This is a genomic window from Bacillus silvicola, from assembly GCF_050524305.1.
GTDB classification, from domain to species: Bacteria; Bacillota; Bacilli; order Bacillales; family Bacillaceae_G; genus Bacillus_A; species Bacillus_A cereus_AT.
In genome coordinates, this window is sequence record NZ_JBNGVC010000003.1 from 1 (window position 1) to 57,671 (window position 57,671).

The window sequence follows — 57,671 nt, forward strand, 5'->3', positions numbered from 1 at the left end:
AATTGCAGCAATAATTCCCGCCATTATAGTAGATTTAGCAATTGCTTTTTCATTTGTAACGCCTTTTTCTTTTATTGCGTTAATCACGATAACTCCAAATACGAGAGCTGCAAGAGCATCCATTGTTAAAAATCCTTCAGTAAACCCTTTAAAAAAAGGAGCCTTCTGATATAAATCAGTGGGGTTGGAAACTGAACCAATCGGTGAAGAAATTGCTTTAATAATAATAATACCAATCATACTCAATAATAGAGGAGTTAAATATTTCCCAATTCTATCTACTAATTTAGATGGATTTAAAGATAAATAAAATGTAATGCTAAAATAAACAAATGTATATAGGAGTAATATATACCAGTTATCTTGCATTGTTGCACTTAAGAAAGGGGCAATCGCCATTTCATATGAAACAGTTCCTGTACGAGGAATAGCGAAAAAAGGGCCGATTGCTAAATAAATGATAAGGGGGATAATAACGCCACATGTTGGGTGAATCCTGCTAGCAAGAGTACCAACATTTCCACCAAAAAGGGAAATAGCAGCGATAGCTAATAGGGGGAGACCGATACCGCTCACTAGAAATCCTAAAATAGATATCCATACATTTGTTCCAGATGAATATCCTAATAGTGGAGGGAATATCATATTACCTGCGCCAAAAAATATTGCAAAAAGCATAAATCCAATAGGTACTGTTTCCTTAAAGGTTAATGATTTTTTCATTGAGAACTCTCCTTTGTACTTTTTTGACGAAAAATGTCGAAAATTAGTTTTTTTCATTATAGCATTATTTTTTAGAAAATAAAGAAAAATAAATAGGTAAGTATTCCCTTTAAACTTCACCGAATTTTCCGAATTTTTTCTTCTAAAGCCTGTGCAAGTTGTAGCACTACGGTAGATAGGTAATGAATTCCGGTTTGGCGTAGCAAAATAGTTTTTCTTTTTATTTTGCCCCTCATATGATCAGTCTTATAAAGTATAATGATTGGTATATAAATGAAATTAGATAGCAATAACCATCCAGTGTTCTTGTTGTATTATCACCTTTTGTTGGTTGTGAAATACAGAAAAAATGTTTTTGATGATGATATGTCATACTATACAAAAGACATCTTTGTTCGACTATCTTAAAACTATAACATCACATTAGTTGAATGGAATCACGATGTAGACCATGTTCATATTTTATTCAAGGAACCCCCTAATACAGAAATGAAAAAATTCATTAATGCTTATAAAAGTGCAAGTTCTCGACTCATCAAAAGAGATTTTCCACAAGTAAAAAAGAAACTTTGAAAAAAGATGTTTTGGTTAAGAAGTATATTGAAAATCAATGTGAAAAGTAAGGTGAAATGTTATTACAAAACATAATAAAGCATATAAATTTCGTTTGTATCCAATATAAATCAATTTCATCGTACATCGAAAAACCGAAATCTGAATTTAGATTTCGGTTTTGTTTATATATAGAGCGAATGGCTTCAATGCCAATGGTCCTGTTCTTTGAACTACCCCCACTTTCACTTCGTTTAGAAGTGGGGGATTCCTAAGTAAAGAGTTCTATCGAACTCTAATTTATTAGGCTAGCTCCACAGTCCTTGCGGTTAGAAGCCTTATCGCTTCATTCTTTAGATTGATACTTGCGTTAATATCCCTATCATGGTGTGTACGACAAGAAGGGCAGTCCCATTTACGTAGGTTCAGATTTTTAACGTCTTTGTTTTGATATCCACAATAAGAACATAATTGGCTGGAAGCAAATGTTTTTGATACGACAATGACTTGTTTGCCATACCATTTTGCTTTATATTCCAACATGGTTCGAAACTGTGACCATGATACCTCACTAATCGCTTTTGCTAACTTATGATTCTTTAACATATTAGATACTTGCAAATCCTCTATACCAATAACATAGTGGTTTTTGATGATTTCAGTTGAGACTTTGTCCAAGTAATCTTTTCTAGCATTCGTCATGTATTCATGAATTCTAGCTACTTTTACTCGTTGTTTATTCCAGCAAGAAGATCCTTTCATTCTTCTAGAAAGAACACGCTGCGCTTTTGCCAACTTCTCTTCTAACGATCGAAAAAACTTCGGATTTTCATAGGGTGTTCCATCTGACAAAATGGCGAAATCTTTTAGTCCCACATCCATTCCAATGTAAGAATTTGTTTTCGGAAGTTCTTGCACTTCTGTTTCAACTAACAATGACACAAAGTATCTGCCAGAAGAATTCTGTCTAACCGTAGCATTTAAAATACGTCCCTTTACTTCACGACTTTTGGCAAATCGAACAAGACCTAGTTTTGGCAATTTCATTTAGTTTCCTACAACGGCAATGTTTTCATTTGTTTGTTTTGTGGTGTAAGATTGTACGTTGTTTTTCTTAGATTTAAAACGCGGGACACTGTTTGTTTTTTGAAAAAGCGTGTATACGCATCCGCAAGGTTGCGAACCGACGACTGAATCGCAATACTATCTACTTCTTTTAGCCAAACAAACTTTTTCTTCCTGGCAGGAAGTTTGCCAGAGCATGTACCATATGTCAAACCTTTCCCTGTCCCTTTGTATGCGTTATCCCATAGAGATAGAAAGTGATTGAATACAAAACGCGAACAACCAATCGTTTTATTGATTAGGGTTGCTTGTGCTTTATTTGGATAGATATGAAATTTATATGCTTTATTAATCATCATTCATTTCACCTCCATTTCGGTATGTATCTATTATACAACGAACATATATTCGTTAGGTAGTGAAGTAACAATTTATGTATGTCGAACAATTAAGATGGCTTCCTGCCATCCCTTGTCCGAAATCAATTCATCTCCCACCTACTCGCTTCGCGTTCCTTGAGGAAGGAGTCTTCTTGGCTAAAATGATAAAATTATTTAAATGTGTGATTGTACAGCAAAGCGTGCATCTCGAAGTTGAATATCTAACGTGTACTAATCTTTATTAATTGTACAATATAAATAACACTACACTCTTTAATTATTTTCCTTTAAACTCCCTCATCTGAGATTATCAATCCTTATTTATTCGAGTATTTATCCCGACTTATAAAACTTTGTAACAGAGCCTTTATTTTGAAGATGTATTTTAATTTGAAACGAGTTTCTTCCTATTTATAAGTATTGAAAATGATAACTTGTATAAGATTTCTGATAAAGTTAGAATTCGTGAGCACTACCTTCTTTTTTATTCTTTAAAAGAGAAGTAAATATAATCCTTTTTAATCCTTCGCTACGTGTATGTTTTATCAAGTAATTTGTACACATTGTGTAGTATTTGTATATAGTCACCTTTAATATAAGGGATATTGAAATGGTTTGTAAATAATTTGTAGAAAATTGTAGAAAAATTTTCATAATTACAAATGTAAATGTTTCCAAATGTAAATTCTATCTTGTTTTTTTTATTTTCATTCCTTAGTTTATTTAGTAGGAGTGAACAGATGCTCCTATTTTTTAATGAAACAGAATAAAGGAAATGGAAGATAAAATGGATTGTAACGTGTCAACATCCGTACACTTTTTCACTAAGTTTCCCCAAAATCTTAAGGAAAGTGAATATACGGTTGTTTCATACTATGTGGTTACCATACCAATACAAGTGATACAAAACTCCTTTTCGTTTTACAAAAGAAATAGTTGTGAGTTCTATATAAATGCCCTTTATATATCACTAGATTGATAGAACCTCATCCAAATTATCTTCCTTTCCTCTGTTTTATTTCACACCCTACAACTAACATACGCATGGGTACGTGACTTAAAAGTAAGCTATGTTATATATAATATGGTTGTATAACTACATAATAAGAGATTCTGGTGCAAATAGGACAAAAATGATTTAGTTGCTACCTAAATAGGCATGAGTAGGGTATTTGAGAGGAGAAGTTGGATGAGTTTTTCCTTAGAAATAGTAATTTACGCACCGATTGACTTGGTATTTGATTATGTGGATAGCGATGAAAAAATAAAAGAATGGAGTACATTAATAGTCGAAAACCGTTACCCGTCAAATGTAGATAAAACAAATCCTCGTATAGGGGATAGGTATGTAACTGTGCAAAAAATTGGAAAGAAAATATATGAACATGAAGTGGAATTATTAGAACACGATGCACCTTATATTGTTTCAGTTGGTGGCGAGATGAAACAAGGTTATTCGTTTTCAACCTATATGTTAGAAGAAGTTGAGGGCGGTACATTACTTACAGTTATCGTCGATTATGAACCTAGAAATCTCTTTTATAATATTATATATAAGTTAACAGGATGGATGTCACGAGGTTTATATATGCAGGAAATCGAGCGCTTAGCAGAGTGTGTGGAATCTTCGTATTATAGGAAAAAGTAGGTTCAAAGAAAAAAAGATTTGTATTGTATACAGGTCTTTTTATGTATTTAAGGACATAACCTGCAAGGGGTTCTGGTGCATGGGATAACGTTTTAAAGAGTGACGCGAAAGAGATTGCGACAGACAATCCATTTGGATATTCAGGATACATGTACCATAAAGAAATCGGGATGTATTACCTGATAACACGTTACTACAATCCTGATCACGTTGTATTCTTATCAATAGATCCAGATTGGTTCTGGTGCAAAGTTTAAAAACCATTCAGATTTATGAATTTAACATACAATTTATCATATATTATTGAACATTTATTCTAGATTATTACATGTTAATTCGTATTTTTTAGGGCATTAAAACTTTGCAACAGAACCAAATCACCTATTATAGGGAGTTGGTAAATTTAAATAAAGGTGTGGGAAGTTATGATTAACAGCTTTTATCTTTTAAAACCTAGAATGCTTAAGGGAGACATTTACTATAAGGTTTTTGTTACAGACGACTGTATATATTTTATAAAAATTGGTGGACAGTTTCATAGTCGACATGCTTATAAAAAACAGTTACCTGGTATTCTAGAGTTATTGTTATTGTTTTGGTTCAGAAAAATTGAAAAAAAACAATTAAACTTAGAAACTGAAATAGATGTAAAAATCCATACTGGGGATGTACATGAACTATTACAAATTAAGAATAATTTTTCAATTACAACAAAAATAATTAAAGAGATACTATTAAATAAACAAGGAACTTTCCATACAGTTTTTAATGACAATGGAACAATTTTATTTACGTTACAAAATGCTCAAAAACTAAAGTTCATCATTCCAAAAGAAACTGCATTTTCATCAATAGAAGAAGTTTTCCACCAATATCAGCATACAAAATCCATAAAAGAAGTATTTTAAAATATGGTATTTGGCTGGATCTGTTGCAAAGTTGAACAAAATATAGGGAATATTTTAGATTAGAGGTAGGATTTAAGCAACTGCTACTAATATTTGTAAGTCTTTGTACGTTGAAAAGATGGAGCCTGATTCCAGACTTCGTCTTCTCGGCATACCAGGAATTACAACAATTAATGATGATTGCTTAATTTCTATCCCTAATGTATCGGCCTATACATACCTTTTTCAAACTTTGCAACAGAACCATAAAACAGGAGGAATCTATGAAGTTCACAGGCATTATTCTACATGCAGACAAGAAAGGACGTATAGGTATCCCCAAACTAAGGAACATTATTGGCATGAAAGAAGAAACAGCCCCTATAGAATTTATTGTAATAGATGCAATGCTTATTCTACAACGGTATAGAGGAGCTTGTGCCATAACTGGAAAAATATCGAGACATAATATTTCATTGGCAAATGGGAAAATCAAAGTACATCCCAAGGAAGTGAGACAATTAATAAAAGATTTAAAAGAATATCTAGGAAAAAACCGATTAACATAATGGGCACTTCTGTTACTGGGGTCTTTCATCTGAAATCAGATAGTCTTTGTTCGTAAACTTTCTAACTAATAACTGGTTCTGTTGCTGCTAATTATTTTACAATCCAATCATTTATATACCTATAATAATGTGTTTGATTTGACATATAAATTGAAGGATTAGAGGAAGGTTTATAATTTGAAAAAGAATACATGGAAAAATTTAAAAGTATTTGTTATTTATTTTATTATAATAATAATATATAACACTTTATTCGATTACACTAAAAAATATGTAGAACTAAAAATGAATAATAATCTTTTGTCACAAGTACATTTAGCTATAGGTCGTACACTTTTAAGTTTGTTAATATTGTTTCTTCCAGATAAATTAGGTATTAAGATTCATTTTATTTCTAAAATTTTTATATACATCATTGCAATGATAACAGTTTTCTTCTTATTAGATATGTTTGATTTATTGGATTAATAGAGGGTTCTGTTGCAAAGTTTTGATGCCCTGAAAAATACTAATAACATGCACTAATGTGGAATAAATATTCATAAATTCGAACGATTTTTAAACTTTGCAACAGAACCTTATCGATTCTCACGAGAAGATCGGGTAATGTTAAGCCCGTATATAACGGAACATCTAAAACGTTTTGGCAATCATGTGATTGATTTACAAAACATTCCACAACCAATAGAAGAGAATACCCCTGTATAAAAGATAAATGAATCACATAATGAAAATGAAAGCCAGTCTATGATTCATTTTTATACGTATCTCGGCTGAACCCCAATATTCCAAAACAAAAAAATGTACATCTTCAGGTGAAAATGTACATTTTTTTGTTTTGGAGGCATTATAAAACTCTTAAATTGATGGATATCTATTGTTCCCCCTTTTATAGATAACAGCCTTTAAAAAAATGCATGTTATCTGCATTTAATCTTTACATGTATCTTTTATTATATAAGTATATTTAGAAGGTATTAAAAAATTTATAGACGATTAAGGAAAAAGAATTTTATCAATTTACCGGATACATTTACATTTTTAGGAGTTTTATAAAACTCACAATATTATTTTTGCTTTAACAAAGTCTATTAATTGTAAATATATTAACAGAATCAAGTTAAACCAATGGTTCGATCGAGGTAGTATATTTCTCGGCTGAGCCCTTACCAGAGGGGGATTTTTTTATGAACAAAAAAATGATTATATTTCCTATACTGATTTTTATAGGTATTACATCAGTTTATTTTTTATTGAGTCCAAAAGTCAAAGGAACAATGTATGAAGATACAGTATCGAAAAAAGTTATAGTAATAGATCCAGGACATGGAGGAAATGATCCTGGATCTATTGGACCAAATGGAACTAGAGAAAAAGATATAACTCTCAAAACGGCTAAAAACATTCAAAAAAAACTTGAGGAAAAAGGAATGACTGTAATTTTAACGCGTGAAGATGATACGTTTGTATCATTAAAAAATCGCGTAGCTATTAATCAAAATAAATCAGCAGATCTCTTTCTTAGTATTCATTATGATGGTTTCACAACTAATGATGTAAAAGGAGTAACGACCTACTATTACAAGGGAGTAAAGGAACAAGCATTAGCGAAAACAATACATGAACATTTATTCAAACAGATACAGGCAAAAAACAGAGGTGTAAAATCTGGTGATTACTATGTATTACGTGAAAATCAAAAACCATCCATTTTACTTGAGCTAGGTTATATTACAAATCCAGAAGATGAGCAACGAATGAATTCACAACAATTCCAAGCAGATGTAGCCTCTGGAATTGTTAATGGTGTTATAGAATACTTTAAAAAATAGTAGTCTAGTTAAATTAGACTATTAAACCAAAAATAAAATTCAGTATATAATTACAAATTCCAATTTTACTGAATAAATTTATTCAGTAAAAAATATATAACTAAAGGTTACTAGAAAGGACATACAAGAATGTTTACAAAAGGATTAAAAATAACGGTGATTATATCAATAGTCGCTTGTATCACACTAGGGATATTTATGTTTCAATTCTTTACATCACCTGCAAAAGGGGTAATGAACCAAGAAAATGCTGTTCAACTGGCAAGTGAGCAAATAAAAGTAGAAATAAGAAAAACAGCACCAGATAAATATAATGGTCAGGTTCGTAAAGTAGCATATTTAACATTTGATGATGGACCAAGTCAATTTCAAAAAGAAATCTTAGATATTTTAAAGAGTAATAATATAAAAGGAACTTTCTTTATGATTGGCGGAAATATCCCAGCTCATAAAGAAAGTGTAAAACGCTTAGTAAATGAAGGGCATTATCCAGGTGTTCACAGTATGACACACAGTTTTAAAAAGCTGTATACCCAAGGCGAATTTGTGGAAGAAATGCAACAAGCGCAAAATATCATGAAAGAAGTAACTGGAATTCATCCAAATCTTGTTCGTTGTCCATATGGAAGTATGCCCGGGCTTACACAGGCATTACGAGATAAAATGGTAAATGTCGGCATGAAAGAGTGGGATTGGACAATAGATTCTTTAGATTGGAAATTTCCAGGAAATCCAGATGCTGTTGTTCAAAAAACGATTTCTCAGGTTAGTGAAAATCGCGAAGTAATTTTAATGCATGAAAAATCACAGACAGTGCAGGCATTACAAAGAATTATTGATGACCTTCGTAATAAAGGTTATGAATTTGAAGTGTATGATGAAGCCTCTCATTTCCCATTAAATTTTTGGAAAGATGATCGTATCTAAGTAGGAGGAATTGCAGTTGATATATAGAAAACTAGCACTTATGACAGCCCTATCTGTAACCTTGTTGTCAGGCTGTTTAGGACAAAAACCAGAAGCAAATTTGTATGTAGCATTTGAAAGTGCTGCAAAACAAGAAAAGACAATGTTTGAAGCTACAAAAAAATTAGCGGAATTAGAAAAGAACGGACAAGAGTTATATACGAAAATTACAATTGAAGGAAAAGAAAATAATCAAGTAGTGAAAGAAAAGTTAGATCAAGCTATAACAAATATACATGACCGTGAAAAAATATTAGAGAAAGAAAAAACCGCCTTAGACAATGCACAAAAAGAAGTGAAGTCTGTTGATAACTATATAAAGAAATTAGCAGATAAGAGGTTACAAGAACAGGCAGAAGAAGTTCAAGATATGTATAGAAATCGCGCTGATTCTTTCAAAAAATTGTATGATAGCTATAAAAAATCATTACAATTAGAAGAAGAACTGTACAAAATGCTACAAGCAAAAGATGAAAAACTAAAATCAATTAATGAGAAAGTAAAAATGGTCAATCAGTCTTATGAACAAATTCTTTCAAATAAGGATAGGTTTAATAAATACACGAATGAGTATAACCAGAAGAAATTATCCTTTTATAAGCAAGCAAATATTAAAATTAAAGAAGTTCAAAAATAAACCGATTGTTAAAAGCAAAGTATATTTCTTTAAGAATTTTTTATAATTTAAACACAAAAGCCAAATCGCTCTTGTTTATCAAGAACGATTTGGCTTTTGTGCTCGCTAGTCATTTTAACTAAATTCAAGTTATGAAGTATTAGAAGCGATAGATGAAAAAGAAGCATTGTCCTTATATGAAGAAAACGAAGTTCATTTAGTTATTTTTACTATCATGTTACCAGAAACAGACAGTTGATCTGTTTACCAATGAATCTGTAATATTTCAAATATTCCTATCATTATATTGACAGCTCGCTTTGACGAAGCTAATACGTTACTCGGTATTAGTTAGGGATGCAACAAAACCTTATATTACCTCTATTTTTACTAGCAAGTACGAAACAACTATTCCATAGTCGGATTGTTTAAAAAAATTATTCAATTATATATTATCTTGTATAGGTATTCATGTACACCTCCTATTATCTATAGCCATAATAGAAGGAAAAGACATTAACTTTACTCATACGGAATTTGAAGTATTACATACCTAATACTAAATCAAAGTATATGCATTATGGGCATACAATTAATTACAAAAAATGGGTCTATGAATTTATTTGTCGATGAATGTATAATACTTTGCGGGTAAATCTAAGAGTGTTATAGCCATCGTTCGAGCCAGTTGTAAATTGGAGGATAAAGTATGAAAACAGGTATTGTATTAAAATTATTTATGTTAACCACAGTGTTGTGTATGTCGATCTTAGCAACCATTTTTGTTGGACAAACCATATTCTTCAAGCAATTTTATGCCAATAAAAAAGTGAATGATACCAAAACAAACATGAAATCTTTTGAAACAAATTATTTAAATAGCGGCGGAAATTCACAAGCCATTCAAAAGTTAGAACAAGATTTCTATCGAGAACATAATACATGGATTACAACATTAGATAGTAATGGGAATTTAAAGCATGTAAATGATTTTTATATAGAAGTAAAATTAGATCAGTCTAAAAATAAAGAAACTCAATTCGCAAATGCTACAATTACCATACCACTGTATAATTTTAAGGTTGCGAACGATCATTCGAGGAATATTTCAAATGAAACATTCCCTGTAGGAGAAACAGTTACTTTGGCGGGTATAAAAAAAATGCTACGTTCATTCCTTATTCTGTATTCTTTAAAACAGCAACTCCAAATTTGGTAAATACGACATTAGATAAAAAAATAAATGAACTTGGAGAAAAACTTAAAAGTAAATATAGTTCTAAAGAGTACTTTGAAAAACATAAATTTGAACATAAAAAAGAACTTGATGAACAAGTACCTCAAAAATATCTAGAAGGGGAAATTACAAAAGTTCAACTTACGGGTGGGAATGAACAATCGAATTTTGTTTATTCAAACAACTTATTCATGGAAAGAATACAAGAGTTTCAGGCAGACTTATTACTAAATGAACAAAATATTAACTATAATTCATTACAAGAAATCAATTATGAGCAGAATGATATAAAATATAAGCTCATAATAAAGCCGATAAAGGATAAGAGCGGTACAATAACATATATTTTTTCAATGACTTCATTGCAGCCAGTTGATGAAGCTGTACAAATGATAAAAGAGTATTATGTCTATATTATTATGTTTGTGTTGCTTCTTATTTTTCTAGCTTCTTTTTACTATTCAAAAAAGATTGCACGGCCCTTATTACAAATAAACAAGACAACCAAGAAAATTGCAAACTTAGATTTCACGGAAAGGGTTCCAGTCGTGACAAAAGATGAAATTGGTGATTTATCTCAAAATATTAATGTACTTTCAAATACATTACATTCACATATTGAGAAATTACACCGAGACATAGAGAAAGAAAAGCAATTAGAACATACAAGAAAAGAATTTATTTCAGGAGTATCACATGAGTTAAAGACACCTCTAAGTATTATGAAAAGTTGTATTTCTATTTTAAAAGATGGTGTTGCGAGTCATAAGAAAGAGTATTACTTTAAGGCAATGGAAAAAGAAGTAGATAAGATGGATATGTTGATTGTGGATATGCTTGAGTTAGCAAAATTTGAATCTGGTACGTATAAAATGCAGATGGATGTTTTTTATATTGACAAGGTCATTCAGCATATATGTGAACAATTATCTTTGAAAATAACAAAAAAGCAATTACATGTTCACACACATCTTTCTGCAATTAAGGTCATTGGAAATCAAAATCGTATGGAACAAGTAATCACCAACTTTATCACGAATGCTATTCGTTATACGCCAGAAAAAGAGGACATTATTATTTCTACAATAGATGAGCCAAGTCGCATAAAAGTTTGTATCGAAAATAAAGGTGCCCATATCGAAGAAGATCAATTAGATAAAATTTGGGATCGTTTTTACCGAGTTGATACAGCTCGTCAACGCTCACAAGGTGGAACGGGGCTTGGGCTTGCCATTTCAAAAAACATTTTAGAACTTCATGGGGCGGAGTATGGTGTATATAATACAGTTGATGGTGTATTGTTTTATTTCTATTTACAGAAAAAAGTGTAGAAATGAGGTTCTACACTTTTTTAAATTTATTTTGATAATTTCTTTACCTTCTCCTAAATATAAAGAGAATTGGTTTATTTATGTCTAAATGCACAAAATTTCCGAAGTGATATAGTGGATTCTGGTACGAAAAAATACTATTTTATTTAATACGTAGTTTTGTTTCAGCATCAAAGAAATGTACTTTGTTCATATTAAATACAAGTTGCATAGCTTCGCCTGTTTGATAATCATTACGTGTATCCAAACGTGCAATAAAGGATTGATTCTGTAACGTAGCATAAATCATTGATTCGGCTCCAAGTAATTCTGCCACTTCAATTTTTATATTTATAATATTATCAGGCAATGTTTTTAACATACTTGGACTATCATTTATATGTTCTGGGCGAATACCAAGAATTATGTTTTTATTTTCATAACCTTTTTCACGTAGTGCTTCTAATCCTCTTTCTGGAATACTTAGTTTGATATGGCCTAAAATAAATTTTCCATTTTCCACTTTCCCTGTAAAGAAATTCATGGCTGGTGAACCAATAAAACTACCAACAAATACGTTTTCAGGATATTCATATACTTCTTTTGGCGTACCAACTTGTTGTATCCGTCCGTCTTTCATAACCACAAGGCGCGTTGCCATTGTCATTGCCTCTGTTTGGTCATGCGTAACATAAATCGTGGTTGTTTGTAAGCGATGATGCAGTTTTGAAATTTCAGAGCGCATGGTAACACGTAGCTTTGCATCGAGATTTGATAGTGGTTCATCCATTAAAAATACTCTTGCATCACGTACAATCGCACGTCCTAAAGCAACACGTTGTCTCTGACCGCCAGATAACGCGTTTGGTTTCCGTTTTAAAAGTTCTTCTAATCCAAGAATTTTTGCTGCGTTGTGAACACGACGCTCAATTTCATCTTTTGGTAACTTACGAATTTTCAAACCAAATGCCATATTATCATACACGGTCATATGTGGATAGAGAGCATAATTTTGGAAAACCATTGCGATGTCACGATCCTTTGGTGATAAATCATTCACATATTTTTCGTCAATGTATAAATCTCCTTGTGAAATGTCCTCTAATCCAGCAATCATACGTAAAGTAGTTGACTTACCACATCCAGAAGGACCAACAAACACTATAAATTCTTTATCTTGAATATGAAGGTTAAAGTCATTCACGGCCATTATATTATTATCATATATTTTATAAATATTTTTTAATACTACCTCTGTCATGTTTTTACCTCCTCTAATACAAAAACTATATATATTTTTATCATTTTTGTTTTCTCTGAATTTTTAAAGCTATAACCTCCAAATTTTTGTATACATGTTGAACCTCAAACGTACAATATTACTTGAGAAACTCTATCGGTTAGATTTTTAAGAGCCAGTATATATTTCAAGCTATGAGACAGATATAGGAAATCGAAAAGGTTCCTTAGGCTCAAGAAGTAGAATAAGAGAAACTGTCGTTCAATTTTGTGCAGTTTCTCTTATTTGTCATGAGTTTCTATGAAACAATATCCTTGTTGTCACCATATATGCCATAGTTTATTGAGTTTTAGGATTTCCGTACTTCATCTCTAACATTTTGTGGAAATCATCAATTTTCTTTTCATCAATTTCCTTTACATAAGTGTTGAACTCTTCAAGAGTATAATCCTTACTTCTTCCAGTAGACAGTTCTTTAAATAAAACCTCTTTACTATCTGGATTCACATAAAACTTCCATTGTTCTAACATAGTTCCTTCAAACGTCACATCATAGTATCCTTCCTCATTTTTATTTGTTGAATTTGGCTTTATAACTTTCACTGTTAATGACTTTGAGTATTTTTCTTCTAATTGAAAGAAAGTTTTTAGTTTAGGGACCGAGTTAAACAATCCTTCAACAATTTCTTGATCTTCTTTTGAAAGTGTATCTTCTATAGAGAGTTTGGTTTCCTCAACTGATGATTCCTTGTTCTCTGCACTCTTATCTTGATCTTCTTTTGAAAGTTCAACAGATGATTCTTTTTTCTCTGCACTCTTATCTTGATCTTCTTTTGAAAGTTCAACAGATGATTCTTTTTTCTCTGCACTCTTATCTTGATCTTCTTTTGAAAGTTCAACAGATGATTCTTTTTTCTCTGCACTCGTATTTTGAGCAACAGATTTCACCGAATTCTCATCACCTTTGTTACTACATGCAACCATACCAGTTAGTAGTATAGCGCTACCTAACATCAGAATCATTTTATTCCTCTTCAATTCTAATCACCCTTTATTAATTATTTTTATTAATTGCTACTACGTGACGTGAAATATATACAGCTTATTCGTTTATATATGTCGTCACTCGGTTTTGAATCAATGCCGCTACATCCTTAGCTGATTTTTGACCACTAAAGTAAGACTTGGACTCCTCAGCAATAATGGATTCAATTTTAGTATTCTGTGGGCCCTGGACGCTTATTTCAGCAACCATTTTCTCTAATTCCTGTATATCACTCTCGGTAACGTTAATAGAACCAGCTGGACCCTCAAGTTCTCCTTTTTCCTTCAGTGTTTTGATTTGTTGTTCATACACAGCTCTATTAATTGGAAATGCATTCCCTTTACTTTGGACCTCATCAGACATTAAAAACTTAAGAAAATTCCATGCTTCCTTTTTGACCGGAGATTTCGCATTTAAACCTACTGTTTTGTTCGGCGTAAAAGCAACTCCATTTTTTTGTCCAGCTATATGTGGTTTTTGATATACTTTTGTTCCTTTTATACCCAATACAGTTCCCGTATTAAAATAGTCTTCTATTGACATAATCATTGGTAGACGGACAAAATATGCTTCTCCTAAGTTCACAGAATCTGCAGTGGCTATTTTCTCGTCATACATCTTCTTTACGTCTTCCAACATTTGTACAAATAAATCAGACTGGAACTTTGCTTTTCCACTTACTGTATCTACTAACTGAGCGTAATGATCTTGCACTAGAAATTGTAGCATTTGTTCCGGAGGAGTATTTCCAATAACATGTTTATGTGTTCCTTTGCTTGCTAATTCTGTTCCGATGTTTGTGAACTCACTCCAAGTCCACTCTTTGTCATTCACTTTTACTCCAGACTGTTGTATTGCAATATCGTCTCCAAGTAGTCCACTTAACCAAAAATATAATGGAATACCGTAAAGTTTTCCGTTTGTCTCCGAATTTTCTAAAATTTTATTGAAATATTGATTTTTATTAAAAGATTTATCCTGTTCCATCATTTCACTTAAGTCTGTAAGCAAGCCCTTTTTCCCATATTTGTCCGCAGGTAAACCGTCTAGTACGATTACATCGGATCCTTTACCCGCTAAAAATTCTGTATTCACCTTACTAATTATTTTCTCTGCGGAGGTCTCGTCTGTCGTTGATCCACTTTTATCTGATCCATTTTCCGGAAAAGCCCCTTTTATCTGGATGTCAATGTTAGGATTCTTTTGCTCATATAGTTTCTCTGCCTGTTTTAGAGACTCAGTCTCACCTAAAGTCGACACTTCGATTATCGTTTTTCCATCTTTTGTTTTTCTTTCTCCTTTGCTATCACTATTTCCGCATGCTGCTACGAAACTGATTGATAGACTTGCTACTAGCATCATACAAACCTTTTTCATTTTAAATTCTCTCCTTATTTTTGCTGTTTTATCTTTACTCGTTCTCCTTTTTTCAAAGGTTCACTAGTCTGTAAAACAATTTGATCCTTCTCATATACTCCTTCTAATACTACTGTTTCTTGTCCATTGGATTCACCAATAGTAATAGGAGACTCTTCTATATAAAAGGCATTACCTAAAGGTCCTTTTTTTTCTTCTACTGTATAGACAAATGTTCTCTGTCCTGCCTTCTTAATCACCTGATTTGGTATAACCACGCCTTTAGTCAATTGTTTAGTCAGCGTAGCTTCTACCTGCTCCCCTTTTTTCAGTTCTTCTCCTTGTACTTTTACAAGAATACGTTTCTGTGATTGTGGAGTTGCTGGTGTTTGTTCAAATTGCTGTTCATCTTTTGGTTCACCTTTTTGTTCATCTTGCTGTTTACCTTGTTCCTGCGGTCTCTGATTTTCATGACTTTCTATATTTTTAATCTCTATAAGTTCACCTTCTAAGGATTTAGCATTTCCTTTCAAATCAATCTTTTCTCCAACCTTCAAGTGCGTAGCCAAATCAGCAGGTACTTGTAATTCAACTTTAAAGCCTTTACTCTCATCAAAGAGAATTACATCTCCTTCATCTTTCGTAGAAGGTTGATCTTTCTTTGCATTTATTTTTGTAACAACTCCATCGAAAGGGGCAATCAGCTTCTTGCTCATTTCTAATTCTTCTTTTAAATTTTTAATTTTTCTTTCATGCGTACTAATCTCAATTTTTTTGCTCTCCACAGCTGTTTTGAGACTTTGTAAACTTGTCTCACTTATCCCCCCATTTGGTTGATCATTTGGTTTGTTTTCTTGTTGATTTTTTTTGGCTTCATTATAATTTGCTTGAGCGTCATTCAGTGCTAACTTTTGAATTTGAAGAGTTGCTTCTTCATCAAGAATCTCTTGTTCACTCTTTTTACTATCGTATATCACTAATACTTGATTTTTTTTGACACGGTCTCCTTCCTTTACATGTACCTCCTTCACTTTCGCCTCTACGCTACTTGTACTTAACCTTGCTTCTTCCTGTGGCTGTAATTCGCTATTACCTGTAAACGTTTGTTTAAGCTCACTATTTTTTGGCTTCTCTGTAATTACCTTTGGCAAATTCCAATTCGCTAGCGTATTGCTAAAGAGTGTAAGGATAATTAAAAGCCCTATAAATACACTGGAAATGATTTTAATATTTCGTTTTTTCCTTGTAACGTCTTGTTCAATTCTATGATCCATTGTGTTCCCTCCTAAAATCTTTCCGAAGGAAAGTTTACATTGTAAGTCCTCATTATTCCTTCACACCTGATAACTGAATTCCCTTAATAAAATAGGACTGCGCATATAAAAATAAAAGTACCATTGGGGTCATGTACAGGATAGAAGCAGAAAATCCAACCCCTCGTGCCTCTGTGTTAATTTTTGATAAATAAAGCGATAATGGATGTTTTGCCTCATCATTTAGAAAAATAAGTGGCTGTTCGACCATATTCCAATAATCTGCAAATAATAAGACAATAAGAGCAGCAATTCCAGGACGAATAAGAGGAAGAATAATCTTAAAAAAGATTGTAATATGGCCAGCTCCATCCATCTTAGCTGCCTCTATATACACATCAGGAATATGCAACATGAACTGCCGGAGCATAAATACACCGAATGCTCCAAAGATTCCTGGAAGAATAATAGACGCTATACTATTCAAGATTCCCAGTTTATTCGCCATGATATAATTCGGTACTAACGTAACCTGAAATGGCATGAGCATTGTCAACAGATAAACGATAAACAACTTGTCCCTTCCTCGAAATTGAATCTTAGCAAAGACATAGGCTGCAAACGCTGCAACGATTACTTGACCTACTATTATTGGCACAACCATGAATGCTGAGTTCCAAAACATTTTTAAAAATGTCGGATTTTTCACTAATACTGTTCCATACTGTTCAAATGACACTAAATCTGGGATTAATTTCAAGTTAATAAACGATGTATCCTTTTCCACTTTTCCAATAGAATCATAATTGTATCCAATCTCATGCTCAGTCATAAATGAATTGGTCAACGTAAATACGATTGGAAACAGCATCATGATCGCTAATATCGTCAAAAATAGGGTTAACATCCATTTACGAAACACATTTTCTTTTTTCATCTGCTCTTCCCACCTAATTCATAAACTTTCGAAAACGACGTTCTATTGCAAACAATACGAATACAATGATAGAAATAACCCCCACCATCAACGTGGCAGCCGCTGTCAACTTTTGAATATCGAGCGACACGAACATATTGTTCATATAATGCTGCATCATGTACAAACTGTCATGTGGATAACTTCCTGCAATCAGGTATGTTTCCCGAAAGACTTTAAACGAATTGATAATCGACATTAATATGACAAAAAACATTGTTGGTGTTAAATAAATGAGTGTAATATTTAAAAATGTATGTATACGACCTGCACCTTCAATTTTTGCAGTTTCATAATATTCTTTGGGGATATTCTGTAAAGCTGCTAAAAATAAAATAATATTGTATCCGATATTTTTCCATAGATATACGATTGACAAGACAACAATTGCCCAATTTGATTTCATCCAATCAATTCGTTCAAACTCCATGTTGTGCATCCATACGTTAAACGTGCCATTCCAATCGAATAAAATTTGCCAGAGCATGACAATAGAAGCCACAGGAACGACAAGGGGTAATACAAACGCGCTTCTTAACCAATTTTGAATATATATATTTTGATTCAAACAAAGTGCCAGTAATAAGGAGATAATGATTAAGAGCGGTACACTCACTGCGGTAAACCAAAACGTATTCGTTGCTGCTTTGAGAAAAGAAGAACTGCCCAGCAGTTCTTTATAATTGGCTAAACCGACAAAAGAACCATCAGTTGTGCCATCCATTAACGAATAGATCATTCCCATTACAAATGGAATCAGATAAAAAATTGAAAAACCAATTGCACTTGGTAGAAGAAAAAGAAGTGCTATACTTGTATCCTTTTGCATCAATTTCCGAAATTTTATTGGAGATTTGTTTGTTTTATCTTGAAGTTTATTTAATGGTTGACGGCTGTGATCAGAAAATACATTCCAAATATATGATCGAATTTTGTTTATTTTCATAAGTAGATACCTCCTTTTTATGAGTCTATTTTTTAAATACATCTTACAAGTATATAGTCTAGTAGACAGAGATGAAGATGAAATGCAGATAAGATAAAGAAAGAAAAAAAGGATATTAGTTCTGATGTTCATAAAACGAGATAAAAAAGCAAACATAAAATCCCCTCATGAAATCATATGGTAAAATCAAGCTGCTAATAGATACGTTTTATATAAATTTAGTCAGGCTGACTTCTTGAACAGTATCCCTTTTTAATAAAAAGGTTCAGTTTTGTTGTTGGAGCAATCAGCACAACATGTCATCAAGCAAAAACTTAAAATCTTCTTACATAAAACAAAAAAGAGTCCAATTGATTCAGGACTCTTTTTCTTATTCTCGAAAGTAAATTTTATATATTCATAAACAAAGCATATCTAATGTAAGAAGGTTCACTTTCCATACAGACTTTAAACTCCCCTTCTATTAAAATAACGATTTTGTATATCTCGCTATAATTTACTATTTTTAGAAGATTTAGAAAAATTTACTCAATGTTTTTTCTGAATACTCATGATATTATTTAGTTGCTGATGTTCACCATCCCAAGAACTCGGCAATCGCATACATAGCCCCCACTCTCGTTATATAGAGAGTAGGGGGTTTTTATTTATAGAATTACGCTGGTTCTGTTGCAAAGTTTCTTAACAGATAAAACGTCGGTATGATTGCAGATGGATTTTATGCAATCGTTAGTAATTGTTTTACGTCGAAAAAACGAAGTTTGGTTGTTGCAAACTTCGTTTTCGTTTATATAGAGCAGGAACGGTTTCAATACCTTTCAAGGTACGTGAAGCATGACGAATACTTTGAAATCCTGCGGATTTGGCAAAACGCCTTTTTACATGTCTATGGTCTTGTTCGATGAGATTGTTGGTTCCGTTGCAAAATTTCTCATCTCATTTGATATTAAAAAACTTTGCAACAGAACCCTTTTTATTTTATCTTGTACCAGTACCCTTATTTACTACAGGTTTTTAAACCTAACGTATACGTTGTTCTGTTTTAATATCGAAAAAATGTGCTTTTGACATATTAATTGCTAATTGAACTTTTTCACCAGTTTTAAATTCAGTACGCGTATCGAGACGCGCAATAAAATTTTGATTTGCAATTTCTCCATAAATCATCCATTCTGCACCTAATAATTCTGCTACATCAATTGTAACCTGAATAGTTGAACCTGGAGATGCCTTAACAACTACAAGCTCATCATGAATGTCTTCCGGTCGGATTCCCAATATAACTTCTTTTCCATCATATTCTTGAGTATTTAAAATGTTCAGTTTCCCTTCTGGAACTTTCAAACTAATATCTTGCATAATAAAATATCCATTTTGCAAGGTTCCTTTAAAAAAATTCATTGCTGGTGAACCAATAAAACTACCAACAAACATACTTTGAGGATTATTATATACATCTTTAGGTGTACCTACTTGCTGAATTACTCCATCTTTCATAACAACAAGACGTGTTGCCATTGTCATTGCCTCTGTTTGGTCATGAGTTACATAAATAGTTGTTGTTTGTAAGCGATGATGTAGCTTCGAGATTTCTGAACGCATCAAAACACGTAGTTTTGCATCTAAATTTGATAAAGGTTCATCCAATAAAAATACTTTTGCATCACGTACAATTGCACGACCTAACGCAACACGTTGCCGTTGCCCTCCTGATAATGCTTTGGGCTTCCTTTTTAAATATTCTTCTAAACCGAGGATTTTTGCCGCTTCATTCACACGATGTTCAATCTCACCTTTGGGAACCTTACGCATTTTCAACCCAAAAGCCATATTATCAAACACCGTCAGATGAGGATATAATGCGTAATTTTGGAATACCATTGCAATGTCACGGTCTTTTGGTGGTACGTCATTCATTCGTTCCCCATCAATGTAAAAATTACCTTTTGAAATTTCTTCTAATCCAGCTATCATCCGTAGTGTTGTTGATTTCCCGCAACCGGATGGACCAACAAATACAATAAATTCTTTATCTTTAATATGAAGGTTAAAGTCATTCACGGCCATTATGTTATTGTCATAAATTTTATATATATTTTCAAGCACTATTTCTGCCATGTTCTTTCCTCCTCATTATATAGAAAAGTTATAATATTCTAAGTGAATCTTCTATATTGTTTATTAAATATGAAGATAAACCTTTTCCAATTAACCTTATCTTGCACTAGAATCAATTTTATAATCCTACTCTATTGTTTGTTCTTTATTTCATCATGCCAGCTATCATTGATACTACGGATAAATGATAGTTCACATTTTGGATTACGGTCATATGTCAACAAACCATTAATTTCTTGTTCAACATCTGTCAATTGTGTATAACAATAGCCGTGAAGTACTTTAGAACTATACACAGCTTCCATCACACGACTATAGTCTTTTATAAATTCTTCTGCATTTGCTACAGATGTATAACCCCATCCTGCATTATCACCAACCTTGTAGCCAATGCCACCAAACTCAGTTAAGATAATTGGCTCACCGCAATGCTGGAAGCCGTTCGCGTAAATTTTGCGCTTAGCTGGCTGTGAACTCAGTAAAGCTTCCTTAGTAGCAAGATCTTCTTTAAACCTCCGATACTTTGCGCCTTCGTCTACCGTTCCGTGATTATAATTATGAATCGCACAGATATCTGTCACTGTTAGTTCCCAGCCATCATTTGAGATGACTGGTCGTGTTCCATCTAAAGAATGGATATAGTAATACATAGCTTGTGAATGATGTTGTTGTTGCTCATTACTACGAATATATGGAACACCCCAACTTTCGTTCAATGGCACCCATGCGACAATAGATGGGTGATTATAATCGCGCTCAATAATTTCTGTCCATTCAGCCGTCAGGCGACTTGCTGCTTTCTCTGAATAGAAAGCTGAAGCTGCACATTCTCCCCATACCAAGTAGCCTAGTCGATCTGCCCAATAAAGGAATCGTGGGTCTTCTACTTTTTGATGTTTTCGGCATCCATTGAAGCCCATTTCCTTCGCGAGTAAAATATCTTTTTTCAAGTCTTCATCTGTAGGAGCGGTCAACAGCCCTTCTCTCCAATACCCTTGATCAAGAACCAACTTTTGATAGTATGGTTTATTGTTTAAGTAAATCATGCCATCCTCACTATGGACCTTACGCATACCAAAATAGGAATTTACTTGATCTGAAATTCGATCCTCATCATAAAGTATAAAGATGACATCGAATAAATTGGGGTTTTCTGGAGTCCAAGTCCTCCCATCATGATGAAAATTTGTGTTGAAGATATGTTCTCCAAATATGTTGATGCGTCTCTTCATACATTTCTCCATAATTAAAAATGTATCTTCACAAACCAAATCACCTTTATATTCAATCTTAATCGTTAGTTTCTTTTTTAACGATTCTGGAGAAAAATCAAATGCAAATTCAATATCTCCAGAATCAATGTCGGGTGTCATACGAACTTTTTCAATTGATGCATATGAAACAGGCTCTAACCATACTGACTGCCAAATCCCAGTTGTACGTGTATACCAAATTGAATCTGATTCTTCAACCCAATATTGTTTTCCACGTGGAATGGTCTCATCAGTAGAAGGATCCTCTGCTCTTACAACAATCGATGCCCCTTGATTATTTATAAGATGTGTGATATCAAATGAAAAAGAAGTATGACCTCCTTCATGAGTGCCTGCTAATTCTCCGTTTACAAATACATGTGCCCGATAGTCGACCGCTCCAAAATGGAGCATAATTCGTTGTTCATCCCACTCTTTAGGTATACTCACTTGTCGGTGATACCAGACTACATCATGAAATGTAGAATCCTGAATTCCACTCAATTTGGTTTGATAGGCAAAAGGAACTTGAATTTTTTTCTTAAAGTTTTGCGGCTTCTTATACCAACATTCCCTAAGTCCAATATTTTGATCGTCAAATGAAAAGCTCCATTCTCCATTTAAACTTTCCCAGCTCTGTCGCTGGAACTGAGGACGAGGATACTCTGTACGCATCATTAGAATCACTCCAAATTCATTAATATAGGCTTATAGTCGAATTGTATAGTTATCTTCACTTTAAGATAACCTTTTTATATGGTCTGATTTTGAAAAAACTTAGTGGCTACTTCCTCGAATAATCAATTCAGAAGATAAGATGACTTTTTTAGCAATTCGATTATGTTTTAAACGATCTAACAATAGTTCTACACCCGTCTCTCCCATCAATTCAGTATATACTTTTACAGTGCTAAGAGGAGGAAACACATATTTTGAAACAGTAATGTCATTGACTCCAATGATACTGACCTGTTGTGGAACCTGAATTCTTTCCTCGTTAAGTGCTCGTAGAGCTCCAATTGCTAACGTATCGCTGGCTGCAAAGAAAGCTTCTGGTAAGTCCTCACGGTAATCTGTAATAAATTGTTTCATCAATTGGTATCCATCTGCTGCACTGTAGGCACCGACAACCATAAATTCTGGCTTAAGAGCATTCTTTTCTTTCATATACGTCTCAAAAGTCTGTTCTCGGATTTCAGCAATTGGGTTAGACTTATCTTGAAAAAATTCACGACCTCCAATATAACCAATTTTTCGAATACCTTGATTCCAAAAATAGTCCAATGCTTTTTGTGTGACTTTAGAAAAATCTGTTACTACACTATCAAATTCATCATTTTCTGGTGAAAAGTCCACAAATACAATATGACTAGCCATTTCATTCAATTCTTCCACTTGTTTCGGACTATATTTACCGATTGCAATGACTCCTTTTATCTTTTCCTTCTTAACTTCATCTAGCTCACTATACATGAATTTTTTAAACTGCAAACCATGCTGTTTACATCTATTCTCAACACCCAATCGAATGGACATATAATATAAGTCATTTAATTCTTCTGCCTCTGTATACCAATGGATTAGTGCAATCGTCGGCAAAGAGATTTTTTTCACTTCACGCTTTTTCTTGTAATTTAGGAGCTCAGCGGCTTCAAATATTTTTTGCTTGGTCGTATCGCCCACAGACAAAGAAGAATCGTAATTTAGAACACGGGATACCGTTGCAATCGATACCCCAACATGATTAGCAATATCTTTTATTGTCGACATTTATTTTAATTCCTCTCCCTCTATCAAATCAGATAGTTGTAAATTTATATCGGGTTTTTGCTATATATTTTTCATTTTGTTTAATAATTATAGATGGAAAAGAAGGTTCATTAATAGCATTTGGGTAATTTTGTGTTTCAAGGCAGAGCCCTAAATATTTCCGAGAACAGCCTCCGTTTATTGAAAGATTTTCTGTCAATTGAGTTCCTGCATAAAAGACCACAACCTTTTGATCTGTTTCAATTGAAAGTTTGCGACCAGAATTCGGTTCTATCAAAACAATTTCCTCATCGAAATTGGTATCCAGAATAAACGGATGATCATACCCATTACCTGCAATTAGCGTTTGTGATTCAAAAGATTCTGTTCCTATTCGAACTTTTTTCCCCTTTTGGAAATCAAATGCCGTTCCTATTACGTTCACTTCTTTACCTATTGGAATCAAGTTTTCTTTCAAAGGTAAATAATGGCTGGCTTTTATCTGAAGCACATGTTCCAATATATCAGACTTACAATTCCCACTGAGATTAAAATACGTATGGTTTGTCATATTAATAATGGTTGGTTGGTCTGTGACTCCTTCATAAGAAATATCTAGTGTATCATTTTCTTCAAGACGATAAGTAACTTGCACTTCTCGATTGCCTGGAAATCCCCCCCCTCCATCTGAAATCATTCTTTGAAAAATCAGCTCTTGATTCTCTCCTTCCAACACCTCCCAAATTATTTTATCAAAACCATTGAATCCACCATGTAGATTGTTTTCCCCATCATTTTTCTGTAATTGGTATAGAGAGCCTGCTAGACGAAATGAGGCATTTTCAATTCGTCCAGCGACAGGACCAATTACTGCACCAAAATAAGGAGAGCGTTCTAAATAATCCTCAAAACTTTCAAATCCTAATACAACATTTTTGTAATGATCATTTCGATCTTTAGCTGTCCATTTTGTAATTGTACACCCATAGTTAAGTACTACAATCTCCATACCATTTTTATTCCTCATAGTATACTCAATGACTTCTTTTCCATTCAAGTCACAAATATTCTTCTTTGTTATTAACGTCATGATGGCAGACCCCCTTTTTTATTTTATTGATTGTTCGAATAAATTTTAAAAATGCTCTTCTACCTGATTCTGTCCGTTTGAAGACACCACAATCTTCTAATCCTTTTACAAATTTCATTGCTATAGCTTGATTCACATACTCATTAAGATCAACTGATGGTTCATAGTGTGCTTTCAATTCTTGTGCCCAACTCAAATGTTCTTTTTTTACAACGTTTTCTCCGGTTTGAATATATTTTTTTACATCTAGTAAATCTTCTCTTAGGCGAGGAGGTAATACTGCCAAACCCATAACCTCTATCAATCCAATATTTTCTTTCTTAATGTGGTGTACATCTGCATGTGGATGGAAAATACCAAGCGGGTGTTCATCCGATGTTCGGTTATTACGTAAAACAAGATCTAGCTCATATAACCCATTTCTCATCCGTGCAATTGGAGTAATCGTATTGTGTCTTGTAGAGCCCGTATATGACAAGATGTTTTGCGTTTCATCATTATAGGTTTTCCATACCTCTAAGATAAACCCGGCAGCTGTTGCAAGTTCAAAGAGATTACTACTACGCAACCGCATGACAGACAGTGGCCAGCGGATTGTCATGGCTTCTATCGAAGGAAACTTTGCTAAATGAAAATGATTCTCTTCTTTCGCCTTCGCCATCGGAAATTCATATTGACCTCCTTGATAGTGGTCATGAGTTAAAATCGATCCCCCTACAATCGGTAAATCTGCATTAGATCCCGCAAAATAATGTGGGAATTGTCTCACAAAATCGAGAATCCGATAAAAAGTACTGAAGTTAATTTTCATATCTCGATGTTCTTCAGAGAGCAAGATACAATGCTCGTTATAGTAAAGATATGGTGAATATTGAAGATACCAGCGCTCTTCCCCCAGCTCTAAGGGTATAATACGGTGATTAGCCCTTGCTGGATGATTCAAATGACCGATAAACCCTTCATTTTCAACACAGAGTAAACATTTGGGATACTTTGTCTCCGACTCAGGGTACAATTTCGCTCTAGCTATTTCTTTAGGGTCTTTCTCAGGCTTTGATAGGTTAATGGTGATATCTAATTCACCATACTCTGTTGAGGCTTTATAGCAGATATTTTTCTTAAGGCGTTTAGTTTGGATGTAATTTGATGCTTGGCTCAATTCATAAAAATAATTTGTAGCTTTTTCTGGAGATTGATTATAATAGCCCCAAAACAACATAGAGATTTCAGATGGCTTTGATGTGAATATATTCATAAGATTTGCCCCAAATATATCTTTTTCTACTAAAAAAGGCTGCACAATCCCTTGGTCGACTGCATAATCAGTGATGAGGTCCACAAAATCAGTGAGTGATACCTCAGGTAAGTCTTCCTTAGGTAAAACAAAGACATTTAATTTTAATAGACCAAGTAGCTGATTTCGTAGATAAATGTGATCTCGTTCTTGTACGATTCCTGCTTTACACGCTTCTTTAATTAGTCCTTCGATATAACTATAGATCATATTACATCCCCCATTTTTTTTACTTTGTCATAACCTTGAGGATGACTATTATGCCATTTCCAAGCATCTGAGATAATTCGTTCGATTTCTGTTCGAGATGGTCTCCACCTCAATATTTCTTTCGCTTTTTTGGATGATGCAATTAATATAGCTGGATCTCCATCACGTCTATTTCCAATAAATGTGGGAATTGGATGGCCTGTCACTTTACGAGCAGACTCGATGATTTCTTTGACAGAAAACCCTTGACTGGAACCCAGATTGAAAATATTACTTTCATTGTTCCCTTTAAGATATTCAAGTGCCAAAATATGCGCATCAACTAAGTCTTCAACATGAATATAATCACGGATACAAGTGCCATCAGGAGTGTTATAGTCTTCTCCAAAAATGTTGATGTGTTCTCGTATTCCGTTTGCAACTTCAAGCACAACCGGGATGAGATGTGTTTCAGGGGTATGGGCTTCTCCAATTTCCCCAGAAGATCTAGCCCCTGCTACATTAAAATAACGAAGTGACACGTACTTAATTCCATAAGCTTGATCACACCACTTCATCATTTTTTCCATAACCAATTTTGTTTCACCATAGGTACTTGTTGGCTCAGTTTGAGCTGTCTCTGTAATCGGTATAATTTCTTGTTCTCCATACGTAGCAGCTGAGGATGAGAATACGATTTGATTGATATTGTGGTGATGCATTACTTCAAGAAGTACTTGAGTTCCGTAGACATTGTTGTCATAGTATTTCAATGGGTCTCCCATTGATTCACCTACTAGTGAGTTAGCTGCAAAATGAATGATTTGTGTGATTTTTTCTTTTTTAAATACTTCATTCAAAAAATCTCTATCTCGGATATCCCCCTTGTATAGATTTGCATGTGGATGAACTGCCTCCTCATGCCCTGTTTGTAGATTGTCGATGACAATAACTTCCTTGCCTTGATCCAATAATTGATATACTGCGTGTGAACCTATATATCCAGCTCCTCCAATAACCGCGATGCTCATATTAAATCATCTCCTTTTTATTTCGCGCGCCCCATCACCGATATGTGCGATATAGAAAGTGGCTTCACGACCACATATTTTACGGTAGGTGTCACCAACTTTTTCGACGAACGCATCAATAAACTTGTTCTTGACGATTGCAATAGCACAGCCGCCAAATCCAGCTCCAGTCATACGTGCGCCTATTACACCTGGTTGTTCCCAAGCGGCATGAACTAGCGTATCCAATTCTTTACCAGTAACTTCATAATCTTTTTCGAGAGAGCAATGAGACTCGTTCATCAGTTTACCTACAGCATTTAGGTCCCCTTCCCTCAATTTAATAAGAGCTTTAATCGTTCGTTCATTCTCATATACAACGTGCTTAGCTCGCTTCTCTAACACCTCATCTCCAATAATATATTTATTCTCTTCAAACTGATTAGGCGTCACTTCTCCAAGGTAACGAACATTCATTTTTTGTTTAAGCCGTTTAAACGCTTCTGTGCATTCACTTCTACGTTCATTATATTTCGAATCAACCAACTCACGACGCTTATTGGTATTCATGATGACAATACTTTCACCTTTCAACTCAATAGGAGCATATTCATATTCTAAGGTTTTACAATCTAACCATATCCCACTACCCGATTTACCCATGCCGATAGCAAATTGATCCATGATACCACTGTTTACACCAATATATTCATTTTCTACGCGTTGTCCCATTTGTATCATTTCAATTCGATCGATCGTTAGATCATAAAGACCTCGTAACATAACAGCGGTAGCCAATTCAATCGACGCTGATGAAGAGAGCCCTGCTCCATTCGGTATATTCCCATAAAATAGTACGTCATAACCTGTTTCTATTTTATGACCTTTTTCTTTGAAGAGTTTAGTCATCCCTTTTGGATAACTAATCCATCCATCTGATGAATTACGTTCTAAATCGTCTAGGGAGCTTTCCATCACTCCCATTTCTTCAAAATTTAAAGACATTAAGCGGATAAGTTGATCGGATCTTTTTCTAACTAAAGCATAAGTACCGAATGTAATGGCAACTGGAAAAACATGTCCACCATTATAATCCGTATGTTCTCCAATTAAATTGACTCTACCTGGGGCAAAAAAGATGCGTTCTACCTTTTCCTGAAATATTTTTTCAAATGTTGTTTCTAAAGATTCTATTCTCATAGCTAAAATCTCCTATTCTCCACTTTTTTACATATATCATCTATTTTGCACAAACCACTCACAGAAAACGCTTACATTTTTTATTTTATTTTATTTTTAGTTAAAGTCAACTTATTTTTACTGTTTTTTTACTAAAAAATATTTTTTTATTATTTATTTTGAATTTGGTTATACTATTAATATTATTTCCCTAAAAAGTATTATCAGTAAAAATAATATCTTTTATATATAGGAAAATCACTACCAATCTTCTCTCGCGCACTATGCGATTACCAACAATAATTGACGATAGTTTATACTATAATGAACATTAAACCAAATAATATTTACCTAAAAAGTATTATTTTTAAATACTTTCCAATTAAAATCATTTGAAAATCTATTAAGGAAAGTCTTTCAAAATCCCATTATTTTTTAGTTAAAATTATATTGTTTTTTTACTAAATTTGTTTTAAGATTCAAATGTAAGCGATTCCAAATAACTTATTTTAAAGGAGAGCTGAAAATGACTAAAAGGAAGTTGGGAATGATTCTTGCAACTTCAATGCTTATATTAGGTATAGTTGGTTGCAAAGGAAATGAATCTTCAGATTCATCGAACAGCGGTAAAACAGAAATTCGATTTATTAATGGTTTTACTGGTGGAGACGGGGCCTATATGAATAAAATTGTAGACGGCTTCAATAAATCACAGGACAAGTATAAGGTCATTCAGTCACAGGAAAAAGATCATTACACAAAATTTAAATCCAGCCAATATGATTTAGTTGTCATACACGAGTCTAACCTTGACACATACGTGAAAGATAACATGATTCAGCCTGTTACACCATATATGGATAAGGCAGACCTTAAAGAAAGTGATTTCCATAAAGCAGGAATTGATTCGACCACTGTGAATGGAAAAATGTATGGTGTGCCACTCGATATCCATCCCTTAACCATGTTCTATAACAAAGAATATGTAAAATCAGAACCAAAAACATATGCTGATTTGAAAAGAATCAATGAAGAAGTACAAAGTATTAACAAAAATCTCTATACACTCGGTCTTCCTTCAACAGGACTTGTCGAATTTTACATGACAACAATCGCAGCCCAAAATAACATCAACCTTGTTGAAGGCGATTATTTAAACTTTGCTCAAGAGCCATTTGCTGATGCACTCATGACGTATCATGATATGGTATTTGAAGATAAAATGTCACCATCAAAACTTGGACTTGATGGTGAATTCCAAACATTTATGAAATCAGCTAATAATGATACGAAACAATCTGTAGTTTCACTAACTGGCCCTTGGTATTTTCAGGCTTTAAAAGAGAAGTTCGGTGATAATCTTGGTATCAGTACAATTCCGCAATTAGGTAAAAAAATCGCTACAACTGGTAACGCACATACACTTGCTATTCCGACAAACGTAAAAGATGAAAAAGTAAAAACGGGTATCGAGCAATTTCTTAAATATATGTATATACCCGAAAATTTAGCGAACTGGGCAGAAGCAGGGCAAACTCCCACTCATTTAGCCACTTTGAATTTTATTCAAGAGGATTCAAGTAAATATGAACTTGCTTCGAAAAATCTTTCGCAACTAGATCATTACGTATCAATGCCTCATGTTTACCTATATAGTGAACAAATGCGTTATATGAGTGAAGTTGTATTCTCTAAATTAGTAGGTGACAAAGATTTTACAAAAGATAAATTGATGAAAGAACTTGAAACTGCGACAAAGAAGGCTAAATCTGCTGCTGCTACCAGCAAATAATCACTATTCTAAAAACAGGGTAAGCAGCTGAGCTGCTTACCCTGTTTTCTTAAGGGGAGGGCTTACAAATGAATCATACAATGAGGACAAAATGGAAAGCACTTATTTTCATTGCCCCATTTATATTATGCTTTTTAGCATTTTGGCTCGTCCCATTCCTATATGGTATTTGGATCAGCTTGAATGATTACCGTCTCTCAATGGGAAACCTAGGGTTCATAGGATTAGACAACTATAAGGCAATCTTTAATCCAAACACCATGTATTACGATCAATTCTTTACAGCGCTGAAAAACACTCTCGTATTTATCGTCATCAGTGTCCCCCCATTGGTGTTAATCAGTTTAGGGCTCGCTTTATTGATTGATAATCTTCCGCAAAAACTCAAAGTCTTTTACCGGACAATCTTTTTTTTCTCTTATTCAATTTCAGTAACAGCCGTCTCAGCTATTTACCTTTGGTTGTTCAACGCTAACGGTGGCTTTATCAATAATTTCCTTGTGAAGTTGCATTTGATCAATGAACCGATTAACTGGTTGAGTGAGCAACCTTATGCTTGGATTGTTGTTCTTATCTCTACAATTTGGTGGACAATTGGATTCAACATGTTGTTGTTTGTCAATGCTCTGGATGAAGTTGATGGGAGTTTATATGAAGCTGCCGATTTAGATGGTGCTACTGGCTTCAAAAAATTCCGATTCATTACCTTCCCAGAAATTCGGAACGTTGCTTTCTTCATCTTAATTACTACAGTAATTTCGTCTTTTAATTTGTATGGACAAACTTTACTTATTACAAAAGGTGGGCCTGACCAATCAACGACCTCTTTAATTATGAATATCAATAACACTGTATTTAGTGGAAACCAGTTAGGAATCGGTTCAGCCATGGCAATTGTAATGGGTATCATCATGATGATAATTACTGCATTCCAGTATTGGGCGAATAATAGAATAGAAAAAAAATATTAGTGAAAAACATAAAGTTGCATTTTAGTCTATCAAGAGGAGTTGATGAAAGATGAGAGAGAAAAAAATGAAAACCACAATATTAGTCATCGTGGCTACGATATTGGCAGCACTCTTTATTCTGCCTCTCGTATGGATGGTGTTTACTTCATTCAAAACACTTGGTGAGTCTATATCCAGCTCGACACTCCTTCCTAAAGTATGGACATTCGAGAACTATTCTAATCTGTTCAATAGCTCGTCAGATGTAAAGATACTCCTTTGGACACTTAATACAGCTCTTGTCACTGCAGTAGGAACATTTTTGGTTATAGTTGTTGATATCTTGGCGGCTTATGCTCTAGCACGCTTGAATGTTCCAGGAAAAAAAATAATTTTAGGAATTGTAATCATTGCATTAACGATACCTGGAATTGTCACCTTATTCCCAGCATTTTATCTGTTTAAAAATTTCAACTTAGTGGATACTTATATTCCTTTGATTTTGCCTTATTCAGCAGGAACGATGGGAGTTTTCTTAATTTACAATTTCTTACGCTCTTTCCCAAAAGAGTTAGAAGAAGCTGCATACTTGGATGGTGCATCCCAGTGGGACGTCTTGATAAAAGTAATTTTCCCTTCAATCAAGCCCGTTGTCACAACGCTTGCTGTCATCACCTTTTTATCAATTTATAATGATTATCTCTGGCCATCTCTTGTTACGAATTCAAATGAAATGAAGACGTTAACACTGGGTATTGCAACGTTGATTCAAGGTTCGAATTTCGTCAATCCTGCAGCAATGATGGCTTCGACTGTCGTCGCAACATTACCAGCCCTTATTATCTTTTTATGGGCAAACAAGTACTTTGTCAAAGGAGTCACCAATTCAGGTATCAAGTAATTCAATGAAGGTAGGTATAGATGATGAAACTCAGCTTCCGAAAAGTAAAAAAATGGAAAACGAAGGATATTCACATGCGTGACCCCTTCATTTTCCCCTCGAAAACAGAAAAGCGATATTATTTGTTTGGTACTACATTTGCAGATGGATGTGGCGACATCGAGCCTATGTTCGAAGTCTACATCAGTGAGAATTTAGAAATATGGGAAGGTCCCTTTCCTGCCTTCCTTCCCTCTAAAGGTTTCTGGGGAGTGCGTCATTATTGGGCACCAGAAGTGTATGAAATCGATAGTCGCTACTACATGTTCGCTACATTTAAAGGGGGAATAGGCATTCATCGTGGAACGGGAATATTGGTTGCAGACCATCCTGCCGGGCCTTACGAGCCATTAGTGAACGAACCAGCAACTCCACCCGATTGGGAATGCTTAGATGGAACTTATTATGAAGATGAAAAGGGCCAACGTTGGGTTGTATTCTGTCATGAATGGACTACTGAATACGAGGGGAAAATCATGGCTCAACGTCTCTCACGAGACCTAAATTCACGTATTGGAAAGCCATTTGAAATTTTAAATGCAGCAAAAATGCCTTGGATTCGAAAATTTGCTGATCCACGTATTGAAAAAGACGGTTATTTGACAGATGCTCCCTTTTTCTATAAAACGGTTGATGGTGAACTGTTGATGCTATGGTCGAGCTATTCAAAAACTGGATACAGTGAAAATAGCTTTGGCGGTTATACAGTTGCTATTGCACGTTCAAAAAATGGAGAAATGGAAGGACCATGGACACATGATAAAGAGCTGCTAATGGATTACAATGCAGGACACTCTAGTTTGTTCAATGATTTTTCTGATAAAACATATATTTGTACACATTATCCCGATACACCACATGGCCAAGAACGTCCATGCTTTCTACCCATAGAAGAGCGAAATAATACCCTACACCTTTTCAACAAACCACAATAGATGTTAGGGTTCACCGTACTTTTTGGGGTTCTGTTACAAAGTTTCTTAGCAGATAAAAAGTTAATTTAATTACAATTAAATGTTATGCAACTCTTAGTAATTGCTGTAATGATTCCGTTACAAACTTTCTCAAGAGATATACAGAGTTCTGAACATATAAAGAAATATTATACGGATACCAGTAATTGTTGTAATTCATGATAAACTGAGAAGGCGAAGTCTGAATGAAGATTTCGCCTTTGTTTGTATAGGGCATGAATGGTTTCAATTCCTTTTATTGTACGTGAAGCATGATAAAAACTTTGAAATCCTGCAGATTTAGCAAAACGTCGCTTTACATGTCTATGGTCTTCTTATATCAGATTATTTAAATGCTCGATTGTACAATGAGTCGTATGTGTATAAAAACCTTCTTCTCTTTATTTTTTAATCGCACAAAGTAACACTGGCGCTTTGTCTGTTGTGAGAACCGTTGGTTGTTGCCAAAACCTTATGAAACTTTATAAGGTTTGTTGACTTCCCTATTCTACGTGTCCGATTTTGCCGAAGCTACTTTCGTTTGCTATGACACTCCAAGGGCGTAAATTTGGATACAACGAATCCTACATATTAGCACTAACGTTTCGAATGTTAATTTGCTAATTGATAACATGACAAATTAATAGATGCATTCAAATCCCTGTCCATACGATGCCCACATTTGCAATGATACATCCTGTCTTAAATGTTTGTTGACTTCACCACAATTTGAACACGTTTTAGAAGAGGGAAACCACTTATCAGCTTCAATATATTCAACCCCATATTTTTCACATTTATACTGTATTTTCATTTTGAAATCATATAATTTTTGTTGTGCCATGGCTTTCGATAAGTGTTTATTCTTCATAATTCCCTTAATATTCAACGCCTCCATCACAACTCTGCAAGGTTTGGTTTTCACGATTGCAGTAGTTACTTGGTGAATATGATTATCTCGGATATTTATCAAACGTCTATGTAAGTGTTGTATCCTCTTTTCAAGTTTTATAATATTGCTTGTTTTGACGAAACGGATACCCTCCTTATTCATTTCATATTTACGAGAAACTTGACGTTGCAACCTACGAAGGCGTTTCTCCGCCTGCTTAACTACTTTTGTTTTATTAATGTTTTTAAATTCCATTCCATTAGAACAAACAGCAAGTTCTTTAATACCTACATCGGTTCCGTTGCAAAGTTTTCTAAGCGAGATTAAAATGGAAGAAAAATGATTCGAGGAGCATGATGCATGTGATATTTTAAAGGAAAACAATTCAAGAAAGATATTATTTTGGTAGCCGTCGGCTATTATTGCCGTTTTTCTTTAAGCTATCGTGATGTATCTGAAATCCTGAAAGAGCGTGGTGTTTCCGTTCATCCAACAACTATCATGCGTTGGGTTCATGAATATGGAAATCTCATCTATCAAATGTGGAAGAAGAAAAACAAATCAGCACACCATGCTTGGCATTTGGATGAGACGTATATCAAAGTAAAAGGGGAATGGTGTTATTTATATCGTGCCATTGATAGTGATGGACATACACTGGACTTTCAACTTCGAAAAACACGTGATCACAAAGCTGCCTATATGTTTATGAAGCGACTCATCAAAGCTTTTGGAGAACCTACGGTTCTTACAACAGACAAGGCTCCAGCCTTGCTTTGTGCATTGAAAAAGCTAAAACATAATGATTTTTATGTACGTACAAAACACTGCAAAATTAAACACCTCAATAATCTGATTGAACAGGATCATAGACATATAAAACGTCGCTTTGCTAAATCCGCAGGATTTCAAAATCTTCGTCATGCTTCTCGTACCATCAAAGGAATCGAAACCGTTCATGCTTTATATAAACAAAACAGGAGCCTTAAACCAGACTCCTGTTTTTCAACGTGTAATGAATTACAAAAATTATTTATCGCTGCATAATAGATTCGTGCAAAATTTCTCATCTCATTTGATATTAAAAAAACTTTGCAACGGGACCAGTAATCCTGCTACTACTTTCTTATTTTTAGGTTTAGTACAGTGATAAAACAGGAATCCTATATTCTCTAAATTTATAAGGTTCCTAATGTCCGCTTATACTTATTGCGTGATTTGGTTCCATTGCTAGACAGCCCCCCAATAGTGCTTGTTTTTCTTTTCCTGTTATTTATATTTAGTTTAACTCTCTCTAGTGTTATATAAAAATAATTCACCATCAACACATATTTATTGTATAATTTCTATATAGCAAAGAAAAAAGCATCCTATTTGGATGCTTACATGAGTATTTTTAAATATGAGAACTGATTTATAAACTAAATACAGATAAACAATGTATATGCTTACTACCGTGTACTGTAATCTGTGATGTCCTCGGGTATAATTAATGAGTGAATCCACCGCCAAGTTGTTGTTCAGCCATTGCAACTAAACGTTTTGTGATTTCACCACCAACAGAACCGTTTGCACGAGATGTTGTATCTGCTCCAAGCTGTACACCAAACTCTTGTGCAATCTCATACTTCATTTGATCAATGGCATTCTCAGCACCTTGAATCAACACATTATTATTTCTGCTATTCTTGTTTGTCATATCGTTTCACCTCCTACGTTTTTAATATGCTACGAATCACGGAAAAATAATTACCCCTTTTTATGGTAATTATTAATTTAAATGTGTAAAGATTCCATATAATGAGAGCCTCACGAACTAACAATCCATTTTGATATGCAATATTTTATAACATATAGATAGCTAATTTTTATAAAATAATAGGTCGAGTTAGAGATATTTTGATTAGGAAATTCTAGAGTTGTTCCCAGTCATCGTAATAATTTACCAGGTGTTTATTCTGAAATCATATGCTAACATCTAAATACTGGCGTTCACCATCCCATGAATTTCAGTAACTACATCCATAAAAAGTGCTCCTAGATAGATCTAGGAGCACTTTTTATGAAACATTCTTTCTTCCCTTCTTACCAACCTTTTTATAACAACCATGTTTGACAACTTGACGAATATCTATCAGTTCATTTTCTTGAGTTTGAAGCATTTCTGAAACTTCTACAATAATTGTATTTGTTAAAATATTTACTACATATCCAGTTAATTTTAAGGAAGGATTATCACGATAAGGAAATTGAACATATTCCCCTCTTTTCACTGTAATTATTTTTCCCATATAAAAACTTCCTGAATTCATTTCATGTTTACAATTCATTAGATCTGTTTCATTTTTCTTTCGCCAATTCTTCCACTTTTGGTAGATCAAATTTCCATATACATGAACCCAGTGCATGTTGGTTGTTGGTCGAACCGAAACACCACGTTCTTTCAAAATTTGAAAGACGATACGATAGCTTAAAGAAAAACGACAATAGTAGCAGACGGCTATCAAAACAATATCTTGTTTGAATTATTTTTCTTTAAAATATCCCATTTGTGATTCCCCTCGCTTTGTTTTGAAAAAGTTTAGCTTACTTTTAAAAACTTTGCAACAGAACCATTGCTGGCATAGAGGCCATACACATGATCAAAAAGGAACAGATAGATTTAGGACACCGGTTCTGTTCAAAATCAGAATACCTGTAACAACCAGTTATTTGGACTCATTGCATAAGATAAAATTCCGCTAGGAATTTACAATCAATTTGTTCCTATGTTCATATTTGCACCACAAACAAAAAATTAAAGAGGATAGGATTTTACAAAAATACCTTTTACCGTACAACAAAGTATCTCAATAATGTCATTAAGCAAGGTCATCAACATGTGAATCGAATTTTTTCTCGTTCCTTAGAGTTTCACATGCCACTCGTACGGTAAAAGGTATAGGAACTGTTCATACAATATACAAGCAAAAACGAAGTCTCTAACCAGACCCCGTTTTTATTTATATATTTCATAAAACCTAACTGTCACATTCCAGATACTTTATGTTTCAGGTAACTTTGCAACAGTACCCTCAAAAGTCACTATTTTATTTTTTTGTAATATACGCCCATTTGTAACTAAAATCCCCACTAAACGTATGTTTTGCAACCCCTTTAACATATGGTTTTTCTAGGTAAGCAACACTCTGTTGGTACACAGGGGAGATCGCTACATCTTCAAATAAGATTTTTTCAGCATCCAAAAGTGCTTCCCAGCGTGCTTTTTCATCCGTCAATAATTCGCCTTTTGCTTTTGCGACAAGCTCATCATATGAAGAATTAGAATAAGCCATCTCATTGAAAGAGCTGTCTGTGATAAACATATCAATAAATGTCATTGGATCTGGATAGTCTGGGCTCCATGCAGATAAAGAGAAATCATATTCTAATCTTTGCTCTAAATCTAGCTTTTGTTTAAACGGCTGTTGTTTAATATTTACTTTTAAACCTGGTAAGTTTTTCTCAAGATCAGATTTGATATGTTCACCAACCGTTTTCAAATTATCTTTATCATAGTTTAACATTTCAACTGTAATTGTATCCTGGCCAAGTTCTTTTTTTGCCTCTTCCCACAGCTTTTGCGCTTTCGCTACATTATCCTTACCTTCACGGAAGTTTTTATTTGAATCTCGAAAATCTTTACCATCCGGTCCTTTTGTAAAATTTTTCGGCACCAAATAATACGCTGGTAAAGACCCGTCATTTAAAATAACGTTTGCAATTCCTTCTTTATCATATGCTAAGTCAAATGCTTCTCGTAATTTTTTGTTTGTAAACACTGTATTTTGCTGATTAAAACGCAGAAAGTACAAACGTGGATCTAATTCAGATTTAAATTCTGAACTTTCCTTATATTTGTCAACAAATTCAGAATTTAATATCACACGGTCTACTTGATCACTTTCGTATAGGTTTACACTCGTTGACGTTTCTTTTACGATATTCACATTAATTTCTTTTAATTTCACTTGATGTTTATCCCAATAGTTTGCATTTTTCTTTAATTGATAGCTTTGCTCGTGCTTCCACTCGTTCATCGTAAACGGTCCGTTATAGAGTAGTTTATTTGCTTCTAGCGCGTATTGATCGCCTTGTTCAATCACAAATTTCTCATTTAACGGAAAGAGCGTTGGGAAAGTTGTAAGTTCCAAGAAATATGGTGTTGGCCTGTCTAACTCAACGATTAGTGTTCTATCATCTTCTGCTTTCACACCAAGTTCGTCAACTGGCAATTCGCCTTTATTAATTTTCTCTGCATTTTTAACATCAAATAGAATAAAAGCATATTCTGCCGCTGTATTTTTATCAACCGCACGGCGCCAAGCAAACACAAAATCTTGTGCTGTTACAGGTTCACCGTTTGACCATTTCGAATCACGTAAATGGAATGTATATGTTTTCTTATCTTCACTAATTTCAACATTTTTTGCCACACCAGGTGTTGGCTTATTATCTTGATCTAAGCGATATAAACCTTCCATTGCATTTACAAATACACGAAATGATACAGTATCAGTAGACTTTGATGTATCCATAGAAGGGATTTCTGCCGTTTCTAGTAAATTTAATACTTGTTTATCAGCAAGTACTGCACTGCCCTCTTTTTCTTTCCCTTTTTCTGTTGTAGATTCACAACCTGAAACGAATACACTGGTCGATAATGCAAGTACTGTAATAAAAGAAGTTTTCTTTTTCATCTCTTCTCGTTACCCCCTTTAATTTTGTAAGATAAATAATGAAGATGATTGTTTTGAGTGAATATTCAAAACAATCATCTTTAAAACTTCTATGATTCTCTCAACTTAGATATAATAGGACAAAGATTGTTACTACTTTTCTAGTTCTTCTTCTTTTTCATCCATTAATTCCATATATATATTAGCCACTTCAACTATTGGAAATCCCTCAGTTACAGTTTGTTCTATCATATTCTTTTCCTTCTTTCTCTTTTTCATATTTTATTGTTCAGCAGTATAAGTGGTAAATGGTTATGAAACATCTTTTCTTTTATCCTCTTTATATTCAGACTCCCAAAAATCAGCATTCTTTATTCCAAGTTCTTGAGGATTAAATACAGGATTCTTTCCTTTTTTCTTCTGCTTTTCATAGTCTTTTAGAGCAAGAAGTGCTGGTTTTTGCAACAATAAAATGGCGATAATGTTTACCCAAGCCATAATCCCAACCCCTATATCACTGAGCGTCCACGCAGTCGTCGCTGTTTTCACACAACCATAGTATATAACACCTAAAAATAGAACTTTTAATACCGTCAACATCCACGGACGATTTTTATACCGGTTTAAATATGCAATATTAGTTTCAGCAATATAGTAAAAACTCATAATAGTTGTAAGGGCGAAGAATAGTACACTAATTGCAACAAAGGCATTTCCAAACCCAGGCAATACAGATTCGACAGCAGCCTGTGTATACCCTGGTCCTGGCTCTGCACCATTCATTTTATCTACAATAAACCCTTTTCCACTTGCATCAAACACACTATACATACCTGTAATGATGATCATAAATGCGGTCGCTGAACAAACAAAAAGTGTATCAATGTAAACCGAAAATGCTTGTACAAGCCCTTGTTTTGCAGGATGGGATACTTCTGCAGCAGCGGCAGCATGTGTTCCAGTTCCTTGACCTGCTTCATTTGAATAAACACCGCGTTTTACACCCCAGGAGATTGCTAAACCAATGATTCCTCCAAATACTGAGTCTAATGCAAATGCACTTTTGATAATTAGCATAAAAGCATCCGGTAACTTGTCAATATTTAGAATAACGATTAAACAGGCTACGAGAATATAGCTGACTGCCATAAATGGTACTATAATTTGCGCTACATTAACGATACGTTTTATACCACCAAAAATAATGATTGCTATTACAGCAACTAATATTACTCCCGATACAGATGTATTAAAACCAAACGCCGTTTCTAAACTAGAAGTAATAGTATTTGCTTGTACACCTGGAAGTAGCAAACCTGTTGCTACGATGGTCACCACAGCAAAGACCATTGCATACCATTTAATCCCTAAACCTTTTTCTATATAATATGCTGGGCCACCACGGAATTGCCCCTTATGTTTTATTTTGTAAATTTGTGCCAGTGTTGATTCCACATAGGCAGATCCTGCGCCTAAAAAAGCAACAACCCACATCCAAAAAATTGATCCTGGTCCTCCAAACGCAATAGCTGTTGCGACACCAGCGATATTTCCTGTACCAACACGCCCTGACAAAGAAAGGGCTAAGGATTGAAATGAAGAAACACCTGCTTCTGATTTTTCTCCTTTAACAGTTAATTTCACCATTTCACCCACATGTCGTACCTGCATGAATCTTGTACGAATCGAAAAATACAACCCTGAGCCTAGACATAAATACACAAGTACAGGACTCCAAATAATATCATTTAGCCAATTGATGAATGCTTCCATGCAATGCACTCCTTTTCATGTCGTTTTTCGTATTTAATAACTATCCGAGAAATATTTCTGGTTAAAAACCTGATAAAATCCTATAAAGCACATAAGATACGTCATAATAAATATTTTTTGAATAATTGATAGGAATTTATTGAAGAATTTTTTATAGCAATCCCCCTTTCGCGAAAAATGTCGATTTTTATTTAAGTTGCATCTAGCATAACACGGGAATTTCAAAAAAAAAATATATTTTGAAAATTACAAAAAATAACATTTTTATAATTATGAGAAAAGAATAACGGTTCTGATGCAAAACTTTAAAATATATGAAAATAAACTTTTAAACTTGAAATACTGATACTATTACTTTTTAAAAGGTGTATGATTAGTATGAAAAAGAAAAATGTATTTAAGTGGTAATATTATCAACCAAGCATTATGACCTTATCGCATAATAGTAAATTCCGTTAGGAATCTACATTGGAGGTTAGTAGTATCAGTACGCCAAGTTTGATGGATCTCTTGTAATTGATTTTTTGTCGAAACATGTAGATTTTTCATTTTTTCTGAATTATAATTAAATTATATTAATTGTAAATAAAAAAGTTTTTATTTACATCAAAGAATATACTCCTCTAACAATGAGAATGAATATAGTTTTACCCACCACACTTTGAAAACGCTTTCTTAACGATGTTTTGAATTTCAAAGAAATTAATTAATATCAATAAAAATAGACTTTAGCTGTATATGCTGTATATATCGGCTTTCTATTTTTATAAAAATCCAGTTATGTTTCCTATTGAATTCCTAGCATAATACAAATACATTTATTTTCCTTTTAATTTAATGTCTATTTTGCCTGATCGTTATAAAGCATTTGTTTTATTCAAATATTGATGTATTCATTACTTATCCAGCTAGGAATCAAATTAATAAATTCATCATGTAATCATTGTTTGTAACAGATACACCACATTCTTTTATCTTTTTACACTAAGACCTACTTGCTTTTAGATATTAAAAGCTCTCCTAAAAAAAGAGCTATAATACATATATTTGAATTCAATACACACCTTTTTCATTGGAAAGGAGGGGATCATTTTCAATTATGTTTTGAATTTACATAGAGTAATTTATAATTAAATTTTTTGGAGGAATGTAGATGGAAAAATCAATCATGAAAAAAGCGGTGGATATGAGTTGGAATGCAAATGACAAAGTGAAACAACTTTTGTTCTTCTCAGTATCTTCAAATCGAATAGCAAATCAACTTGAAGACAACGGAACAAATATATCTAAAAATAAAGATAAGCCCCCCGATTATCGACCTATTCAACTTATTGGTCTTATAATTGGACCGTTACTATTTATTTTAACTATGTTATTTTTTTCTCCAGACGGATTAAATGACAGTGCAAAAGCAGTCTTAGCATCTACAATATGGATAGCAGTATGGTGGATTACAGAAGCAATTCCTATTCCTGTAACTTCTCTATTACCACTTGTATTGTTGCCGATTACAACAGCACTTGATGGTGATAAAGTAGCATCTTCGTATGGAAACCCAATTATTTTTCTATTTTTAGGTGGTTTTTTAATTGCACTAGCAATGGAAAGGTGGAATGTACACAAACGAATAGCAGTTTTGATTATTTCGGTAATTGGGACAAGCCCGAAACGAATTGTTTTGGGGTCTATGTTGGCCACTGGATTTTTATCTATGTGGGTGTCAAATACAGCAGCCGTTATGATGATGCTTCCGATCGGAACAGCTATCATCTATCAAATAACAGATAACATCAAAAAATCAAAAGAAAAACATATTCCGCTAAAAAATTTTGAAAAAGCACTTATTTTCGGAATTGGTTTTTCAGGAACAATTGGTGGATTTAGTACGCTAATTGGAACAGCACCTAACATTCTTTTAGCAGCCACCATTCAGAAATTATATGGAATTGAAATCCCCTTTAATCAGTGGTTATTTTTCGCTACTCCAATTGCATTCATATTATTAGTATTTGTATGGTATTATCTTGTTAATTTTTCGTTTTCAGTAAATTTTAAAGAGCTACCGGGTGGAAAACAATTCATTAAAGATGAATTAAAAACTCTTGGAAAAATGACATTTGAAGAAAAAGCAGTTTTAAGTGTATTTTTATTTGCAGTTTTTATGTGGATTACAAGAACCTTTTTATGGACCGAGATTATACCAGGTATTAGTGATACAATGATTGCGATTGTCGCAGGTATTACACTATTTTTAATTCCTTCTAAAAGTACGCCTGGCAAACTATTAAATTGGGATGCATCACGGGAATTACCGTGGGGGGTGTTGTTACTTTTTGGAGGAGGACTGGCAATAGCTGCTGGTTTCAAAGAGTCTGGTTTGGCAACTTGGATTGGGCAACAATTACATGTTTTGGAAGGAATGAATTTTCTAGTCATTATTATAATTACAACTGCTTTTGTATTATTTTTAACGGAAATCACATCAAATACAGCAACGGCTACGATGATCTTGCCTATATTAGCATCACTTGCAGTTGCAATTAATGTACATCCTTTTGCTTTAATGATACCTGCTGCAATGGCGGCAAATTGTGCTTTTATGTCACCTGTTGGAACACCACCAAATGCAATCATTTTTGCAACCAATAAGATAACTATTGGTGAAATGGTAAAAACAGGATTTCGGATTAATATAATAGCAATTGTTTTAATTGTAAGCGGTATTTATTATATTTTACCAGTTATTATGGATATTACGTTGGATGTATTCCCAATTGAATATAAATAAGAATTTTTCTGAGCAAGCCTTGAATGGTTCTGTTGCAGAGATTTTCTCTATTTAAAAATATAAGATAAACATAAAATTTATAAGTATAAATAGAGTAATATGTACTTCATTCACTATTTTGGGGTATTTAAAAATTTTGCTACAGAACCACTAACTTAATTTTTTATAGCTTTGCAAGACTTTTGTTATATTTACGTTAGCGTTTTGTAAGACTTAACGAATATGATGAAGTCAAGTTAAAAAATACTCTTTTAAAAATATTTTATTTCTAATTGGTATTCAAATTATATAAAGGAGATTTGGAGGAAAACGAAGATGAAGAAATTAAAACCCGCGCTTAGTGTAGTAGGGAGTTTAACAATGGCCTTTACACTAGCTTCACCTACATTAGCAGAAACAAGTCTTCCAACTGAAGGAAGCAAAGTTGAAGTATTTAAAGAAGACGCAAATGCAAAAGAAGGAAAAAACCCTGTATATGATACTAATGAAAAAATAGGAAATTTGATTACAGAAAATGTGGAGGTTGAAAATAATGATTGGGATAACGATGGTATCTCAAACGATTTGGAGAAGAATGGTTATAAGATTGAGTTTAATCAAAAAACCGGCAAAAATGAAGCGCTAGCATGGGATTCTGAGAAGGATAAAGGGAAGCTCAAATTTATATCAAATCCTATGAGTGCAAATTCAGATGGAGATCCTTTTACGGACATGTATGAAGTTGAGAATTATAACAGTAATTCTGATACGGACTTTAACCCTATAGTTGCCAATATGCCCAATCTACAAATTGGTGTCAAACGAATTGAAGTCGTTCCGATTGCAACCATTACAGATAATAACGGCGGATCGATTAGCAGAGGATGGGAAAAAAGTGTATCGACACAACATTCATTTAATGTGGGCCTAACTGGTACAGGTGGTGTAGAAGGCTCTGTTCCTAGCGGAAGTGTCTCGGTAAATGTGGGATATGGATATTCAAAAACAACTACTGAAACAGAGAGTTATACAAATAATTTTGATTGGTCTACTGCAACAACTGTTGATACAGCGAATGCAGCAAAGTTACGTGTACATCTAGAATATAAAAATACAGGTACAGCATCAGCTGAGAATGTTTCGCCTCATTTCAATATTCGTCTAGGAAACAAAATTATTAATACTGTAAAGGCAACACAAGGTCGATATAAGGCAAATCATTTAAGCACAGAAAAGGGTGGACGGAATACAACAGAAGTAGTAATCGACAGTCTAGAGGAACAAGCAGATGTGAATATTGCCCTATCGTTAGATGAACTGAAAGCTGTTGAACAAGGGGAACTTCTTGCGATTGAGGTTTTACCTACAAGTACAATGGATTTATCTATGGAAAAAGATGGAGATTTTATGAATTTAGGAGATTCAGGAAGATATGAATCCAGAGTAAATGCATCTACAGTACAGTTAGAAACAGACATAGGAAATCAACCGAAATTTAAGGTATATACACCTATAGATCAGTTTAATAAAGATTCAGTTTTATCATTTAACGAAGTTTTTCAACATGTAAATATAAATACAAATAAAGTAAAACATATTGTTGGTCGTCAAGGTAATGACTTAAACGTTGCCTCAGTTGACAGTGAAATTTTCGAAAAAATCAAAAATAACGAAACCGGCTCGGGTCATTTATCAAACGGAAATGCAAATAGAAACAACAGAACTAATTACGGTGCTTTTGAAAACTTGCAGCCACCAACATTAGCAGAAAGTAGTTACGATCCTGTCACTAAAAAGATTCGTGCATCAATTTTACCTGGTTTATTTGGAGCGAACAATGAAATCTCCGCTTCCTATCAAACTAGATATGGTAAAACAGAAACAGTAACACTAGTTAGAAATGGGAATGGACACATATATGAGTCTAGAGAAAATGTACCTTTTGATAAATTTTTAGCGTCAAACAAAGTTACATTTGAAATCAAGGATTCACAAAATAAATTACCTACAAACAGGATCTCTACCACTGTTAAATATAATACCGAATTTGATAATTATGTAGTAGATAATTCAGGTGAATTTGTTGTAGAGGGAGCTGCTTATACTATAGCAGATAATAATCCAGGCGAATCTAAAAGATATTGGGGGAGTCATCATGCCAGCAATAAATGGGAATACCTTCAGAGTGAACTTTCTAGCTCTGAAAAAGTGAATCTAGTTATTGAAAGAGTAGGGCAGCCTAAACCTGGACAACCGATCAAAAAAGATGAAGAGGTATTAATTAAATTCGCAAATCCTATTTATTCAGATTATGCCTATTTAAAACTTCAGGATGGTTATATTCATTTAGACCAAAAAAGAAATGCAAGTACTTTTAAATTTATTTCTGCATACGATGGTCCAGCATACTATAAACTGTTCAAAATACAATCTAATGGTAATGATATAAGGCGGGAATATGATAACGATTATATGAAATATGGTACCGGTAATGGGAGTAATATATGGAATCTAACAAGAGCTCAGTAAAAGAGAGCGATTCTGCTACAGATAAGAGCGTTGTTCCCATTGCTGCAAATAAAGAAAAGCTTTTGATAAGAACAGACAACGTCATCTAATATGAACTATACATGGCTGTTAGAACGTATGAAGCAAAGGGTATAATGGGCACGGTAACCTTGCCATTAAACTAAAGAAAACGTGATGTCCCAAGACTAATAAAGGGAGATCACGTTTTTGCATATGGGCGAACTATCGTAAGAACTTGTATAATGTTTTGTGCTGATTTCAAGGGATATATGATTCAGATTTATTAAGTTTGTTAGTTATCATCATTATATATAACTTTTAAAAATTTATGAGAGGAAATTTTATCAGAGAACTATTTTTTCATTAGTGGTGAAAAACAGAATTTTAATTATAGAGGATGAAGCGAATATCCTGGAAGTATGTAAAAGGTACTTAGAAAGAGAAGGGTATGAAGTCTATACAGCTATAACTGGAGAAGAAGGATGGAATAGATTCCATGAATATCAACCTGACTTAATTATTTTAGATTTGATGATACCAAAAATGGATGGTTGGGAATTATGTGAGAACATTCGTCAACAATCCAATGTCCCCATTATAATGTTGACTGCTAGGGGAGAAGAAAAAGATAGAATTTTAGGATTAACAATTGGGGCAGATGATTACGTGACAAAGCCTTTTTCACCTCGTGAATTAGTATTAAGGGTTCAAATTATATTAAGAAGAGGCAATCAGATAGCGCTCCCAGAGAAAGAACCTGTATTACAAGTGATAGAATTTCTAGGTTTAGAAATTTATCCAAATACAAGATGCGTATTTGTTTACGGAAATAAAGTGGAGTTAACCGTTACAGAGTTTGAAGTGCTATATATCATGGCTAAACACCCAAAGCAGGTGTTTTCTCGATCACAACTTCTGGATCTCATTTGGGATTTTGAATATGAAGGGAATACCAATACAGTTACTGTATTAATAGGTCGTTTACGAGAAAAATTGGAGAAGCATGCGAAACAAACACGTTGGATTCATACGGTTTGGGGCATTGGTTATCGTTTTGAGCCAAATGGAGGAAATGAAACATGAAATTACGTTATCAATTATTACTCATGAACACATTTAGCACCAGTATCATGGTGATTGCTATTTGGTATAGTGATAAGCGAATGTTACTTGCACCTGCACAAACAAAGTTATTAACAGGAATTGCTATTCTAGCAACGATTGGTTCAACAATTATTTTTTGGCTAATGACACGCCCGATTATGAGATCTATTCAAAACTTAATTGAATTAACAAAACAATTTGGTGATAGACAGTTCAAGACAACGTACATAATTGGAAAAGAACCACGGGAGTTTAAAGAATTGGCAACTGCTTTCCAACAGATGGCCCAAAATTTAGAAGAGGGATTTACCAAATTAGAAGAAGCAGAAAAAGCACGTAATGAGCTAGTTACGAATATTTCACATGATTTACGAACACCTATGTCTAGCATGCAATTAATGATTGAGGCTTTGCAGGATAATCTAATTGAAGATCCTGAAATGAAAAAGAAGTACTTAGCCACAATTCTAAAAGAAATTCAACGATTAAGTGGGCTAATTAACAACTTATTCGATCTTTCCAAGTTAGAAAGTGGACAGGGTGATTTTCACCCAAGTTTAACTCATATGGACAACGTTCTATTAGAGGTACTAGCGTCTCATTCGGTTTTATTGTCAGAAAAACAGATTGAATTAAAAGTACATGTTTCTGATACACTACCTCAACTTTGGATTATGCCATGTAAAATCGTACGTGTTATGAATAATCTATTACATAATGCTATTCGATATTCTCCAGTGTCGGGAGAGCTCTCGTTAATTGTAGAAGAAAATAAGCAAACTCAACAAGTAGAATTTATTATAAGTGATGAGGGGAAAGGCATTTCTCCAAGTGATCAATTACATATATTTGAACGTTTCTATAGAACAGATCAATCCAGAAATTCACAGTCTGGAGGATCGGGCCTCGGACTAGCTATTGCGAAATCATTGATTAAAATGCACAAAGGGGAAATTGGTGTACGAAATCGTTTAGATGGTAAACAAGGAAGTGAATTTTGGTTTACTCTGCCCATAACATTAGAAAAAAATAAAACTACTGAAAATTTTTTATAGTATTTAAGGTGTTTTATCAAATATGATGGTCTTGAAATTGAACTACTCACCACTTAACATCCTCACGGACTGTTTGAAGTGGGAGATTCCTAAGTACAGAAACCTAACGGTTTCTAATTCATTAGGCTATCCCCGTAGTTCCTACGGTTAAGAGACGAATTGCTTCGTTTCTAAGATTGAGCGCTGCATTTCGATCTCTATCGTGATGTGCGCCACAAGAAGGGCAATCCCACTCACGAATTGTTAGATTTTTAACGTTTTTGTTTTTGTATTCACAATTGGAGCATAATTGACTAGAAGCAAATGTTTTAGATACTATAACAACTTTTTTGCCATACCATTTTGCTTTATATTCCAACATAGTCCGAAATTGTGACCAAGATACTTCATTAATCGCTTTTGCAAGCTTTCTATTTTTGAGCATGTTACTGACTTGTAAGTCTTCCGTACCGATAACATCGTGGTTTTTGATGATTTCAGTAGAAATTTTATGTAAGTAATCAGCTCTTGCATTTGCAATATGTTCATGGATTCGTGCAACTTTCACACGTTGTTTATTCCAGTTCGAAGAACCTTTTGTTCTTCTAGAAAGGATACGCTGTGCTTTCGCTAACTTTTCTTCTAATGTACGGAAAAATTTAGGGTTCTTGTATGTTGTGCCATCAGAAAGAATGGCACAATCTTTTAATCCAACATCAATTCCACAAGTGGATTCAGTTTTAGGCATTTCTTGTACGTTTGTTTCAACAAGGATAGATACAAAGTATTTACCACTTGGGTTACGACGAATCGTTGCATGCAAGATACGTCCTTCTAATTCACGACTTTTAGCAAAGCGAACAAGGCCAAGTTTCGGTAATTTTATAGTGTTGCCTACAATTCCAATATTTCCGTTTGTTTGCTTAGTTGTGTAGGATTGAACCGTATTCTTTTTAGACTTGAATCGTGGCATATCATTCTGTTTCTTGAAAAAACGTAAAAAAGCATCTGCGAGGTTTTTTAATGTGGATTGAAGAGCGATACTATCTACTTCTTTTAACCAAATCGTATCCGGTTGCTTTTTTAATTGAGTAAGCTTGGCAGAGCAAGAGGGATAGGTTAACCCTTTTCCAACTTCTTTATAAGTATCGTTCCAAAGAGCAAGGAAATGGTTAAATACAAAGCGACTGCAACCGATCGTTTTAGCAATTACTATTTCTTGTTTCTTATTTGGATAGATACGAAATTTATATGCTTTATTTACTAACATAGGTTGCACCTCACTTTGTTATAGGATATCTACAGTATACAAAAAAATGTAGGCTTACGCCTACTGACATTCATCTCCCACCTAAAATTGGTGTTTCACACCTTCACATTTTTGAGGAAGGAGTCTTCTGTCAGAAAACGATAAAGAGAGAGAAGAAGGATATAACTTCTTCTCTCTCTTTGGATTAGGGCTGGGAATATCAATAGATATACCCTAAAGGGTTCTGTTGCAAAGTTTTCTAAACGAAATTAAAATGTAAGAAAAATGATTCGAGGAGCATGATGCATGAGATATTTTAAAGGAAAACAATTCAAAAAAGATATTATTTTGGTAGCCGTCGGCTACTACTGTCGTTTTTCTTTAAGCTATCGTGATGTATCTGAAGTCTTGAAAGAGCGTGGAATATCAGTTCATCCAACAACAATCATGCGTTGGGTTCATGAATATGGCAATCTTATTTATCAAATCTGGAAAAAGAAAAACAAAACTGCTCAATTATCATGGTATTTAGATGAAACCTATATCAAGGTCAAGGGGAAGTGGTGTTATCTTTATCGTGCGATTGATCGAGAAGGATACACCTTGGATATTCAACTTTGTAAAACAAGGGATCATCAAGTCGCTTATATGTTTATGAAAAGGTTAGTGAAAGCTTTTAGAGAACCAACAGTTCTCACAACAGACAAGGCCCCTGCTCTACTTTGTGCGCTCAAAAAACTGAAACATAATGGGTTTTATGTGCATACGAAACATTGTACTGTTAAGCATTTCAATAATCGCATCGAACAAGATCATAGACATATCAAACGACGTTTTGTTAAATCCGCAGGAGTTCAAAATCTCCGCCATGCTTCACGTACATTGAATGGAATCGAAACGATTCCTGCTATATACAAACGAAAGAGAAGTAATATTCCAGACTTCTCTTTTTCGGCATACAAAGAATTACAGCAATTATTCAAAACTTCTTAAACGATAACCGTATTTTATAAACGCGCTTAGTTTTTTCAAACTTTGCAACAGAACTTTTTTTCTAAAATGTTGGTTAAAGACTTTTGGGAATAGCCCCCAGAAATTTGATATAATTGAATATGGTATAAACTTACTTGCTAAAAAACAAAAAGGCGTTTCTCTTTTTTAGAGAAACGCCTTTTTTATTTAAAGAACAACTGTTTCCGCAGTTTTCTTCAATAGACCAAGATTTTATAACATATGATATTGAACATAAATATGTCTTTTATTTTAAACAATTTCGTTATTTTTAAGTAAATATATTGACTGAGGGTTTTAGGACTAGTCCAAACTTTATGTAATTAAATATAAAGTCAAGTGATTGCTTGGATCGACAATTATAATTATTAAGCCAAATCAAACTGCTTCACTTTTACATCTAAATTATTAAAATAATTTAGATGTAAAAAAGACAATTCGTTATTAAAAATCTAACGAATTGTCTTTTTTACTTACAAAATAAAATCCTACTTTAATACTTACCATACCTGCTCAATTTTACTTTGGAGTTAAAGTTAAAAAATTGCATTACAAAATTATCTACGAGTTTTATTCTAGCATATAAAACAAATAAATATCATTAATATAACGATATATGTAAAATTACATAATTTTTCATTGAACTTTGCATTTGAATACTCTTATAATCTGTAAATTTAAGCTTTAAGGGCTTTGAATAAATATCTAAAAAGTTCGTTCCCCTTTTTTTGGGGTGTAAGTACTGGGGGGTGGGGGCTAGCCCCCAGGAATTTAACGTAACTTTATATGACATAAGTGAAATTCTTGAACGGTAGATCAAGGCGGTTCGGCAGGTACAATTACTGGTCAAAGTCGTGCTACTGAAATTCTCATTTTTGGTATGTTCAGCTTGGCGACATATCCAAACCTGCCTAAAAAAGTTTTGCAAGGATGAAGCAAAGCAAAAAGGGTGGAGATTTTTGAGTGAATTTCTCAAAAATACATACTGTTAAATCCCTAAAATATTATTGAAAACCTTATGTATGTTGAAACAAGAGATTGTTTGCATGTGTATCACTCTTTTATGTACAATGAAAGAAAAACATCTTATGAGATGGGGAGAGAAAAACCCATGACCAACCAACAATTAGTGGATTTACGCATTGATTTTGCTTTTAAACAATTATTTGGTACAAATGGAAATGAGGATATTCTAGTTGCGTTTTTAAATGCAATGTTACAAAGTTCTTTAGAATCTCCTATTGTTTCTTTGCAATTAGAAGACCCACACTTGCATCGAGAACATGAAGAGGATAAATTATCGATTTTAGATATTTCCACAACATTAGATACGGGAACCAAGGTAAATGTGGAAATACAGCTAAATAATAATCATGATATGATTAAGAGAAGTTTATATTATTGGGGAAGGCTTTACACATCCCAACTTCAAAAAGGAATGCCATATAGTTCTCTCCATAAAACAATTACGATTAATTTGTTAAATTTCGTTATGTTTTCTGAATACGAGGCATTCCATACAACAGGAACTCTATGGAATCAACAACAGCAGAAGGTATTAAGTGATGATATAGAAATTCATATTGTAGAGATTCCAAAACTCATGCAACAGTGGCGTAATGAACAAGTAAATCCCTGGGAAGATTCGTTTGTTCGTTGGTTATTACTACTACCAGCGAATGAAGATGAACACTTAACCCAAACATTGGAGGATATTGCGATGAACCAAGACCCTATTTTACAAAAAGCAATGAATAAATGGGAACGTATGAGTCAAGATTCTTCTTTCCGACAAGCGTATGAAGCAAGGGAAAAAGCTCTCATGGATGAGGCCGCTAAGTTTGCTCATGCAGAGCAACAAGGGATTAAAAAAGGAATGGAAAAAGGGATGGAAAAGGGAATAGAAGAAGGGAAAATGCAACTTATTCGTGGTATGCACAAAAATGGAATGCCAATAGAAGATATTGCAAGGTTTACAAATTTACGTATTGAAGAAATACAAGAAATTTTACAATTATAAATAAATTAACAAATAACAGCAACGGATATATCTGTTGCTGTTATTTGTTAATGACCACCATAATTTTCAAGTGCATATTTCCAACCTACCCCTGGTTCATCAATATAATAACCAGTGTTTCCATCTGCGTATTCATTAAACTTCTTGGTGCTTCCAAAATACAAAGAATTTCATACTACAGGGCTTTTATGGAAATAGCAGCAGGTACTAGGTGATGACATAGAAACTCATATAAAAAACTTCATACTTTTAAACCAAATTAACGTATTTTTATATGATTTTGAATACAAATCGGTGTCGCACCTCTTTTAGGTACGGGGATTGAAATTAGAAGAAGTAATTTTAATTTATTGGGGCTGAAACAACCCTATAACAAGATTTGTCCTTTTGTTATAAAGGTAATTTTTGGAATGTATTTATTTGCAATCCGGCTCTCATCTATACCATATGAGAGGCGATATAACTCTTCACCTTTTACTTTGCCAAACCGCTTTATTAGATGTTTTTGCAACTTCCTTTAAGGAAAATAGTCCCATGCTGTGCAATACTTTTTCCGTAGCCTTTCCAATTCCCTATACTTTTTGAGGCGGCTTAATTTCCCATAACTTTTTCGAAACATCTTCATATGACCACATCGCAACCCTAGAGCTTGAATGTTTACTTTATACATCTAGAGCAACCTTGGCGAGAAATAGGTTAGGTGCAATTCCAATAGATGCAGTTATACCCGTTGTATCATATATCTCTTTTTGAATTTTTTTAGCAATTACAATTGGATCAAGTCCGAAAAGATGCGCTGTTTGTTGCATATCTAGAAAGCATTCATCTATTGAGTAAACGTGTAAATCTTCAAGCGCTACATATTTTGTAGAAATTTCCGTAATTTGATTTGAAATTTCAACGAATCTTCTCATTGTTGCATTCACAATAATAATGTTCGGATCTTTTGGGATTTCATATAATCTTGTTGCTGTAGAAATGCCCATTTTTTAAGTTCGGGAGTGGCGGCAAGCACAATTGCCCCTTTTCTATTTGCATCCCCGACGACAGCTAATTTTACTCTTTAAAGGATCTAATCCTCTCATTACACACGCACAACTGGCAAAAAATGAACAAAGATCAACGCAGAATATCATTTGATTCATGCATTTCGAGTAATCAAACATTGTTTTATCCTCCAAAAAAAGAACGTTCGTTCTCGTTATAAACCTTTTGTTTTGTGTTATACAACCATTTAAAAAAATATTTTTTATTAATATTATGGTACGTGAAATTATTAATTTATTTCTTCAATATTCGACCACTCAACAATATGATATCTCTTAATTTATTAAACTTATTTTCATTAATCCTAAATTAAGAAAAGCCTAAACCCTTGTGTATCAACAGGTTCAAGCTTTTAATTTTATAGGAATACCTTTTGCAACAAGTTGCCATTAGAATAGTGTATCAGCAACTTGTAGCTATTACTATGAATGCTATATTACACAAAATTATTACAGTTTTTTAGTTTTCTATTTTTATTATATGCCCTAATTTTACATTTATTCTTTATTTCGAAGTTTGAAAAATAGAAGTTTTGGACAAATTATAACTAAAAACAAATGAGGTGTACTATATGCCCTGGTTTAAAAAACCCCGTTCAAAACTTGGAAAATTCATAGATAAACACGATTTAAAACAAGTAGATATTGCCAAGGTTAGTGGACTAAGAGAGTCAACTGTTAGTCGTTTAGCAAATATAGACAGTGTTTCACCGAGCATGAAAAATGCTAATAAAATCGTCAATGCTCTACGGAAACTAACAGGAAAAAATGTTAATAACACAGATTTTTGGGCATGATAAGGGCTATTAAATGGCGTAGTCCTTTTTTATCAATTCGGTTGCCAAAAACCCATATTTTTTGTAATTTAGTTGCAAAGAAGAAAGCCTGTCGAACTACAAAACTTCTTTTAATAGAAATGTACGTACATACACATTATATTTTATTCCATAACTCTCTAACTTTTGTTCACGATAGTCTGATATTGTAAAAAATAAAATATTTGGTACGATATCCCTTTGTTTTTTATATAGCTTTGCAATTAAACCATAATATTTTATTTTTTCTTCATTGGTCGTCATATGCTGTAGCCTATCAATTTCTACAAAATGTGGTATTTCATTTATTAAATAGTAAGCATCTGGCACAATTGTTTTTTCTTCATTTTGATATCTAAATTTTATAACTTGCTCTGTCTTCCAGTCCGGAAAATCTAACCACATCCAAGCCTCGTTGCGTAAAAGAGTGTGTTCAAGTTGATGCTTCTTTTTTCGTTCATTTGGATCTACTCCTAACAAAGCATAACCTTTTTTATTGAGATAATATACATACTCACGGTTATGCGAGGTAACATGGCAATATTGTCGTAGGTCCTTCAAAATACGATTTGCATTTCGAATACTACCTAATGCATGAATTGCTTGCAATTGCCTCCTAGACGCAAACTCCAACTTATTTAAACTCGATAAAATCTCGATCTGTCTGGCTCTCTGTTTGAGCTTCTGATGCCTCATCTTGCTTCACCACCTTGTATTGCTTTAGTAACTCCCACATATCTTTATCCTTTAAAAAAGGTACTTGGATTTCCTCTGTACGATCAGTCTTAAATAATGCCCTTCCAGGAAGGGAAGGCAGATCCTCCAGGCCTGGTTCATCCAAAGCGACTTGGGAAGCAACAGCCGTTGGTAATCGAAAGCCTATTTTCACATCAGAGTTTTGTTTAATTTGTCTTGGTAATGTATCAGAAGTAGGATATTGCGTACAAAATATGAGCCGGAATCCTAAACCACCTCCAATTCTTGCGACTTCAGATAACATCTCCTGACACAAAAATAATACATCACGTTGTTTTTTAGGTAATCCTTGTGTAGGACATAGATTTGCTCCTTCATCTACTATGATGAAGCAACGCTCTTTAATTGATGTGTCTATGATATTGGTAAAATAGGACTTCTTCATCATTTCAATCTGTTTTTCCATCTTTTCACGTACCCCTATCAACATTTCTAATGCCTGTTCTGGGTTTTCAGCTACTTCTACAACTTGGGATAGCTCTTTGTAAGGACTAAATTCTAGACCTTCTTTCAGATCGATAATAAAAAAGTTCACGTGTTGAGACTGTTGCAAAATCAAACTAGTCATCACATTTTTTAAAAATACTGTCTTTCCAAAACGCGTCATACCCGCTACACACATATGCGGTGTTTTCTCAAAATCATGATATACATATTTATCTAATGCTTTCCCCATCATAACTCTCCATGTATGCTCTTTTAACAGATCCCTAGACCAATTCCACATTTCAGGTATTTGTCGCTTAAATACGCGAATATGAAGCTCTCTTTGATGGAACGATATTTTTACAGGTTTATATAGTCCTTCTTCTAATACTTCAGCTAATTTTTTGATAAGTTGACTTGGTACGCCGAGTGGTAACTTGTAAACATAATTCATACTTATATCATCTTTAATTTCTTTTATAAAAATGGGGTATTGTAATTCACCTTTATGTTGAACACATATCTTTGCAATTTCAAAAAACGTTGCAATTTTTTTCTTATCACTCATTCCGTTATTTTGATAAAAATAAGCTACAGTTATAAAGGTTGCTGGAATTATTAAAAGTGATAACATTCCCTCCATACCTCCTTAAGGTAGTTGAGCTTGTGTGGAAGCTTAGAAAAAACGTTTAAGATACGCTATTATAATCATTTTCAACTACCAGATGTAGTTCTAGCGTAGAAACACATCTAGTATATCCATTAGAACATACCAAACGCTCCCAATCAGTAAACATTTAAGACCCGCACGTAGCAACCAACCTGGAAGGTAAAAACCTTTCTTCTTTAGCAATTTTATTCCTAGAACTGAAGCACCCGTCACGCCATATACAATACCCAGTTCTCCAATGATTGTCATGCTATTAACCCCATCCTTTTGGTTTAATGGACAGATTCCCTTTACCATCCTTAAAAAGTTGATATTCATCTAGTAGCTCATTCCAAGAGACAGCCTGTTCATCACCATACAGATCCTCTTCGATTTGTTGACTTAAATAATAATAACCTCGGTATTGTCGGTCCAAGTATACTTCATGTCGTAACATGTGCTCTTGTATTGCACAAATATTATCTTCCTTTTTGGTTTCTTTGTACATTTGTTTAAGCATTTGCGAAGAGTAGAGGTAAGGGGTGCTATATAAGATTTGATATTGATTCATCTCATCACCATCCATATAGTTTTCTAGATACATTAAATACATATGATGGTGATGCGCATTTTCGAATTTGTACACAAAAATACGTCATTCCAAAATAGGAATGACGTTCGACAAAAAGCTTAAATTCTTTGAAATTGTACTATAACATTAAAAGATAATTGTGAGGATAGCCATGGATTTATTTCTTAAAACACAAAATGATGGTTAATGAATTATACACTTGTTGTAGTTCTTCTATAATTATTTATTATTGTTATACTGTATCAGTTTGTTTATGACGGTTAGTTAATAAAATCTAATATAAATATATAGCTTATATATATTAAAAATATAAAGATAAAACTTATATAGGACCGAGAAATGTACGTATATCCTTACTGTAACAAAGCCTTTTAACATTTCATAGCGTAAAAAATCATAAATAGAAGAATTTAACAACGGAAAATTAGGTATTAATATGATTTGAAATCTACAAATAATCATAAATGGAATTTAGTATTCCTACATAAAAAATGAAACAAATTGATACATTGTTAAACATATTTATTCAATCGTAAAATTTCATATGAATTCACTGAATTTCCATAATTTGATTGTAATTACCCACAAAAGATTCACATTATGTGTTAATTAATCAACATAATCCAAATTTAGCACATAACTCACATTAATATTGATGATTTTTGATAGATAAAGGCGTATAAGCTATTTATATCAATGATAATTGCACTAAATTATTCACATTGTGTGTTATTTATCTACTTATCCACGAAATTTAATTTTTTTCTTATGATTTCTTGTAGATATTTGAATGTATATAGACAGCTCATAACGTCTTTGTATGGAAGTATGTGTGGAAATGTAGATAGGTACCATACTATTTTTGTATATGATTGCATAAAAAAAGACCCTATTATGAATAGAATCGAGTAAAGATACTTATTGTGAAGAAGGATTAAAAGTTTTTTGAATATGCGTATCAACACGAATAGCCCTCTATCTTGAATTTTTCCAAAAATAGAGAGCTGATTATGATTAGTGCGTTTTCATTACTGTCAGTACTTGCTCAGCTGTTGTTACTTGGATACCAGCACGTATTAACTGTTCAAAGGCACGCATAAATGTAATTAAGTTAAAGTTATCTGGTACTTCAATAACGCGAAGCTTTTCTTTCGGTAATCTATCTATCTTTT

Annotated in this window: 43 protein-coding genes and 11 pseudogenes (1 of these 54 running past the window's edge); 24 read left to right on the forward strand and 30 right to left on the reverse strand. The window is 33.6% G+C overall.

The features are described 5' to 3' along the window. Window positions 1-723: branched-chain amino acid transport system II carrier protein (gene brnQ / locus ACP6L7_RS09015; protein ID WP_430529027.1), on the reverse strand; the 723-nt coding region annotated here is incomplete at its 3' end. Between the two features lie 273 nt (window positions 724-996). Between brnQ and tnpA the strand changes: the two are divergent. Further along, a pseudogene (gene tnpA, locus ACP6L7_RS09020) lies at window positions 997-1,293 on the forward strand (IS200/IS605 family transposase); the annotation flags it as partial. Window positions 1,294-1,578: 285 nt separating this feature from the next. Here the strand turns inward: tnpA and tnpB (ACP6L7_RS09025) are convergent. After that, window positions 1,579-2,699: pseudogene (tnpB, locus tag ACP6L7_RS09025) on the reverse strand (IS200/IS605 family element RNA-guided endonuclease TnpB). A gap of 1,210 nt (window positions 2,700-3,909) precedes the next feature. Between tnpB (ACP6L7_RS09025) and ACP6L7_RS09030 the strand changes: the two are divergent. The 9 genes and pseudogenes from ACP6L7_RS09030 to ACP6L7_RS09070 all read left to right on the forward strand — a co-directional run bounded on the left by ACP6L7_RS09030 (window position 3,910) and on the right by ACP6L7_RS09070 (window position 11,806). Further along, window positions 3,910-4,368, forward strand: coding sequence for an SRPBCC family protein (locus tag ACP6L7_RS09030; protein WP_430529028.1), 459 nt, complete (start codon window positions 3,910-3,912; stop codon window positions 4,366-4,368). A 98-nt stretch (window positions 4,369-4,466) separates the two neighbouring features. After that, a pseudogene (locus ACP6L7_RS09035) lies at window positions 4,467-4,625 on the forward strand (RHS repeat-associated core domain-containing protein); the annotation flags it as partial. Between the two features lie 168 nt (window positions 4,626-4,793). After that, window positions 4,794-5,276, forward strand: a complete 483-nt coding sequence (locus tag ACP6L7_RS09040; protein WP_430529029.1) for a hypothetical protein — start codon at window positions 4,794-4,796, stop codon at window positions 5,274-5,276. Between the two features lie 263 nt (window positions 5,277-5,539). After that, on the forward strand, window positions 5,540-5,824 hold the full coding sequence (locus ACP6L7_RS09045) for an AbrB family transcriptional regulator (RefSeq protein WP_430529030.1): 285 nt from the start codon (window positions 5,540-5,542) through the stop codon (window positions 5,822-5,824). A gap of 177 nt (window positions 5,825-6,001) precedes the next feature. Next, window positions 6,002-6,292: a hypothetical protein gene (locus ACP6L7_RS09050; RefSeq protein ID WP_430529031.1), complete on the forward strand. Its 291-nt coding sequence runs from the start codon at window positions 6,002-6,004 to the stop codon at window positions 6,290-6,292. A gap of 719 nt (window positions 6,293-7,011) precedes the next feature. Further along, complete coding sequence (locus ACP6L7_RS09055; protein ID WP_430529032.1) at window positions 7,012-7,656, forward strand: N-acetylmuramoyl-L-alanine amidase family protein; 645 nt, start codon at window positions 7,012-7,014, stop codon at window positions 7,654-7,656. A gap of 129 nt (window positions 7,657-7,785) precedes the next feature. Further along, window positions 7,786-8,583, forward strand: a complete 798-nt coding sequence (locus tag ACP6L7_RS09060) for a peptidoglycan-N-acetylglucosamine deacetylase (RefSeq protein WP_430529033.1) — start codon at window positions 7,786-7,788, stop codon at window positions 8,581-8,583. Between the two features lie 40 nt (window positions 8,584-8,623). Next, entirely contained in the window at window positions 8,624-9,259 is a 636-nt protein-coding gene (locus ACP6L7_RS09065; RefSeq protein WP_149214146.1) for a YkyA family protein, read from the forward strand. A gap of 688 nt (window positions 9,260-9,947) precedes the next feature. Then, window positions 9,948-11,806, forward strand: a pseudogene (locus tag ACP6L7_RS09070) (sensor histidine kinase). Between the two features lie 142 nt (window positions 11,807-11,948). Here the strand turns inward: ACP6L7_RS09070 and ACP6L7_RS09075 are convergent. From ACP6L7_RS09075 to ACP6L7_RS09140, 14 genes and pseudogenes are all read right to left on the reverse strand, one after another. Then, a complete protein-coding gene (locus tag ACP6L7_RS09075) occupies window positions 11,949-13,046 on the reverse strand; it encodes an ABC transporter ATP-binding protein (RefSeq protein ID WP_430529034.1) in 1,098 nt (365 codons plus the stop codon). Between the two features lie 318 nt (window positions 13,047-13,364). Beyond that, entirely contained in the window at window positions 13,365-14,048 is a 684-nt protein-coding gene (locus ACP6L7_RS09080; RefSeq protein WP_430529035.1) for a hypothetical protein, read from the reverse strand. A gap of 79 nt (window positions 14,049-14,127) precedes the next feature. Next, window positions 14,128-15,447, reverse strand: a complete 1,320-nt coding sequence (locus ACP6L7_RS09085; protein WP_430529036.1) for an ABC transporter substrate-binding protein — start codon at window positions 15,445-15,447, stop codon at window positions 14,128-14,130. Between the two features lie 14 nt (window positions 15,448-15,461). After that, the gene (locus ACP6L7_RS09090) at window positions 15,462-16,700 is read right to left on the reverse strand and encodes an efflux RND transporter periplasmic adaptor subunit (protein WP_430529037.1); all 1,239 of its coding nucleotides are present in this window, start codon (window positions 16,698-16,700) and stop codon (window positions 15,462-15,464) included. 52 nt (window positions 16,701-16,752) lie between these two features. Further along, window positions 16,753-17,616: a carbohydrate ABC transporter permease gene (locus ACP6L7_RS09095; RefSeq protein ID WP_430529038.1), complete on the reverse strand. Its 864-nt coding sequence runs from the start codon at window positions 17,614-17,616 to the stop codon at window positions 16,753-16,755. Between the two features lie 13 nt (window positions 17,617-17,629). Continuing rightward, window positions 17,630-18,601: a carbohydrate ABC transporter permease gene (locus ACP6L7_RS09100; protein WP_430529039.1), complete on the reverse strand. Its 972-nt coding sequence runs from the start codon at window positions 18,599-18,601 to the stop codon at window positions 17,630-17,632. A gap of 741 nt (window positions 18,602-19,342) precedes the next feature. Continuing rightward, window positions 19,343-19,513 (reverse strand): annotated as a pseudogene (locus tag ACP6L7_RS09105) (DDE-type integrase/transposase/recombinase); the annotation flags it as partial. Between the two features lie 108 nt (window positions 19,514-19,621). After that, a complete protein-coding gene (locus ACP6L7_RS09110; protein ID WP_430529040.1) occupies window positions 19,622-20,719 on the reverse strand; it encodes an ABC transporter ATP-binding protein in 1,098 nt (365 codons plus the stop codon). A gap of 131 nt (window positions 20,720-20,850) precedes the next feature. Further along, complete coding sequence (locus ACP6L7_RS09115) at window positions 20,851-22,650, reverse strand: glycoside hydrolase family 2 protein (RefSeq protein ID WP_430529041.1); 1,800 nt, start codon at window positions 22,648-22,650, stop codon at window positions 20,851-20,853. Window positions 22,651-22,749: 99 nt separating this feature from the next. Beyond that, the gene (locus ACP6L7_RS09120) at window positions 22,750-23,742 is read right to left on the reverse strand and encodes a LacI family DNA-binding transcriptional regulator (RefSeq protein ID WP_430529042.1); all 993 of its coding nucleotides are present in this window, start codon (window positions 23,740-23,742) and stop codon (window positions 22,750-22,752) included. A 28-nt stretch (window positions 23,743-23,770) separates the two neighbouring features. Next, window positions 23,771-24,811, reverse strand: coding sequence for an aldose epimerase family protein (locus ACP6L7_RS09125; protein ID WP_430529043.1), 1,041 nt, complete (start codon window positions 24,809-24,811; stop codon window positions 23,771-23,773). Continuing rightward, complete coding sequence (gene galT / locus ACP6L7_RS09130) at window positions 24,780-26,315, reverse strand: UDP-glucose--hexose-1-phosphate uridylyltransferase (protein WP_430529044.1); 1,536 nt, start codon at window positions 26,313-26,315, stop codon at window positions 24,780-24,782. Before galT ends, ACP6L7_RS09125 begins: the two co-directional genes overlap by 32 nt. Further along, window positions 26,312-27,325, reverse strand: a complete 1,014-nt coding sequence (gene galE / locus ACP6L7_RS09135; RefSeq protein ID WP_430529045.1) for a UDP-glucose 4-epimerase GalE — start codon at window positions 27,323-27,325, stop codon at window positions 26,312-26,314. The genes galT and galE overlap by 4 nt, the downstream gene beginning before the upstream one ends. Before the next feature lie 6 nt (window positions 27,326-27,331). Further along, window positions 27,332-28,504 carry a galactokinase gene (locus ACP6L7_RS09140; protein WP_430529046.1) on the reverse strand — a complete coding sequence of 391 codons (1,173 nt, stop codon included), beginning with the start codon at window positions 28,502-28,504 and terminating at the stop codon, window positions 27,332-27,334. Window positions 28,505-29,009: 505 nt separating this feature from the next. Between ACP6L7_RS09140 and ACP6L7_RS09145 the strand changes: the two genes are divergently transcribed. The 4 genes from ACP6L7_RS09145 to ACP6L7_RS09160 all read left to right on the forward strand — a co-directional run bounded on the left by ACP6L7_RS09145 (window position 29,010) and on the right by ACP6L7_RS09160 (window position 33,100). After that, on the forward strand, window positions 29,010-30,275 hold the full coding sequence (locus ACP6L7_RS09145; protein ID WP_430529047.1) for an ABC transporter substrate-binding protein: 1,266 nt from the start codon (window positions 29,010-29,012) through the stop codon (window positions 30,273-30,275). 68 nt (window positions 30,276-30,343) lie between these two features. Then, entirely contained in the window at window positions 30,344-31,246 is a 903-nt protein-coding gene (locus ACP6L7_RS09150) for a carbohydrate ABC transporter permease (RefSeq protein WP_430529048.1), read from the forward strand. Between the two features lie 49 nt (window positions 31,247-31,295). Further along, on the forward strand, window positions 31,296-32,126 hold the full coding sequence (locus tag ACP6L7_RS09155; RefSeq protein WP_430529049.1) for a carbohydrate ABC transporter permease: 831 nt from the start codon (window positions 31,296-31,298) through the stop codon (window positions 32,124-32,126). A gap of 20 nt (window positions 32,127-32,146) precedes the next feature. Then, entirely contained in the window at window positions 32,147-33,100 is a 954-nt protein-coding gene (locus ACP6L7_RS09160; RefSeq protein ID WP_430529050.1) for a glycoside hydrolase family 43 protein, read from the forward strand. Window positions 33,101-33,267: 167 nt separating this feature from the next. Here ACP6L7_RS09160 and ACP6L7_RS09165 read toward each other — a convergent pair. Then, a pseudogene (locus tag ACP6L7_RS09165) lies at window positions 33,268-33,579 on the reverse strand (DDE-type integrase/transposase/recombinase); the annotation flags it as partial. Between the two features lie 151 nt (window positions 33,580-33,730). Then, a pseudogene (locus ACP6L7_RS09170) lies at window positions 33,731-34,310 on the reverse strand (RNA-guided endonuclease InsQ/TnpB family protein); the annotation flags it as partial. A 66-nt stretch (window positions 34,311-34,376) separates the two neighbouring features. On the opposite strand from ACP6L7_RS09170, the pseudogene ACP6L7_RS09175 reads away from it, so the two are divergent. After that, window positions 34,377-35,057: pseudogene (locus ACP6L7_RS09175) on the forward strand (IS6 family transposase); the annotation flags it as partial. 442 nt (window positions 35,058-35,499) lie between these two features. Here ACP6L7_RS09175 and ACP6L7_RS09180 read toward each other — a convergent pair. The 3 genes and pseudogenes from ACP6L7_RS09180 to ACP6L7_RS09190 form a co-directional block, all read right to left on the reverse strand. Then, window positions 35,500-35,709, reverse strand: a complete 210-nt coding sequence (locus ACP6L7_RS09180) for an alpha/beta-type small acid-soluble spore protein (protein WP_430529051.1) — start codon at window positions 35,707-35,709, stop codon at window positions 35,500-35,502. Between the two features lie 361 nt (window positions 35,710-36,070). Beyond that, complete coding sequence (locus ACP6L7_RS09185; RefSeq protein WP_430529052.1) at window positions 36,071-36,301, reverse strand: DUF2187 domain-containing protein; 231 nt, start codon at window positions 36,299-36,301, stop codon at window positions 36,071-36,073. Window positions 36,302-36,349: 48 nt separating this feature from the next. Then, window positions 36,350-36,523: pseudogene (locus ACP6L7_RS09190) on the reverse strand (IS6 family transposase); the annotation flags it as partial. 101 nt (window positions 36,524-36,624) lie between these two features. Here ACP6L7_RS09190 and ACP6L7_RS09195 point away from each other — a divergent pair. Next, window positions 36,625-36,739 (forward strand): annotated as a pseudogene (locus ACP6L7_RS09195) (IS6 family transposase); the annotation flags it as partial. A gap of 62 nt (window positions 36,740-36,801) precedes the next feature. Continuing rightward, window positions 36,802-36,995: pseudogene (locus ACP6L7_RS09200) on the forward strand (IS6 family transposase); the annotation flags it as partial. A gap of 104 nt (window positions 36,996-37,099) precedes the next feature. Here the strand turns inward: ACP6L7_RS09200 and ACP6L7_RS09205 are convergent. Beyond that, on the reverse strand, window positions 37,100-38,749 hold the full coding sequence (locus ACP6L7_RS09205; RefSeq protein ID WP_430529053.1) for a peptide ABC transporter substrate-binding protein: 1,650 nt from the start codon (window positions 38,747-38,749) through the stop codon (window positions 37,100-37,102). A gap of 291 nt (window positions 38,750-39,040) precedes the next feature. Continuing rightward, window positions 39,041-40,501, reverse strand: a complete 1,461-nt coding sequence (locus tag ACP6L7_RS09210; RefSeq protein WP_430529054.1) for an alanine/glycine:cation symporter family protein — start codon at window positions 40,499-40,501, stop codon at window positions 39,041-39,043. A gap of 1,153 nt (window positions 40,502-41,654) precedes the next feature. Here ACP6L7_RS09210 and ACP6L7_RS09215 point away from each other — a divergent pair. The 4 genes from ACP6L7_RS09215 (at window position 41,655) to ACP6L7_RS09230 (ending at window position 47,956) form a co-directional block, all read left to right on the forward strand. Continuing rightward, complete coding sequence (locus tag ACP6L7_RS09215; RefSeq protein ID WP_430529055.1) at window positions 41,655-43,289, forward strand: SLC13 family permease; 1,635 nt, start codon at window positions 41,655-41,657, stop codon at window positions 43,287-43,289. Between the two features lie 315 nt (window positions 43,290-43,604). After that, window positions 43,605-45,797, forward strand: coding sequence for a binary toxin-like calcium binding domain-containing protein (locus tag ACP6L7_RS09220; protein WP_430529056.1), 2,193 nt, complete (start codon window positions 43,605-43,607; stop codon window positions 45,795-45,797). Window positions 45,798-46,166: 369 nt separating this feature from the next. Beyond that, window positions 46,167-46,880 (forward strand): response regulator transcription factor, encoded by a 714-nt coding sequence (locus ACP6L7_RS09225; RefSeq protein WP_430529134.1) that lies wholly within the window; start codon window positions 46,167-46,169, stop codon window positions 46,878-46,880. Further along, complete coding sequence (locus tag ACP6L7_RS09230; RefSeq protein ID WP_430529057.1) at window positions 46,877-47,956, forward strand: sensor histidine kinase; 1,080 nt, start codon at window positions 46,877-46,879, stop codon at window positions 47,954-47,956. Before ACP6L7_RS09225 ends, ACP6L7_RS09230 begins: the two co-directional genes overlap by 4 nt. Before the next feature lie 121 nt (window positions 47,957-48,077). On the opposite strand, the gene tnpB (ACP6L7_RS09235) is transcribed toward ACP6L7_RS09230, so the two are convergent. Beyond that, entirely contained in the window at window positions 48,078-49,205 is a 1,128-nt protein-coding gene (tnpB, locus tag ACP6L7_RS09235) for an IS200/IS605 family element RNA-guided endonuclease TnpB (protein ID WP_430529058.1), read from the reverse strand. Window positions 49,206-49,490: 285 nt separating this feature from the next. Here tnpB (ACP6L7_RS09235) and ACP6L7_RS09240 point away from each other — a divergent pair, with 285 nt between their 5' ends. Both ACP6L7_RS09240 and ACP6L7_RS09245 read left to right on the forward strand, forming a co-directional pair. Then, window positions 49,491-50,177 carry an IS6 family transposase gene (locus ACP6L7_RS09240; protein ID WP_430529059.1) on the forward strand — a complete coding sequence of 229 codons (687 nt, stop codon included), beginning with the start codon at window positions 49,491-49,493 and terminating at the stop codon, window positions 50,175-50,177. 1,129 nt (window positions 50,178-51,306) lie between these two features. Beyond that, entirely contained in the window at window positions 51,307-52,215 is a 909-nt protein-coding gene (locus ACP6L7_RS09245; RefSeq protein ID WP_430529060.1) for an Rpn family recombination-promoting nuclease/putative transposase, read from the forward strand. Between the two features lie 662 nt (window positions 52,216-52,877). Here the strand turns inward: ACP6L7_RS09245 and ACP6L7_RS36260 are convergent. Beyond that, window positions 52,878-53,201: a Y-family DNA polymerase gene (locus ACP6L7_RS36260; protein WP_489686862.1), complete on the reverse strand. Its 324-nt coding sequence runs from the start codon at window positions 53,199-53,201 to the stop codon at window positions 52,878-52,880. 632 nt (window positions 53,202-53,833) lie between these two features. On the opposite strand from ACP6L7_RS36260, the gene ACP6L7_RS09255 reads away from it, so the two are divergent. Then, window positions 53,834-54,058 (forward strand): helix-turn-helix domain-containing protein, encoded by a 225-nt coding sequence (locus ACP6L7_RS09255; RefSeq protein WP_430529061.1) that lies wholly within the window; start codon window positions 53,834-53,836, stop codon window positions 54,056-54,058. Window positions 54,059-54,154: 96 nt separating this feature from the next. Here ACP6L7_RS09255 and ACP6L7_RS09260 read toward each other — a convergent pair whose 3' ends face one another. The 5 genes from ACP6L7_RS09260 to ACP6L7_RS09280 all read right to left on the reverse strand — a co-directional run. Then, a complete protein-coding gene (locus ACP6L7_RS09260; protein WP_430529062.1) occupies window positions 54,155-54,772 on the reverse strand; it encodes a replication-relaxation family protein in 618 nt (205 codons plus the stop codon). Further along, entirely contained in the window at window positions 54,711-55,892 is a 1,182-nt protein-coding gene (locus ACP6L7_RS09265; RefSeq protein WP_430529063.1) for an FtsK/SpoIIIE domain-containing protein, read from the reverse strand. The genes ACP6L7_RS09260 and ACP6L7_RS09265 overlap by 62 nt, the downstream gene beginning before the upstream one ends. Window positions 55,893-55,991: 99 nt before the next feature. Further along, on the reverse strand, window positions 55,992-56,177 hold the full coding sequence (locus ACP6L7_RS09270; RefSeq protein ID WP_000152454.1) for a hypothetical protein: 186 nt from the start codon (window positions 56,175-56,177) through the stop codon (window positions 55,992-55,994). Between the two features lie 4 nt (window positions 56,178-56,181). Further along, window positions 56,182-56,478, reverse strand: a complete 297-nt coding sequence (locus tag ACP6L7_RS09275) for a hypothetical protein (protein WP_430529135.1) — start codon at window positions 56,476-56,478, stop codon at window positions 56,182-56,184. Window positions 56,479-57,513: 1,035 nt separating this feature from the next. Then, a protein-coding gene (locus ACP6L7_RS09280) for a hypothetical protein (RefSeq protein ID WP_430529064.1) crosses the window boundary here: on the reverse strand, window positions 57,514-57,671 show its 3' end. Its footprint extends 1,543 nt past the window's final position; only the last 158 of its 1,701 coding nucleotides appear in the window; its start codon lies beyond the right edge, outside the window — the gene reads right to left on this strand; its stop codon occupies window positions 57,514-57,516.

Bases quoted from the DNA above. Each gene is read 5' to 3' on its own strand.
- ACP6L7_RS09255 (WP_430529061.1), top strand. From the start codon at position 53,834: ATGCCCTGGTTTAAAAAACCCCGTTCAAAACTTGGAAAATTCATAGAT.
- ACP6L7_RS09110 (WP_430529040.1), bottom strand. From the start codon at position 20,719: ATGGCAGAAATAGTGCTTGAAAATATATATAAAATTTATGACAATAAC.
- ACP6L7_RS09245 (WP_430529060.1), top strand. From the start codon at position 51,307: ATGACCAACCAACAATTAGTGGATTTACGCATTGATTTTGCTTTTAAA.
- ACP6L7_RS09240 (WP_430529059.1), top strand. From the start codon at position 49,491: ATGAGATATTTTAAAGGAAAACAATTCAAAAAAGATATTATTTTGGTA.
- ACP6L7_RS09060 (WP_430529033.1), top strand. From the start codon at position 7,786: ATGTTTACAAAAGGATTAAAAATAACGGTGATTATATCAATAGTCGCT.
- ACP6L7_RS09180 (WP_430529051.1), bottom strand. From the start codon at position 35,709: ATGACAAACAAGAATAGCAGAAATAATAATGTGTTGATTCAAGGTGCT.
- ACP6L7_RS09065 (WP_149214146.1), top strand. From the start codon at position 8,624: ATGACAGCCCTATCTGTAACCTTGTTGTCAGGCTGTTTAGGACAAAAA.
- ACP6L7_RS09115 (WP_430529041.1), bottom strand. From the start codon at position 22,650: ATGATGCGTACAGAGTATCCTCGTCCTCAGTTCCAGCGACAGAGCTGG.
- ACP6L7_RS09040 (WP_430529029.1), top strand. From the start codon at position 4,794: ATGATTAACAGCTTTTATCTTTTAAAACCTAGAATGCTTAAGGGAGAC.
- ACP6L7_RS09160 (WP_430529050.1), top strand. From the start codon at position 32,147: ATGATGAAACTCAGCTTCCGAAAAGTAAAAAAATGGAAAACGAAGGAT.
- ACP6L7_RS09265 (WP_430529063.1), bottom strand. From the start codon at position 55,892: ATGTTATCACTTTTAATAATTCCAGCAACCTTTATAACTGTAGCTTAT.
- ACP6L7_RS09260 (WP_430529062.1), bottom strand. From the start codon at position 54,772: ATGAGGCATCAGAAGCTCAAACAGAGAGCCAGACAGATCGAGATTTTA.
- ACP6L7_RS09095 (WP_430529038.1), bottom strand. From the start codon at position 17,616: ATGAAAAAAGAAAATGTGTTTCGTAAATGGATGTTAACCCTATTTTTG.
- ACP6L7_RS09155 (WP_430529049.1), top strand. From the start codon at position 31,296: ATGAGAGAGAAAAAAATGAAAACCACAATATTAGTCATCGTGGCTACG.
- ACP6L7_RS09185 (WP_430529052.1), bottom strand. From the start codon at position 36,301: ATGGGAAAAATAATTACAGTGAAAAGAGGGGAATATGTTCAATTTCCT.
- ACP6L7_RS09140 (WP_430529046.1), bottom strand. From the start codon at position 28,504: ATGAGAATAGAATCTTTAGAAACAACATTTGAAAAAATATTTCAGGAA.
- ACP6L7_RS09230 (WP_430529057.1), top strand. From the start codon at position 46,877: ATGAAATTACGTTATCAATTATTACTCATGAACACATTTAGCACCAGT.
- ACP6L7_RS09145 (WP_430529047.1), top strand. From the start codon at position 29,010: ATGACTAAAAGGAAGTTGGGAATGATTCTTGCAACTTCAATGCTTATA.
- ACP6L7_RS09220 (WP_430529056.1), top strand. From the start codon at position 43,605: ATGAAGAAATTAAAACCCGCGCTTAGTGTAGTAGGGAGTTTAACAATG.
- ACP6L7_RS09205 (WP_430529053.1), bottom strand. From the start codon at position 38,749: ATGAAAAAGAAAACTTCTTTTATTACAGTACTTGCATTATCGACCAGT.
- ACP6L7_RS09120 (WP_430529042.1), bottom strand. From the start codon at position 23,742: ATGTCGACAATAAAAGATATTGCTAATCATGTTGGGGTATCGATTGCA.
- ACP6L7_RS09075 (WP_430529034.1), bottom strand. From the start codon at position 13,046: ATGACAGAGGTAGTATTAAAAAATATTTATAAAATATATGATAATAAT.
- galT (WP_430529044.1), bottom strand. From the start codon at position 26,315: ATGATCTATAGTTATATCGAAGGACTAATTAAAGAAGCGTGTAAAGCA.
- ACP6L7_RS09100 (WP_430529039.1), bottom strand. From the start codon at position 18,601: ATGAAAATAAACAAAATTCGATCATATATTTGGAATGTATTTTCTGAT.
- ACP6L7_RS09275 (WP_430529135.1), bottom strand. From the start codon at position 56,478: ATGAATCAATATCAAATCTTATATAGCACCCCTTACCTCTACTCTTCG.
- ACP6L7_RS09150 (WP_430529048.1), top strand. From the start codon at position 30,344: ATGAATCATACAATGAGGACAAAATGGAAAGCACTTATTTTCATTGCC.
- ACP6L7_RS09215 (WP_430529055.1), top strand. From the start codon at position 41,655: ATGGAAAAATCAATCATGAAAAAAGCGGTGGATATGAGTTGGAATGCA.
- ACP6L7_RS36260 (WP_489686862.1), bottom strand. From the start codon at position 53,201: ATGGGCATTTCTACAGCAACAAGATTATATGAAATCCCAAAAGATCCG.
- ACP6L7_RS09030 (WP_430529028.1), top strand. From the start codon at position 3,910: ATGAGTTTTTCCTTAGAAATAGTAATTTACGCACCGATTGACTTGGTA.
- tnpB (WP_430529058.1), bottom strand. From the start codon at position 49,205: ATGTTAGTAAATAAAGCATATAAATTTCGTATCTATCCAAATAAGAAA.
- ACP6L7_RS09210 (WP_430529054.1), bottom strand. From the start codon at position 40,501: ATGGAAGCATTCATCAATTGGCTAAATGATATTATTTGGAGTCCTGTA.
- galE (WP_430529045.1), bottom strand. From the start codon at position 27,325: ATGAGCATCGCGGTTATTGGAGGAGCTGGATATATAGGTTCACACGCA.
- ACP6L7_RS09270 (WP_000152454.1), bottom strand. From the start codon at position 56,177: ATGACAATCATTGGAGAACTGGGTATTGTATATGGCGTGACGGGTGCT.
- ACP6L7_RS09125 (WP_430529043.1), bottom strand. From the start codon at position 24,811: ATGACGTTAATAACAAAGAAGAATATTTGTGACTTGAATGGAAAAGAA.
- ACP6L7_RS09045 (WP_430529030.1), top strand. From the start codon at position 5,540: ATGAAGTTCACAGGCATTATTCTACATGCAGACAAGAAAGGACGTATA.
- ACP6L7_RS09085 (WP_430529036.1), bottom strand. From the start codon at position 15,447: ATGAAAAAGGTTTGTATGATGCTAGTAGCAAGTCTATCAATCAGTTTC.
- ACP6L7_RS09090 (WP_430529037.1), bottom strand. From the start codon at position 16,700: ATGGATCATAGAATTGAACAAGACGTTACAAGGAAAAAACGAAATATT.
- ACP6L7_RS09055 (WP_430529032.1), top strand. From the start codon at position 7,012: ATGAACAAAAAAATGATTATATTTCCTATACTGATTTTTATAGGTATT.
- ACP6L7_RS09080 (WP_430529035.1), bottom strand. From the start codon at position 14,048: ATGATTCTGATGTTAGGTAGCGCTATACTACTAACTGGTATGGTTGCA.